Source organism: Rhizobium sp. 01N447_2 (assembly GCF_056399245.1).
This window is the reverse complement of record NZ_JBFTQY010000051.1, coordinates 1-46,732: the sequence shown is the minus strand read 5'-3', so window position 1 is coordinate 46,732 and position 46,732 is coordinate 1. Positions and strand designations below refer to the sequence as shown.

Below are 46,732 nucleotides of genomic sequence, written 5' to 3'. Positions count from 1 at the left end.
CAACGCCACTTCATCGCCGGCCTGACGATGGGAGCGGTGAAGGGATGAGCGATCTCCTAAAGTTCCAAGTTTCAACAGCAGAGAGCCAGGACGCATGACCAGTCTCGAACTCCGACAGATCAACAAGAATTACGGCGCCTATCATGCGCTGCGAGGCATCGATCTTTCCGTAGCGCAGGGCGAGTTCATCGTCATGGTCGGCCCCTCCGGCTGCGGCAAGTCCACGCTTTTGAAGTCGATCGCCGGCCTGGAAGAGATCTCCTCCGGCCAGATCCTGATCAACGGCCGCGACGTCAGCAACCAGGAGCCTGGGGACCGCGGCATCGCCATGGTCTTCCAATCCTACGCGCTCTATCCGCATATGACGGTGGCGGAGAACATGGGCTTCGGTTTGCGCATGGCCAAGCGCCCGAAGGCAGAGATCGAGGCGGCCGTGGCGCGCGCGGCCAAGATCCTGAGGATCACCGATCAGCTGGAAAAGCGGCCGAAGCAGCTCTCCGGCGGGCAGCGGCAGCGCGTGGCTATCGGCCGGGCGATCACCCGTTCGCCCGACGTTTTCCTGTTCGACGAGCCGCTGTCGAACCTCGATGCGGCACTTCGGACCCAGATGCGTGTCGAACTTAGCAGCCTGCACGCCGAGCTCGGCGCCACCATGGTCTATGTCACCCACGACCAGGTGGAGGCCATGACCATGGCAACCCGGATCGTTGTCTTGAACCAGGGGGTGATCGAGCAGGTCGGCTCGCCGCTCGAACTCTACCGCAACCCAGACAATCTCTTCGTCGCAGGTTTTCTCGGCGCGCCGCGGATGAACTTCCTCGGCGTTACCGTCGATGAGGTGTCCGGCCGCAATATCACAGTTTCGGCGCCGGGCCTCGTGCCGGTGACGGTGGAACTGGCGGAGGCGACGGTGCTGCCGAAGGGCGCCAGCCTGACGCTCGGTGTAAGGCCGGAAAACATATCGATGGTCGCCGACGGGGCGCAGGGCGGAGCGATCAACGGTCAGGTCCGGCTGGTCGAGCATCTCGGGCGCGAAACCATTCTCTATATCGACGCCGGCAACCTGAGGACCATCGCCTCGGAAAGCGGCACCGGTAACATCACGGTGCAGCTCAGCTACGTCGCGCCTTTTGCCGCCGACCAGAACGTGGCGCTGAAGCTCGACGCCAGCGAACTCTATCTCTTCTCGCCCGATGGCGGACRCACGATCAGCGCCCGCAAGACGATCCTCGACCGATAATCACAGGAAACATCACCGTGTCCGACAAGACCGCAAGCCTTTCCGTATGGAACCCCGTCAAGACCGACCGCTTCCTCGTCGGCGCCCCGCATTATCCCGAACATGTGGATGAGAGCTACTGGGAGCGCGACGCCGAGCGCATGGCAAAGGCCGGCTTCAACGTGGTCAGAATGGCCGAATTCGCCTGGCATATTCTCGAACCGAAGCTCGGCACCTTCGATTTCGATCTGTTCGACCGCGCCATCGCCATGCTCGGGCGCTACGGCATCGACACGATCATGTGCACGCCGACGGCAACACCGCCGCGCTGGCTGACCGTGGCGCATCCAGAGATTCTAAGAGTCGACGGTAAGGGCCGGCCGATGAGCCATGGCTCGCGGCAGCACTGCGACACGGCAAGCCCGGTCTTTCGCGAACACAGCCGGCGCATCACCAAAGCGATGGCCGAGCACTATCGCGACAATCCTTTTGTCGTCGGCTGGCAGACCGACAACGAGCTGAACACCAGCATGCCGGAAAGCTTTTCCAAGGCGACGCTCACCGAATTCCAGGCCTTTCTCGCTGGCAAATACGGCGAGATCAGCAAGCTCAACACAGCGTGGGGCGGCGATTTCTGGGCGACGGCCTATGACAGCTTCGACCAGGTCGTGCTGCCGATCGAGTTCGGCCCGACCTTCCCGAGCCCCGGCCATCTGCAGGATTATCATCGTTTCCTCGCCTTCTCGACGGCGCGCTTTCAGCACGACCAGGTGGAGATCCTACGCGCCGTCAAATCCTCCTGGTTCGTCTTCCACAATCTCGGCGGTCTCCGGGATATCGACTTTCGCGGCCAGTTCACCACCGATCTCGATTTCGTCGGCTACGACATCTACCCGATGCTCTACGACGAGTTCCAGCGGCTCGGAAACCACGCCAAGGTCCAGGCGCTGCATCTCGATATCTGCCGCGGTTTTTCCGGCAACTATATCGTTCCCGAGCAGCAATCGGGCTTCGGCAGCCAGCCGGGTTTCTGCACGCTGACGCCGGAGCCGGGCGAACTGCGCCGCATGGCACTTTCCTCGGTCGCCCATGGCGCTGACGGGTTGATGTTCTTCCGCTGGCGCCCGGCCCATTTCGGCGCCGAGATTTACTGGATGGGCATCATCGACCACGACGACGTCGCCCGCCATCGCTATGACGAGGCGAAGCGCTTCGCAACCGAGATGACCGCGCTGGCGCCCAAGATCCTCGGCACCTATGTGCGCATGGATGTCGGTATTGCCGGGTCCGATTTCGACAATCAGGAAGCCCACAAGACCTATCCGATCGGCCTGCCGAGCCCGCAGGACGATGCGATCCTGCTGCACCAATATTGCTACGACCGCGGCATTGCCTGCGGCTTCATTCATCCCGAGGACGATCTTTCGAAGCTGAAGCTGCTCTATGTCCCCCACTGGGTGATGTGGAAGGACGAATGGACCGAAAGGCTGAAATCCTTCGCCGAGCAGGGCGGCACCGTCGTCATCGGCGCGCGCACCGGTACCCGCAACGAAGACAACCACGTCATCCGCGAGACCGCTCCCGGCACCTCGCTGTCGCAGCTCACGGGCGTGCGCGTCGAGGATTTCGGCCGTCTCGCCGCCCCCGGCGCCAACGGGCTCTTCGACGTGATGGAACGTTCCGGCGGGCTTGTCATTCCACCGAACAAGCCGGCGGAATCGCACCGGCGTGAGCGCCGCTTCAAGATCGGCAACCGCGAACTGGTCGGCGGCTATTTCTATGAAAACCTGGCGATCGCAAGCGATGTCGACGTGGTCGCGGCCTGGTCCAACCGCTATGCCGAGGGCCAGCCGATGGCGACGTCGCGCAAACTCGGCAAGGGGCAGGTGGTCTATGTCGGCACCTATCTCACCCCGGATCTGACGGCAGCGCTTGCCGAGCGGCTGTTTGCACCCGTCGGCATCGAGCCGCTGATCGGAGAGCTTCCCGAGGGCGTCGAGGTGACCATGCGGATGAACGAAGAGCGCCGGCTGCTGTTCATCCAGAACTACACCGACCAGCCGACCGCCATCGGCGGCGTTCCCGCTGGCCGCGACCTTCTCGATGACGAAAAGGCGGTTGCCGGCAGGCTCGATCTCGAAGGCTACGACTGCGCGATCATCGAGCTTGCGGAGTGACGCGGCTTTCACGTGCAAGGCAGGGGCCGCAGACCGGCCTCTGTCCGATCAAGGCGGGTTCGCGAACGATCGATGGTTTTCAATGCGGCGACACCGTTGTCCGCAAACGGGATCGGTCGATGGCTACGATCTGGTCGGGACGTCGACAAACATGACTGCCGACGTGAAACGAATTCGGCACGCTCGAAGGCTCATCACGACACAGGGACTTTGAGGTGGTGGGTGATCGACCGACATCTTGGAGCAATTCGAGCAAAGGGTTCTGCGTCTGAAATTGATAAAAAAAGAGCATCTCCGTACTCAAACAAAACGGAAATGCTCTTCGTAGTTTAGTGCGGAGCCATACTTGTCGGCTCCACACCRCTCGCAACTGATTTATCGGTTATTCGTCTGATGTCGCCGGCGCAGCGTCCTCCAGAGAGGTACGGATTTGATCGATCTTCCCGTTTGCGTCGCCAACCCCCAAGATGGTTTTGGCTTCATCCAAAACCGCCGGGCTGACTTCACCGGTTTTCGTCGCTGAAGCCAATGCGTCCTCCAGCGCCTGATCCCCCAACAGAGGGTCATCGGCCGCGGGCTCGATTCCATTGTCGAGTTCATACTGGGCATAAGCCACGGCATAGGCCGCGATGGCCGTCATGCGTGGGTCCGACGTATGCATCAACGCCTTGTAGTTTCGCTTCAAGGAGTTCAGGCCCGCAAGTTGCGCCGACAGGTTCTTTTCTTTGGTCTCGTCTGCCTTGACGGACTTGGACTTGCTTGCCGCCTCGGTGGACTTGCCTTTCACGCCTTGAGATTTGGAGTTACCATGGGTTGAACCGCTACCCTGGCTGCTGCCATGGTTGCCGCTGTTTCCACTGCCGCCGCCGTGACCGCCGCCATTGCCCCCACCGTTGCCGCCACCGTTTCCACCGCTCTTTGCCTGTGCGGTCATGTCGATGCCGGCAATCGTTGCCGGGCTTGCTACAAGAGCCAGCGAAAGCGCGGCCAGGGACGCTAAGGTTGCTATCCGCATTGTTTTCCTCCGAGTCGGATCAAGCGCCATGCAGATACACGGCTTGAACAGATACGAGAGGTTAGACGGTGATCGCGCGTTGCACATCGGACCGAGGTCCGATGCCGGCCCCGGCAATGGTCTTAGATGGCCTGAAATGCTTAACGATTCCTTCTTAGCCCAGAGAGGCCATCGGTTTGAGCTCATTGCTGCTCAGGTTTTCCATCTATCTCGCCTGCGGACGTGTCGCGGGGCAGCGGGTGCGGCATAGCGGCGGCGAGTTCCTCTCGGGCGTAGGCGGCTTCGTGATACCGGCCGACGAGTGCGCTGAAGTCAGCAGCCTTCATTCCCTTGATCCCCAGGGCACCCAGCGTGACAATGCGCTGCCGGCGATCGATTTTACTATAGATCGCACGCCAATCTTTTTTGGGCAGTGATGCGTCCTGATTGAGCCAGAGGCGCAGGGCAAAACGGCTCGATGCATAGACCGCGTAGCCGGCAACACCCGTCCAGGCAATCGGCCTGTCCAATCTGGAGGCAAGCAATCCATCCGGGGTCAGAACCATGAGCGGTCGTGCTGCGCCTCGATAGAGAAAGGCCGCATAGAGAAGGGAGGTAACAGCACCCACGGCGGTGATCGCGGCGATCAGCGACTGCGCGAATTCATCGTAGCCGAGGCCCAATTGGCCACTGAGGAAGACGACCGTCAGGCCAAATCCGGCGAAAATCATGGCGACGATCACCATCGTCCAGATCATCGGCTTGACGTTGTCGTAGACAACGGTCTCCTGTGAGGCCCCGGCAACCACCTTTTCAAGCACTTCGCGACGGCGGTCACGCATCATGCGCGCGTCGTCGATGAAATCCTTGCTCAACAGACGGCATAGTCCGGCCCAATCCGAAAACAGATCGTCCGCAAAAGAGCGAGCTCCCGGCTGCGGCTGACGCATCGCTCGTCTCAGGAGGTCATCGCCAATTTCCACACCGAGGGCCGATATCCGCTGGATCGTCGGCGGATGGCTGTCGGTCGGATGCGGTTGCCGATCTCCCAAAAGGGGCATCGGATCGCTCCATCCATTGGTGGTGACCAGTTCCGTCGTCTGCGCGACGAGGTCAGGCCAGGCATCATCGGAAGCGGTATCATCAGATCCGGCATATGCGCGCTGAAGAACATAGGCGACGGCGGGAGCGATAATCCCCGTACGGATGAGAGCCGAGGCGGCGTCTGCCGGCGTCGCCAGCAGGCTGCCGCTACGGTCAGCATCGAATTCTCGCAGCCGGCTCCAGTGTGCGACGGCATGATCGAACCGCTGCATGGCGTGAAAGCCGAGCTTCACCGCCGGATACAGGACGAAGCGACCACCGTCGGCGCGTCCAAGAGCTGCAAGAGCATGCCAGAGGCCCGCATAAATCGGCGTGAATTGCTGGCTATAGGTGGTGTCTTCGCCAGAAAAATGGGCGAGCTCATGGCCGATGATTGCCGCGATTTCGGCCTGGTCGAGAAGATCAAGATAGGCCGCAGGCAGATAGAGCGACCGTCCGGTCACCAGTCTGTCCTCAGGCCAGAGACGCAGCTGGCTCTCCGTTACGAAAAAGCCCTGGCCGAGGCCGACGATGATCGTGTCGGGCAACAAAGCGTGTTGCCGCCCGGCCAGGCTGCGCACGAAACGCCAAAGTTCAGGAGCCTGCGTTTCTTCGATGACTCGTCCCGCCGCGACAAGCGGTTCGGGTGTGAACAGGGCAAAGACATCCTTTAAGCCACGCAGCGCCATGAAGGCGCTGTAGGCTGCGATGACGGCGAGGACGACGGCGACCGCGAAAAGCTTGGCACTGCCCGTGGTAAAATCTGCCCATAGGCCCATGCTGACTGCTTCGAAGAGAGTCGCCGAAATGACGCCGATAGAAAACCCGATCACAACGGTCGCAAGAATGAACGGAAGGAGCGACCGCAGACGTTGAAAGCTCGTGATCAGTTGGCGTTGGGAGGCGCGCGCGCGGATCCCGGAAATGCCGGCCGCCATCAGTCCCACCGCACCGCCGAAAAACGCAAGCACGGCTCCGCCGATCGTTCCCCAAACCAATGGCCGGCGGATCTGCGAGATTTCCAGCTCCTCGTTGGCTTGAGAAAGGGCTTCCTCGATTTGCGAAACGGCGACCAGGGCAGCAAGGGAGGTGGGCTCGCCCGCTCCCTGGAAGGTCAGAATGGCTGTTGGATTGGATGCCGCGATGTTTTTCACCTGAGCCAGGGTCGTCGAGAGTTCGACCGAAGAACGGCGCGCATGTTCAAGCGTTTCGGCTGCACGCTGTGTCTGCCAAATCCCGAAAGAGACCAGTGCGATCGGCAGGAGCAGCACCCACGCCGCCAAGCCGAGGCTTGCAATTTTGCGGGTTCCTTGTCGGCGGCTGGTTTGCTCCATGCTTGTTCCCCCCAATTTTTCCTCCCCCATTTGCGAGGTCAAAAAACTTGGCCGCGCGCCCGTTATCGAAAGGATGTCGACTTCATACAAGATGCCTCGCTGAGTTTCATGAGAGTGTCAAACGGCAGTCGCAAAATTCCACCGCCATCACGCAATCATCGCGGCGTCAGATGGATGCCTGCGAGCGTGCAGCGGACCGATCCACCGGCGCGCTCGATCGTCGGGATATCAAGCGCGACCAGTTCGGCGCTTTCTTCGATCGTGTTGCGTTGATCCCGGCTCAGGGATGCAAACGCCGTGGTCGAGAGCGCAAGGATACGCCCCGCATTTCCCTGGAGTTCGAGAGCGTTGCCGACGAAAGAGGCGATCTGATCGTTGGTGAGTGCGATGACGCCGCGGCCGGAGCGCTCCAGTCTTAGAACGACCTCCCGCCGTCTTGCTGCATCGGTCATCATCTCCAGTCCGATCATGGCGAAGTTGGTGGCGATGCACATCAGGACATTGGTGTGATAAACGGCGACGCCGTTTCCATCCCGCGCGTCGAATACCATCGGCTCGAAGTTGAAGTGAGTCGAGAAGCGTTCCAGCGCGATTGGATCGGTGCGGTCGGAGCGGACGGCATAGGCCACCCGATCGATGTGATCGAGAACCATGGCGCCGGTGCCCTCGAGAAACAGTCGGTCCGGCTCGAGGCCGGAATAGTCGATCACCTCCTGCACCCGATACTGGCTCTTCAGCATTTCGATGACGTCGCTGCGCCGCTCGCGCCGGCGACTGACGGCCTTCATCGGATAGATCGCCACATGACCGCCGGCATGGGTGGAAAACCAGTTGTTGGGAAAGACCGAATCCGGTGTCTCGGTACCGGTGTCGTCGAAAAGATGCACGTTCACGCCATGGCTTCTGAGCACATCGGCCGCCCGGGTGATTTCGTCGTAGGCCGCCAGTGAAAGGTCTTCCGTCGTATCCGGGCTGGACTGGAAAAGGTTGTCGATGGCTGTCTCGGTATTCACGGTGAAGTGGTGCGGCCGGACCATGACGACTGCAGAGGGCGCCTGGACGGAATATGTGACGTGTCTTGGCATCATCGTGCTCCTATGCCTGCTTTGCTCGCTGCAGCATGCCAAACAGGTCGCGCGGATCGTCCGGATCGGCGATGATATCGAGGTCCTGGTAAAGCCCGGTCCCCCTAAGCTTGTCACGGACATAACGAAGAGCGGAAAAATCCTCGATCGCGAAACCGACGCTGTCGAACAGGGTGATCTGATCGGCATCGCGGCGGCCGGTCGCCTGTCCCGTCAAAAACTGCCAGAACTCGGTGACGGGATAGTCGGCATCCATCTGCTGGATTTCGCCCTCGATGCGGGTCTGTGGCGGATATTCGACAAAGGTGTCGGCGCGCAACAGGATGTCTCGATGCAATTCGGTCTTGCCCGGGCAGTCGCCGCCAATGGCATTGATATGGACGCCAGCGCCGACCATGTTGTCAGTCAATATCGTCGCGTACTGCTTGTCGGCGGTGCAGGTCGTAATGATCTCGGCATTTTCGATCGCCGATTGGGAGGAACTGCAGGCGGTCACCGTCAACCCCGCTCCTGCAAGGTTGCGGACCATCTTTTCGGTCGCCAGCCGATCGATGTCGTAGAGCCTGATGTGATCGATGCCGCAGACGGCTTTCATGGCAAGCGCCTGGAATTCCGCCTGGGCGCCATTGCCGATCATGGCCATGGTGCGGGCACCCCTGGGTGCGAGGTGGCGCGCGGCCATGGCCGAGGTTGCTGCGGTTCGAAGCGCCGTCAGCAGGGTCATTTCGGTGAGCAGCACCGGATAGCCGGTCGAAACTTCCGCCAGAAGACCGAAAGCCGTCACGGTCTGCAGGCCCTGCGCCATATTCTTCGGATGGCCGTTCACATATTTGAAGCTGTAGATTTCGCCGTCCGAGGTCGGCATCAGCTCGATCACACCCTCGCCGGAGTGAGAGGCAACGCGCGGGGTTTTGTCGAACGATCCCCAGCGGCGGAAGTCCGCCTCGATGACGTCGGTAAGTTCGGTCAAGACGGTTTCGATGCCGATGTGGTGGACAAGACGCATCATGTTCTCGACGCTGACGAAGGGTACGAGAGCTTTTTCCGATGGAAGGGGCGACGACATGCTGAGTTCCTCCTGCATATGCTCGAGGAGAAAGGCTAACCGTCTCGCATGTTGGCCGAAAGCTCAAATCTGTGCTAATTCGGATAAGAAATTGTACAATTCGTTCAGCGCATTTGCGCGAATTTACTAGTGAGGCCACCATGACCATCGCGAAATACGCACCAGACGATCTGGATCGCCGGATTATCGCTCACCTCCGCGCTGATGGGCGCGCTTCCTTGAGCAAGCTTTCCGATGCACTCGGCGTCGCGCGCGGCACAGTTCAGAACCGGCTGGATCGTCTGATCGAGACGGGTACGCTGCTCGGCTTCACCGTCCGGGTGCGGGAGGACTACGACGTCAACGCCGTGCGTGCCGTGATGATGGTCGAGGTCGTCGGCAAGTCGACGACCCAGGTCATACGAAAGCTCCGCGGCCTGACGGAGATTTCAGCGCTGCACACGACCAACGGCAACTGGGACCTCGTCGCCGATATCCGGGCCGCAAGCCTTGCCGACTTCGACCGGGTTCTACGCGAGGTGCGCATGATCGACGGTGTCGCAAACAGCGAGACCAGTCTCCTCCTCAGCAGCGTCTGAGTGCCGCCAAGTGTGGTCGACGCGGAGCGCCATCACGATGGGCCGGCGCTGCGGGGGATGGCGAAGCCGATGGATGCTGCTCAAATCGGCGGCTGTTGGCTTTGACTTCGATTTCTGACGGCGCGTCGAGGTGTGAATTGGCTCTTCCCCCGAAAGAGAATCACGCCAAGCGCAAATCGAGAAGCGGGTGTAACTTCTTGAGATTCGGGAGGGACTTCGCTTGCCATGGATATTGGTTGGTGCCTTTGACAACGAGCAGGAGGTCGCCCATTTTTCTGGCTTCAATCGTCAGCTTAGCCAAGAGATTTATGCCAGAGGAATTGAGGAATTCGAGACCCGTCAGGTTGAACGTCACCTGTTTGTGCCCCTCATGGAGCAGGCCGAATACCAATGAGTAAATCGGCGCATAGGCGTCCGGTCCCGCCAGCCGGAATACGCCATCGAAAAACACCTCGTTTTTCTCAGCCCATACGCGGAAGTTTTCGTCGCTGATTTCCATTCTTCGCTCACAGATTGGAGGAGGGTGGCATCGCCACAGCTGCAGTCGTCGTCAGTATGATATGCTGGTCACTATTGCCTTCGAATGCCCATGCCATTTTTGCGTCGTAGTCGCTCAAAAGGGTGAGCAAGCCCAAGCCCGACCCGCTTGCTGCGGATATGGCATTGGTTTCGATTTGCTCAAGAAGAAGTTCTCCTGGGTCCTTCGATTGAAGGCGATGCAGCAGTTGCTGAAAGCGAGATGATGTCACGCCATCGATCGTGTTCTTGACCCTTATTAAGAACGTTCCGTCGAATATGCCGGCCTCAATGAGGATCTCTCCAGGCTGTCGAAATTTAACGGCATTTTCGATCAGCTCATTGCTGAGGTATCCGATGTCATGATGGGCCTGCATGTAGTCTTTTCTTGACCGTGAATAGGGCAGAGCCATGACTTCCGCTATGAAGTCCGCAGTCATTCCTGAGTGCTTCCATCCAAGCTGAAGCGGTCCATCGCTTAACGTGAGRCGAGTGCCCGAACCCAGGCTTATGCCCACCAGAGATTCCATACCATATACCGTTGGCGTCATGTCTCACCTATGTCGCACTGCGAGCAGCGTAATATCGTCGTAAATCTTCTGCGATCCGATGAAGAGCATTAATGTCGCTACAATTCCGGAAACGACTTTTTCGGCGCTCTGATCCTTCAAGCGAAGTGCTTCGCGGCAAAGACGTTCGATGCCAAACAGTTCTCCCGCGTCGTTTTCGGCTTCTGTTATGCCGTCCGTATGCAGGAGTATGAGGTCCCCCTTCTCGAACGCTATTTCACGGGTTTTAATGAAGGCAGAAATGTCCGCTTCCAACCCGATCGGTATGCCCAAATCCATGGTATCTATGCGCTCGACTTCGCCGTTYGCCCGCACGACAACAACTTCCTCGTGTTGTCCCGACAGGATCATCTCTTTTCCGTCGTAATCAAGAAACGCCAGAGTGAGATGCTTGTCGATTTTAGTCCTCACGATATTTTTAAACAGGGCGCTGTTCAGGTCCGTGAGAAATTTGACTGCATCGGTGTTTCCGGCTTCCTGCAGGGCGCGGGCGACGGACTGCACCATCAACATCAACACGCCGCTTTCGAGCCCGTGTCCGGTGACGTCGCCGATGCCAATCTTCAACCGATTTCCGCTCTTCAACACGTCATAATAATCGCCGCCGACTTCTTCCGCCGGTCTCATATAGGCTGCGATCTCGAGGGCCTGAAATTCTTCAAGCTCCTGATGCAGCGGAAGAACCATGAGCTGGATTCTCTCGGCGACGGCCAGCTCTGTTCCGAGACGTCGATTTTCTCGCTGGAGCTGTGCGTTCAGGGTCGAAATCTCTTCCTTCGCATCTTCGATTTGAGCCGTTCGCTCTTCGACGAGTTGCTCGAGATTTTCGGTGTGATAGCTGATCTGCTCAGCCATCCGGTTGAATGCTTCCCCAGCCTCGCCGACCTCATCTTTACTGGCGATGGCCACCCTGACCGAATAGTCCTTCGCTTGTATCCGTTTGGCGGCATTTGCAAGTGCACTGATTCCGCCCGTTATTCGTTTCGAAGCCGCAAATACCGCGATCGTCACAATAAGCAGCGACATTAAGATCGCTAGAATTTGGTAGAGCACGATCCGGTTGGTCGCGTCTGAAATCTTGGCCTGGGCGGCATAGAGGGAGGCCTGGATTTCTCGTTCAGGCACAACCACTCCAAGAGACATCGCCTCTTGCCGAACCGGGCCGCTGAGCCAGAGATTGGTCGCGGGGAGTTTCTTCACGATAAAGATGTAGGGGACCTGGTTGCCGTCCTGCTGCAATAACAAATGTTGGATGCCCTGTTCGCGGTCAAGGGCCAGTTTCGCTATCGCAGGCTGGGAGCTTCCCTTCAAGGAGCGCTCCAGTCCGGTCACTCCGGTTCCGCTTGCATCGCTCGCGGAACGCAGACCGAGCGTTTTTTCGCCTGTGCTGTTGATCGCCACAACGTTTCCGTCGGACATTGCGAGGAATCCAAAGCCGGACTGGGCTACTTTCACGTTTTCAACAGTCTGCGCGAGCTGGTCGAGTGTAATGTCCGCGCCAGCCGTCCCGGCGACATCCTTCCTGTCGGCTGTCCACAATGGATGAAAGAAACTGACGATCAATTTTCCGGTAATGGCATCGGTATAGGGAGCGGTCTGGGTTATATCGTCCGCGACCGGCCGCGTTTTCATATCCTTGGCCCAGCCCTGCCAGGACTCATAAAGTCCAGGAAAAAAGAAGTCCCAGAAATTGGCCTCGTTGTGACCCGGATAAAGGCGATCGAAGGTCTGAGCCTGGTCGGTATAGGGCGCTGTCCTGAAGATTGGTCGTTCTTTCGATCCGATATAATACATCTGCAGCTTTGAAGCACCGTGCTGCAGCAGGCTCGGGGCAACAAGGTCTAGAACCGCGCTCGTCTGGATATCCGTCTGGACGTCAGGCCTTGGGTTGTGGTCTTCTCCCAGCAAGTAACTCCAGACGCTGACAACCGAGACGGAGCCCGGAGCGTTCTGAGACCACTTTCCCGTCTGATCGTAAGCAAGGCTGACGCTGCCGGGCGATGTGCGAGCGATCGCCGCGCCGACGTCGGAATTACGCTCGGGATCGTCGATCTGCGCCTGGAGCACACCCGCCAATGTGCTGACGTCGTTATGAACCTGCCGCAGGAGCAAACTCACCTGGGCTGCGGTGGAATCAGCATATGTACGAATGTATTCCTGGCTTGCCGCTTCAAGACCTTGCCCGACTTCGAGCGTCGCGTCGCGCGACAGCCTCTGAACGTTCCAAAGTGCCAGCCCGCCGCTGACCAGCAAGTCAAAGAGCACAGCTCCACCGACGACCAAAATGAACTTTGCCCGAAATGAGCCTAGTCTTGCTGGTCTCTTCGATGATCTCCCGTCCATCATAGCGGCTTCCGGCCGGAGGCTGCCCAGATCGGCCAGCCTGCATAACCCTTGGGGTGAAGAGCAGCAAAGACATGATCTTTGAATCCCTGCCGGAACCTGCGAATAAAATCCGATGAGTCACCCCGCCGAACGGCCATCTCACCCGCGTAGACATTTTCCCAGGCTTCGATGATGTCTGCGAAGTCTTGGGGATCCCCGTCGAGGTTCGTGACCATAAAGGAATCGACTCGGATACTATCGAACCCCGCGTCGGCGAGGAGATGGCGGCTTTTCGGCCCCATCTCGACATCCATGTCGAAGTACCTGAACAGTTTGGCGACCTCCTCGTAAGTCCATCTTATTGTTTCAGCATGTGGTTCGCCCAGACAATGCGAATTTTTTTCGTTGGTGATGTAGACACGGCCGCCAGGCTTACAGATGCGATAGAGCTCCCGCAGCAGCATCTCGGGACGGTTGAAGATCTGCAGCGAATGTCGGCAGGTCACAAAGTCAAATTGATTGTCTCGCAGCAGCATTTGGGAGGCGTCACCATAGGTGTACTCGATTCCCTGTAGATCGAAGTCGGCAGCGACCCTGCGAGCATATTCGAGGCTGCGCACGGAATGATCCAGCGCGACAAGGCGTGCCGGTTTAAATTCCCTCTGAATCAAGGCCGCGAAATCACCAATTCCGCAACAGATATCCGCAATGACAAGACCGTTGCGCAGGCCRTGGCGAGGCAACAGTTCACGTTCGTGCCTCCATGTCATTTTCGTCTGGGTGCGCAGAATGGGGATGAAAGTCTCATCCTCAACAAAGCTCTGGCCAGGATAAAATGCCGAATCGTAGACTTCAACCGACAAGTTTGGTTGTGCTGCCGCCAGCGTCTCGAACAAAGAGGTCGACCATGCCACCACGCTCGACGTGATGATGACGATCTTCCGTTCCGGCCTGGTCCGGCAGCTTGCCGTGAGGATATCGGACAGGGTGGCGAAGGCAGTCATGTTGATGTGCGTCAGACGTTTGACATTCAGGTAAACGACCCCGCTGTATTTTTCCAAACTTTGCTGCACCAGCTCGATGGCATCGGCAATCTCAGCGGCGCTTTCGGGTCGCATCTTGCCGGACAGCAACAGCTCCTGATTTGTCGGATCAAAATGAACAGTAAAGGGCAAGGGGAGCAGGCTCATCGGAAGTCCTCGGCCGAAGGGAAATCCGCAGTGATCTGTATCCCTTGTCCGCTGTCTTTCTCAATTCGGATCGTGGCGCGGAATATTGCTGCCAAATCGCTGAGCAAAACCGTCCCGTCGGACTTCATCACCAAGTATCCAGAGCCGGCGCCGGGGACAGGTTGGTGTTCGCTTGATCTTGCATTGGCGTGCTTGCGGCCAAATGCTTCCTCGCCGGGAAACGCAATTCTCAGCCGATTGACTGTCGCGCTCCGATAGAGACTGAAACTTATCCTTCCTGGCTCGCTCGTTGAACGGAAAGCAAGTTCAATGAGCTCATTCGTCGCGACGGAAAGAAAATTGGAATATCGAGCGGGATCGCTGTGACCTTGGCCGAGAATGTCTGAGAGATATTCTGTAATCCTGTCGCAAAACTGCCATCGAGATTTGAACATCGCAACGTTCAGTTCCAGCGATACCATCGGCGCAAAAGCATGGTCATCGAAGCTAGCTGCTTCCTGTTCCAATACACCCTCCCTTCTTTTGCCTGGGGCGTCAGGTTGATGCATGCGATCGCTAAAGGCACGGCGAAAATCGGTTGTTCACTTTGATAGCGCGGGGCTTACGGATGTTTCCGCCCGGGTGATGAACTCGCCAATCGCCTCGACCGGAAGCGGCCTGCTAATCAAATAGCCTTGAAGTCTGTCGCAGCCCACACTGCGCAACCATTCCGCCTGACCTGGCGTCTCCACCCCTTCGGCTGTCACCTGCATGTCGAGGTCATGTGCGAGGTTAACGATGCAGCGGACGATTGCCTGGCCTTTCAGATCGCTTTCGAGGTCGGTGATAAAATATTTGTCGATTTTGATCGTGTCGAACGGGAATGTCTTCAGATAGCTCAGGGAAGAATATTCGGTCCCGAAATCATCAAGCGAGATTCGTATCCCTAGCACGTTCAGAGTATTCAGGGTGTCGATATTGTTGACGGTCCGCTCAAGGAGCACGCTTTCGGTTATCTCAAGCTCCAGACGGTCGGGCGGCAACCCGATCAAGTCTAGCGTTTGGGATACCCGATCAGTGAGTCCGCTTGTCAAGAATTCAGCCGCCGACAAATTGACCGCGACGATGTAATTCTGCGGCCACTTCATTGCCTCGCGACATGCCTGCTCCAAAACCCATGCACCTATTTCCGGCATCATTCCATCGGCCTCGGCCATCGGAATAAATGCCGTTGGTGGGATTTTTCCAAGTAGAGGGTGGTTCCATCTGAGCAATGCTTCGAAGCCGACAATGCTGCCGCCCTCGGCGATGGGTTGGTACTCGATAGAGAATTGTTCTTGGACCAAGGCCATGCGAAGGCTGCGGCGCAGCAGTTCGCGTTGTTCCAGCAACTCAAGCATTGACGGATCAAACGGTCTTGCGCGACCGCGCCCGTCCTTCTTCGCGGCGTAGAGTGCGACGTCGGACGCCTTCATCAGCTGCTCCGGAGTTGTACCGTCCGGTGGAGCAGCAGATATGCCGATGCTGGTGCCGACAAATAGTGCGATGCCATCTATCGTGAAGGGCTTTTTGAATGCATCAACCAAAGCTTCTGCTAGCCGATGCCCTTTGGCGGGATGTCCCGGGCCCCTTGATATGACGGTGAATTCGTCACCCGCCAGTCGATAGGCTCTGTCGTCCCTGGTGAGGCACTCTTGAATGCGGTTTGCAGCCAGCTGAAGAAGCTTGTCGCCGGCCGGATGCCCAAGCGTGTCGTTAACGGGTTTGAAATCGTCAAGATCGAGTTGCATCAGGGACAGGGTCTCGTTCGAGCCTGCGGTCTCCCGTAACAACACAGCGAGGTCCTCGCTGAACTGGCGTCGGTTCGGCAGTCCAGTGAGCGGATCGTGGGTGGCCAGATGCAAAAGGGTTGCGCGCTCATCGTCGGCAGATTCCTCTGACCGAACCACGGCAAACAGATCTCCGATCCGATAGATCGTCAGTCCGTGCGACGCTGGCGTGCCAAGATCCCCCGATATTTGCAAGGGTTGGGCACTGTCACCCAATGAACGGAGGGCGAGTGTAATCGCCGATTTGTCCAATTCTGGAAAATGCTCCCAAAACGACGCAACTGGTTTGACAGAAGCAGGCAGCTCATTGCCCAGCAAATTCTCGACGGGATTGAAATCGCGGTCAAAGAACAAAAGCCGGTCGATCGAGCTCGAAGCTTTTGCCTCTGTTTGTCCGAGCGCCGAGGGGGCCGCATGAATTTTCTGCATGTCCGAGGCCCTCCCTAGTAGCATGTCATAACCAGATATTGTAGCAAATCAGCTCCCGCACAACTTGTGCACGCCAAGATTTACATTAGGCATTTCTGATTAACAATACCCAACCTCTGCCCAACTCGCGCTCGGATGGGCTTATGCAACGTCTTTATTACCGCGACCTATTTGCATCCATCGTATCGGCGGCGACCCTTCGATGAGCTGCTGGCAGGGGATATCACGCGCCCGATCCGCATTCGGTCATGAACCAGTCGATGAAGCGCCGGACCGGTTTTTTCGCCCAGCTGTTCGATATGACGTAATAGCCTTGGTTCTCTGCCGTTGCGATGTTGGAAAGCATCAGCAGATCGCCGCGTTCGATCTCCCGGCGGAACACCTCTATGGGGCAGAGCGCCACGCCGTGGCCGGCGATTACGGCCGTCGCCAGCATGTTGAAATCCTGGAATATCGGGCCGCGGAGCGGCTCCGGCGCTTTCTGGCCGGCCTTGCGGAACCATTCCTTCCAGCCATCGACGGATTCGTCGTGCAGCAGATCGGCGCCGGCGAGCGAGACGTCGTCGATCTTCCAGTTGCGTTTGGCAAGGTAGTGGCGGCTGGCGACGGGCTGGTTGCGGCGGGAGAAGAGCAGGCGGCTTTCCCTGCCGCCGCTCAGGTCCTCGCCCATGGTGATCAGCACGTCCAGGCTCTCGTCATCGAAGCGTTCTTCGGCGCGCGCATAGACGATCCTGACGTCGAGATCGGGGTCGCTCTCCTGGAAGGAGGGCAGGGCCGGGACGAGCCAGCGGGATGCGATCGAGGGAATGCAGCCGACGGTGATCGCCCGCATATCGTGATCGCGCCGCATATTGCCAGTGGCATGCGCGATCGCCGCCAGCGATCCGGAGACGGCCCGGTAATATTCGCTGCCGGCTGCGGTCAGCGCAACGCCGCGGCCCGACTTCTGCAACAGCTTGCGGCCGAGCCAGGTCTCCAGATGTTTGATCTGATGGCTGATCGCCGCATGGGTGACGTGCAGTTCATCGCCTGCTTTCGAGAGGCTCATCAGGCGGGCCGTGGCTTCGAAGGCGCGCAGGGCGTTCAACGGCGGCAATTGCATTTGTAAAATTTCCTCACAGATTGCGCAGGAATCATCATTTGAAAATACCAGCCATTTCAATAGCTAGATGTTGCGAGCGATGAAAATGAATCATCGCTACATCTTCAATAAACTGCCAGGAGAATCGGCGATGTTCGTCAGAAATCTGAAGGAAGTGGAGCAGACCGAGCGTTTCGTGGACTGGGGCAACGGCACGAGCCACCGCCTGCTGACCAGGGACGACGGCATGGGCTTTACGGTGTGCCATACCGTCGTTCGCGCCAATAGCGAGGCCCTGCTTCAATACCGCAATCACCTGGAGGCCTGCTATTGCATCAAGGGCGAGGGTGAAGTGGAGGATATGGACGGCAACGTCTTTCCGATCCGCGCCGGCGATATCTACGTGCTCGACAAGCACGACCGGCACTATCTGCGCGGCGGCAAGGATCAGGACCTTATTCTCGTCAGCATCTTCAATCCGCCGCTGGCGGGAACCGAACGGCACGATCTGAACAACAACAGCGGCTCAGAATATTGAGTGATCCCGTCGTCGATGTAGCGAGGTGAAAAGCAGAGCCTGGCAAATGGCGGGCTCTGCTTCCGGCGCGAACGGCAAGGCGTCCGCTGCCTATTCGTGGCGACTTACGGCGCCGCGCGCAGCCTATTGCTGCGGCTGCTGCTGCTGGCCCGGCGGCGGAGTGCCGATTTTTTCCAGAACTTTCTTGGCCAGAGCCGGGTCGCTCTGCGCGGCCGTCAGGATCGACGAGTATTCTTCGACGGAGATGTCGGGAGAAGCTTTCACGGTGTCGACCATCTGTTTCTTGGCCTCCTCCTGCAGCTGTTGCTTGGCAGTCTCGTCCTTCGTCGCGCCGATCTTGGCCGAATATTCCTGCCTCACCTTGTCGACCTGCAGATAGGCAACGGCGAAGGCCTCGATTTTCTGATCGCTGACGGCTGCTGTCGCACCGTTGCCGCCGGGCTGTCCCTGCATCGGCGTCTGGCCTTGCGCCGGCGGCTGCTGTTGCGCCTGGGCCATGTCGACAGCGGATGCCGGGCTGAAAGCAAGCAGACTGAAGACCGCAGCGCTCAGTGTTGCGACAGATGTGTAACGAGTGATCATATTCGTTCCTCTTCAAGTGCATGATTTGGTTGGCAGCAGGACCGCCTCGGTCAATCGCTCAGCCCTCAAAGGCCGGGCGAGGTCGCGACGATGGAACCTTTAAGAGGGCACGGTGCGGCGGTAAGGGGGCGATTTGCTGACGATTGAGCGGCAGCTTTGTGACCGTCGGCATGTCGAGTGGTGCAGGAAATTCTAGTCATTGCCGGATTCTGTTATGCTTGGACCTGGGCGACATTCATCGCTGATCTGGATGCAGAAATGCCGCCAGGAACGTGGCGACGGCGGCCTCGGCGTGCCGGTGAATCTCCTGCTTCGTCGGAATGGTCGCATCGCCCAGCATCATCACCCGGTTGACGGGATCGGCCATCACCAGCCAGTTGAACTGTGACGCGGCGACGGTTGAATCGGAGAGCTGCAGCAGTTTCTTGCCGGCAAATTGTTCGAAAGCGCTGCCCATGACCTTGAGCGCCCGTGCGGGGCCGCGTGCGTAAAGCACCTTGGCCGAAAAGTGTGATCGGTTTTCGGACGACATCATGCTCCAACTATTTAATTTAGAACAGGATTCAGATTTTAGGCCGACCCGGCCTAAATCATCCTGTTCTAAGGCCGGATGGTGGTTGAAGGCTGTCCAATTGGATCTGGAAGCCAAGCGCATCATCCAGCGTGGGCCGGGAAAGCCGGTCAAGCTTTTCAAGTGCCTTTGATAGATCTGTCGGCTCAGCCCAGGGAACGGATGTCGCGGGCGACCGCCGTTTGTCTGGTTCGGCTTCGGCTAAAGCAATTCTAGCAAACACTGCGCGGGAGAGCTTGTTTCGCAGCGCAGCCGCCCTATGTCCTCTTCCGTTTCAGCATGAGATTGCAGGCAGTATTTCACCGTAAATCCGGGTGCCGACGGCTTTGTCCGACGGCCGGCTTGAAGGAGCTGAGCAATGAAAATTCTCATGGTTCTCACATCGCATGATCAGTTGGGAAACACCGGCAAGAAGACGGGATTCTGGCTCGAGGAGCTTGCTGCTCCTTATTTCGTTTTCCACGACGCCGGGGTCGACATCACACTCGCTTCGCCGAAGGGCGGCCAGCCTCCGCTCGATCCGAAGAGCAATGAGCCAGCCTTCCAGACGGAAGACACGAGACGGTTCGAACGAGACGCCGCCGCAATGGGTGCGCTCGGCAACACGTTGAGGCTGTCCGACATCAACCAGGCGGAATATGACAGCGTGTTCTTCCCCGGCGGGCACGGCCCGCTTTGGGACTTAACGAACGACCGCAATGCGCTGTCGCTCATCGAGGACATGCTTTCGGCGGGAAAACCTGTGGCGCTCGTTTGCCATGCACCCGGTATCCTGACGAATGTGAAAGCGCCGGATGGAAAGCCCGTCGCCAAGGGCCGGGCCGTCACGGGATTCACCGATTCAGAAGAAGAGGCCATGCATCTGGTCGAGGTTGTTCCCTACCTGCTCGAAGACGTCCTGAAAGAGCAGGGCGCAAAGTTTTCGAAGACGGCGGATTGGGGCGTGCATGTCGTCCAGGATGGCCTGCTGATCACCGRCCAAAACCCGGCCTCGTCAAAACAGGGCGCCCGGACGCTGCTTGATGCCTTGGGAAAACAGGCCGCGGCTTAAGCGCTTCAGCCCCTGGGCACGATTGCTGTCCGGGACGTCGAGATCTCCCTGTTTGGCTTGTGCTGACGCCGGCCGCAGGCGCGTTTCAACGACGCCGTGGAACAGCGGCGGTGGAGAGCCAAACGTTCAAACACAGGAAGAAAAGGCACCTGATATGACGATGAAATATACGGGGCAATGCGCCTGCGGCGCGGTGAGATTTGCCTTCGATACGGACCCGAACTTTGTCGCCAATTGCCATTGCCTGGACTGCAAGAGGGCAACGGGCGGCGAGGCCGCCACGTTCTTCGCCGTGCCGCAGGAGGATTTCACCGTGATCATCGGCAGCCCGAAGGCGTTTCATTACATCGCCGATTCAGGCAAGGGGCTCGACCGCAACTTTTGCCCCGATTGCGGCGCCAGATTGTTCAGCAGCAACCTGGAGAGCTTTCCCGGCCTCGTCTTCGTGACGCTCGGCAGCCTGGACCGGCCCGAACTGATCAAGCCGGGCGTCGAAATGTTCACCCGGCGCCGGTTGGCCTGGGCAAGGCCACTCGATCTTCCGCAGTTCGATGGCATGCCTGGTTGAGCCGCGATAGCCCAAAAGCGCGTCGCAATCTTTCAGATTCGCTCCTTGCGCTTTAGGTCTTTGTTTCCACGCATATCGTTATCGCAAAACCGCTGCACACTTTTGCGCGACACGCTTTAAGCATTTTTCTTGAAGAAAAATTCGATCCGGTGTCGGATCGGCCAAGCCACGCCCGTCCTAGGTTCGTCCATTCCGTAAATCCAAAAAGGATCACGACCATGCCGAGTACCATACGCTTGCACCGCGTTCTGGCGACCAGCCCGGAGAAAGTCTATCGCGCATTCCTGGAGGCGGACGCGCTTGCCAAGTGGCTTCCGCCGAACGGCTTCCTCTGCACGGTGCACCATTCGGAGCCGGTTGTCGGCGGCACGTTCAGAATGTCTTTCCGCAACTTCACGACGGGCAATAGCCACGCGTTCGGCGGCGAATATCTCGAGCTCGTCCCGGGCGAACGCCTGCGCTACACCGACAGGTTCGACGACCCCAACCTGCCTGGCGAAATGGAAGTCACCGTGACGCTGAAGAAGGTTTCGGTCGGCACCGAGGTGGATATCGTGCAGGCAGGTGTGCCTGATGTCATTCCGCCCGAGGCTTGTTATCTCGGCTGGCAGGAGTCGCTGCGAAACCTCGCCAGAGTCGTCGAACCCGACATCCAGGAATAACGCGAGATCGCGCCGGCCGGACGATAGTCGCCCGGCATTGGCGCCCGGCATCGGCGACATCAACCAATCCCCATGCCGCGTTTGGCCAGGGCGGTGCGGGCGGCCGCAGCGCCCCAGTCGTCGGAAAGATCCTGCCCTTCGATTTCGGCCTCCGCGATCGGTGTGGCTCGGATCAGYGGCACGGAGCCGAAAGGCAGGCCATCGATCCGGTCTGCGTCACGGCTGAGCATGATGCGGGTCATCGGGCGGTAATCCTCCGTCAGCCGGCAGAACAGGATGGCGCCGTGCTTCTCGACATCGCGGGCGACGCGATAACCGTCTGCCACGAGGTCGCCGATGTTGATCAACAGGTTCGCCCAGTTTTCGATCCCGGCCGCATCCAGTCTCGCGGCGTCGAATTCCATGAAAAGCTCGCATTCGACGCCGTTCTCCGGCTCGGATATGCCGGCCCAGGGCGTCGACAGCCCGTCGGTGGCAAGTATCAGACTCTCCCGCGCATGGATGGCGAGGATGCGGCGGTGCGGGCCGAACCATTTTGTCTGGGCGTGAATGTTGGCCGTTCCGCGCTCAGCGGCAAAGTCCTCCTGGACTGTACCGCGGCTCTGCCAGAAGACGCGCCGCGCAGCGGCAGCGGTTGCGTAGATCGGGTCGTCGGGGCCGCGCGGCACGATCGTCCGATCATAACTGGTTTCGAGCGTGATCTCTTCCCGCATGAAGGGAAACTTCGGCTTCTTCCAGCGGATTACCACCTTGTTAAAGCGGGGCACCCCTGATGCATCGAGCTTTTCGACGATATCGGAGATGATATCGAGAGGATGCCTGGAGGCCTCCGGGACATAGTTTCCCTCGGCATCGCGGTAACCGCCCGTCCGGGAGGAATGCCCCGCCTGCATCGTGGAGGCTGTCCATTCGCCGCTGACTGCGCCCGCCGGCGCCTTTCCGAGAGCCGGCGCAAGTTCCCGGATCGCATCGTCAATCGAATAGGATGCCACGTCGCCCCTCCGCCTTCGCCCATAGATCGTATCCCCCGCGGCCGCTCGGCCCGCGAGCAGAAGCTAGCGCGGAGGCGTCACCGATCAATAGCGAGGTGGATGGCGCGAGCAGGGGAGGCGCCCAGATCCCTGGGCGCAGGAGAATTCTTCACTTAGGTGAGGTGAGGCCTGCGGCACTCATTTGCTTCCGTCGTTCGGCCGCGCCTTGGCGCTATCATTGTTGGTCGACGAGGCGGTTTTTCCGTCCGGTTGCTGCCCGAAGTATGTGCCGCCGAGATGGCCGCCGGCGCTGGTGTTTCTCACCTGCCGTTCGGCGCGTTTCTGCAGTTCACGAGCGTTGGTCTTGCTCATTTTCGGCTCCATGTTTGAGGTGGACCTCTGATCAACCGATGGCGGACGACACGGTTCCATATTTCCTGCCGGCGCGGTGCCCCTTGCGCAGGCGGCGGGTTTGAGGGAAACGCTCACTCACCCGCCGTCGGCGCCCCGCTTCGCTGCCGCGCACCCGATCACGAGTCAAGCCGGCAGGCATTTCCGTTTTCTCCAGTTACGGAAATGCTCCATTTTTATATGCGGACACGGTTCCTACCCGCCGAAATAGGCGGGATGGTCGATAYCGGCGAGGAGGCCGGGCTGTTGCGGCTGCCAGCCGAGCAGCGTGCGGGTATGCTCGCTCGAGGTGGCGCGCCGGTCGGCGGCGCAGTTTTCGGCGAATTTCGAGAAATCGTGGTTGAAAGCCGTGTGGCTTCGTCGGACATTTGGAGCTCCTTCCTTTGGCTTCGTTGTAGAAAGCCGATCCGGGACAACATCCCGATGAAATGATCGGCGTGGAGCAGCCGGTGCCGACCTAAGCGAGGAAAAGCGGAAAGGCTCTAAAGTTTGGGCCTGCGCTTCGCAAGCGCCTTGCGCGCCGCCATCCCACCCCACTGCTCGTCAGGATCGAGGTCTGCGACTTCGGCGTCTCTCGCAGCGAATTCCTGGATAAATTTACCATCGCAAGAAAATCGTCTTTCATTTCACAGTATATATGTTAACACTTTATTAGGGATGGGGAGTATTCCGGTTCTGATTTAAGAAATATGGGCATTGTTGCCGATAATACCGGCGCGTCCGCGTATTCACGCGTGTCATGCTGGTTTGATAGTCTTAAATAGTCGCCGGGTTACTTGTTTTGTATTATGGGGGTATTTTGATGAGTACGCAAAGCACCGGCGGCGGCAGCACGACTTCTTTCTCCAATACGCCGCAGGCGAAGGATGACTCTTACATCTGGACAGAAGACCAACTGCTCAGTCTCCAGCTCTACAATGCGGCCACCAAAACCATAACCCTCGACGTCATGTCGAATGATCTCGGCGGGAATGCCAAATCCCTCTTTTCGGTCGACGACGGTGATGGCAATCCAATTACCGCCGACTACGAGCTTCTTGCGAAAGACGTCGGAGCGAATGGGGCATCTGCCTGGGAGAAGACCCTGCTCGGCAATTGGGTCAGGATCAATAATGGAAAGATCGAATACCGTCTTAGTGATGGAAGCGGCATCGCGGGCTCGGGCGCGGATATCAACACGCTGTCTGCCGGTGAAATCCTCAAAGATAGTTTCGTCTACGCGATACGGCTCGGCAATGGCACGCTGAGCGAGGCAAATGTCTCGATCTCGCTCACCGGCGCCAACGATGCGGCTTCGATCGTCGTCGATGCGACGGTCACCGACGATCGGGCGACGGTCGAGGCGGGTGCGGCCGGCAGCGGCGATCCGAATGCCTCCGGCAAGCTGACGGTCAGCGATGTCGACGACGGCGAGGCGGCGTTTGCCGCCCCGGCCTCCCTCAACGGCATCTATGGCAGCTTCACCTTCAATGCCGCCAGCGGCAGCTGGACCTATACGCTCGACAATAACCGGGCCGCGACGCAGGCGCTCAACCAGGGCGACGCCGTCAGCGACACGCTGAGCGTCAGCTCGCTCGACGGCACGGCCAGCCACAACATCGTCGTCGCCATCACCGGCGCAGATGATGGTCCAGCTAGGCAGGCGCCGACCGACATTAAGCTGACGCCTGTCGTTCCGGCGGATAGCGTTAACTTCAATAGTTTTGAGTTCAGTGGGCTGCTGACGGCGACTGATCCCGACGCAGGTGGATTCAGCTTCAGCATTGCCTCGCAGTCGAATCCGGGCTTGTTTTCGATTACCGGCAATACGCTTCATTCGGATGCGCTATCGACGAACGGTACATTTTCAGTGACGGTAACGGCAACGCAGACCGGTGATCCTATAGGCCCGGCCTTCGAAAAGACCGAGACGTTCACGATTATCACCGGTGGCAATGGCAACTCAGTGGACAATCCGACCGGTGGAACGGGCGACGATATGCTCTACGGCGGTGGCGGTAACGATATGATGTTCGGGCTCGGAGGTGACGACGCTCTTTTCGGCCAAGACGGCAACGACACCCTAAACGGTGGTGCTGGCAACAACACCCTGACCGGGGGCGTGGGAAATGATACCTTCTTTTTCCAAAAGTTTGCCACCACCACGAACCATATGACTGACTTCAACGCTGGGACGAATAGCACAACCGTGGACAGGTTCCAGTTGGACGTCGGAGGCGGCACTTTCGAGTTCGCCGTCGGCAACAACAATACAAGCGTGGACAATGTGAAGGTGGGAAACAACGGCACGATCAATGTTGCCGGAACGGAGGTTGCCGTCAAAACGGACGTGAGCGTCACGAACGCAACCGTCCAGAGCACCATCAATAGTTACAGCAACATAACCACAGGGGCATTGTTCGTGTTCCACAACACGGATCTCGGCCATGCGGCGGTCTACTACGATCAGAACCCAAGTTCAGCCGGCGGCGCGGTGCTGGTTGCTGAATTCGACAACATCACCACCCTCAGCGGGCTTACAAATTTCAACTCGGGCGACTTCTTGTTTAGCTGAGGCGGTCTGTGATCTCGACCAGCATTCACCGCAGACGCAGCCCAATGGAGACCTCGCCTGCGGCGTACGTACTCGGGCCTGACGGGGAGGTCCCGGACGTTTGTGCGCCCAGCGCGCTGGGCGCGACGGATTCATCGGGTGGTGGATAGCATCAGGTCACACGCGTTGCGGCAGCCTGCCGACCTCAATTGCCATCGTTGGGCCGTGCCTTGGCGCTGTCATTGCTGCTGTCCGAGGCGGTTTTTCCGTCCGGCTGTTGGCCGAAATAGGTGCCGCCGAGGTGGCCGCCGGCGCTGGTGTTCTTGACCTGCTGTTCGGCGCGTTTCTGAAGTTCACGGGCGTTGGTCTTGCTCATTTTCGGCTCCATATTTGAGGTCGACCTGTGGTCAACCGATGGAGGCCGACACTGTTCCATATTTTTCTGAGCCAACCGCCGGGGCTGGCTGTTCGGTGAGAGCAAAAGATCGGCCGCTGGCATTTGTGAGACTGGGCGGGAACAGTTCGGGGTTTTGCCTGTTGTTCGAATTCAACATGGAGAAACGAACATGGGCATGACGACACCAAAAGCCGGCGCCCCCGGCACGACCGACCAGTCTCCCCGCTGGGAAGGGCCGAAGGGAAATAAGCCTCGCGGCTACATGAAGGCCAAGGACGATCCGGATCGCGACCGCGACGCGCATGGCGAAAACAATCGCGACCCCGAGACGAAGAATATCAGTGACGCCCTGAAGCAGAAGGGCGATTGACATGGCCGATCCCAAAAAAGACGCAGCCGGCCAGTTCGCCAAATCCCAGGCGGACCGCAAAAGCAGCGGCGTAATCAGCGCCAAGCCGACCGTTATCACGGGCTCGGAGGATGCGACGGTCAACAAGAACCCGCCCGGCAAGAAGAAGCCCGAGAAGGATTGGGACATCAATTACGACCCCGCCGATAGGAACGAGAGCCGGTCGCACTAGCTCAGGCTGTCGCTGGTTCTCCTCACCAGCCAAGCCGGGAGGCATTTCCGTTTTTTCCAGTCACGGAAATGCTCCATTTTTGTATGCGGACACGGTTACGCTACCCACCGAAATAGGCCGGATGGTCGATATCGGCGAGGAGGCCGGGCTGTTGCGGCTGCCAGCCGAGCAGCGCGCGGGTATGCTCGCTCGAGGTCGGGATGTCGAAGCCGGCGAACATGGCGAACCAGCCGAAATGCTCGGCCGCTTCTTCCCGTGCGAGCGAGACGGCGGGCACATCGAGCCGCCGGCCGATGACCTCGGCGATCTGCCTGAAGGGAACTCCCTCTTCGGCGACTGCCAGGAACGGGCCGCCGACGGCGCCGCGCTCGAGCGCCAGGCGATAGACGCGGGCGGCATCGAGCCGGTGCACGGCCGGCCAGCGGTTCTGCCCTTCGCCGATATAGGCCGAGACGCCCTTGCGCCGGGCCAGATCGATCAGGATCGGCACGAAGCCGTGGTCGCCATGGCCATGCACCGAGGGCGGGAGCCGGACGGTGGAGGCGCGCACGCCACGGGCGACAAGCGATACCGCGGTGATTTCGGAGGCGCGAGGGTAGGTCTCCGACGTCGGCATGGGCGGATCCTTCTCGGTGCCAACGCGACCAGGGGCAAAGCCGAGGCCGGCTGTGACCAGTAGCGGACGATCGGAGCCTTGGAGGGCTTCGCCGAGCGCCTCGATGGCGCGCCGGTCGGCGGCGCAGTTCTCGGCGAATTTCGAGAAATCATGGTTGAAGGCCGTGTGGATCACGGCGTCCGCCTCCGCCGCACCGCTCTTCAGGCTTTCGAGATCATCGAGCATGCCGTGATGGACTTCGGCGCCGGCAGCCGCCAGTTGACCCGCTCCTTTGTCGGAGCGGGTGAGGCCCAACACCTTGTGCCCGGCGGCGATCAAATCATCGACGACGGCCGAGCCTACCCAGCCGGTGGCTCCAGTAACGAATACGCGCATTTGATATCTCCAGTTTTGCTGGAGACACATATCGGCCCTGCCTCTATCATGGTAAAGTAGTGACATTATCATGGTATAAAGGCTAACAGGATGAGTGAATTCGTCACCTCGGACAACCGGCTCGGCGCCTATCTGAAGGGTCGCCGCGTCAGACTCGATCCCGCCGCCCTTGGCTTTGCGGGGGAGAGGCGGCGCACGCCGGGTTTGCGCCGCGAGGAGGTGGCGAGCCGCGCCAATATCAGCCCAACCTGGTACACCTGGCTGGAGCAGGGGCGCGGCGGGGCGCCGTCTGCCGACGTGCTCGACCGGATCTCGCGCGCGCTGATGCTGACGGATGTCGAGCGCGAGCATCTCTTCCTCATCGGCCTCGGCCGGCCACCTGAGGTGCGCTACCACAGGCAAGAGGGCGTGACGCCGAGGTTGCAGGGCGTGCTCGATGCGCTGGACCCGAGCCCGGCGCTGATCCGCAACGCCATCTGGGACGTGATTGCCTGGAACCGGGCGGCGACTGTGCTTCTAACCGACTACGGCGCGCTGCCGCCGGAAGAGCGCAACGTGCTGCGCTTCATCTTCCTCGATCCGCGCGTACGCGCCGCCCAGTACGACTGGGAAAGTGTCGCCCGCTTCGTCGTCGCCGCCTTCCGCGTGGATGCGGCCCGCGCGGGTGCTGCGGCCGAGGTCGAGCCCCTCGTTGACGAACTCTGCCGCAAAAGCCCCGAATTCCTGGCGATGTGGCGCGACAACGACGTGCGCAGCCACGGCGAGGGCGCCAAGCACATCAAACACCCCATCCTCGGCCCACTCGCTTTCGAATATTCCGCCTTCCAGGTGGATGGCCGGCCGGATCTCAGCATGGTGGTGTACAACCCGGCGACGGCGGAGGATGCGACGAAGATCAGGGAGCTGGTGGGCTGAGGTGAGGCATTGGTCGATCGATGATATAGCGGCCTTCATCGCCTCGCCGCGGTCTTGGTCGCCGCGTCGGTCTTGATGGTGCTGTCTGCGTCGGCGGCATCCGCCTGGGGCGAAGCCTCCAAGCATGACAAAGCTGTGAAAAGCTAAAATACTACTCCTGCTAGAAAATTCGTTGACCGTGCCGGTGTCAGCTGCTTTCCTCCCGATAGACCAAGGCGAATGGATCTTGAAGGAGATATCCATGACAGTGCTTGCAAAACCTGTGGCGGTTGATGATGTCAGCAGCGCTTCCGAGAATGACGTGATCTCGGGCAATCTGCTGGATAATGATCTGGCCGGGGGCTCCGGCAACATGTTCCTCAACTTCTTCGATGGCGAGCGGGTTCTCGCCAAGACGGCCGGGCAGATCACCGATATCGAGGGTGAATACGGCACGTTTCACGTCAAGGCCGACGGCTCTTATACCTATACGCTGAACGAGGCGGCCAAGGCGGGCTTCGTTGACGGAATGACGTTGACGGAGACGATCGGCTACAAGATCTCCGACGGCGCCGGCAATACCGATGTCGGCCATTTCACGCTCGACATTCACGGGGTCACGAGCCCGCCGGTCGCGGTCGACGACGCCTTCTCCTTCCGCGAAGGAAGCGAGATGGCCCGCAACGTGCTCGCCAATGATCACCCGGGAGAGGCGGGCACGCTCTTCCTGCGCTCGGTCGAGGGCACGAGCATTCCTGCCAGTCAGGGGCAAGGGCAGACGACCGACGTGGCGGGTGAATTCGGCACCTTCCATTTCGCAAGCGATGGAAGCTTCACCTACGATCTCAATCCAGCCGTCAAGGCGGGCCTCGATGACGGCGAGCATGTCACCGAGAAACTCCAATATTACAAGGTCTCTGACGGCGCCGGTCACGCGGATGCCGGCGTGATCACCCTGACCGTCGACGGCGTGACGGACGGGAAGTCGTTGAACACCGATCATGTCGAGGCCCAGGCGGATGTGGTGCGCCCCTTCCTGGACCATTACGAACTCCAGGGGGTCGCGGTCGATCCGCTAACGGGCAAGTATTACGTCAGCTCCGGCCATGGTTTCCCAGATGATTCCATGGTGAGCGTTTACGACAACGCCGCGGCATTTGAAGCCGACAACGCCAGCGGCGCCATCTCTCTCGGCGACTATGACAAGGGCGAATATGACATCGGCGGAACCTATTTTTCGGTCCGCGGCGGCGAGATCATCGGCCGAACCAACGAGGCGAGAGGCGAGGAGGACCCTTTCCCCGATCAGACCTATCTCGCAAAGTGGGATGCCGCCGACGGATCGTCCGATCAGCGGGGCGACCCGATCCCGGACCTTATCGGCGAGAATGGGGCGGGTACGTTCGACTGGGGTGGATTCACAGCCGTCAATACGATGCAGGATTCGACCGGCATTTACGTCGTCGGCCGCATCGATGATGCCATCTGGCAGGTCTCCAAAATCGATCCCGACACGCTAAACCCGATCGAGTCCAAGACCTTCGCTGCCGGCGGGCTCGGCTACGGCTTTGCCGTCGACGGCACGTTCTTCTTCGGCGATTCCTCCAACAGCGAGCATATCGGCACGGCCTTCGACTTCGAAACCGGGGTCAAGACAACGGTTGACGTCAACATCGCCATACCGGGAGACGACTTGATCACCAACGTGGTCTATGACTCAGCGGCGGATAATCTCTACCTCACCAACACCGGGACCGACGAAATCTCCGTGGTGCACAATATCTCGGACGTCCTGTTCGTCTAGCKCATCGGCCCGAAAATCGGAATCGATTTTCGGAAAGCACGATGCGAGGATTGAAAGTGTTAGAGCGTCCTTTGTGCGCCCGAAAGGACGCACGGCGCTCTAATGGGCCTTACCGCTCGAATGCCGACGCCGCCCCGCCCGTTCTCTTGACGGCGGGGCGTTTAACGGCGGCGTGAGGCGCGGATGCGGGCAGCGGGCTGCCTTCCAGGCCGGTCGCTACCACTGAGACGCGGAACTTGCCGTCGAGGCTGCGGTCGAGATCGCCCCGACGTATGCAGTCTTGCCGTTCCGGACAAGGCCGCTCTCCAGCCAGTACGAGGCGTCTCCGGCTGTTCCGGCAGCGAGAGCGGCGGGCCGTGCTGAACATGGATGGCGGCCGACGCCTTCAGCCGGCCGCGTGGACCGGTTTCGGCCGATGAATTGGAACCATGAACCCGCCATGCTGTTTACCTGGAAGGCGCAGAAGCGCCGATAACGGGGATGCCGATTGCCGGCCAACCCGGTAATGACGATCGGCCTTTCGGTTCGCCTATGGAGKAGCACGACATGCAAACGACCCGATCGAAAGAACTGGCGGACGAATACCTGCGGCTTGGCGGCAAACGGCTGGCCAAGATCGATGACAATATCGTCAAGATCCGCCACTGGGATGATGACACGCCGGAGGCCGAGGCCTTCTGGCAGAAGCACATTGAGCCGTTGGATGACAAGCGCCGCGTAGAGGTCGAAACGCACCTTCCCACGATCAACGACAGGTGATCGCGAATCAACGACCGGTGATCGCGGCGATTTCCCCGGAGCGCAGGACATTGAAGCACGACAGCGCCGCGCGTCTGAAAAGACGCGGCAGGCTGTTGTGCTCGGATATGTCGCGCCGCTGCGCTTACTGCAGCGTGCGCGTCTGAACCTGCTCGGCGGCGTGAGGCGCGGATGCGGGCAGCGGGCTGCCTTCGAGGCCGGTCGCCACCACCGAGACACGGAACTTGCCGTCGAGGCTGCGGTCGAAGATCGCGCCGACGACGATATCGGCGTCTTCCTGGACTTCGTCGCGAATGCGGCTTGCCGCCTCGTCCACTTCGAACAGCGTCATATCCGAACCGCCGGAGATCGAGATCAGCACGCCCCTGGCGCCCCGCATCGAGATATCGTCGAGAAGCGGGTTGGCAATTGCTGCTTCCGCCGCCTTCATCGCGCGGCTTTCACCGGAGGCTTCGCCGGTACCCATCATCGCACGGCCCATGCCTGACATGACCGACTTCACGTCGGCAAAATCGAGGTTGATAAGGCCTTCCTTGACGATCAGATCGGTTATGCAGCCGACGCCGGCATAGAGCACGCGGTCGGCCGTCATGAAGGCATCGGCGAACGTCGTTTTTGCATCAGCAATGCGAAAGAGGTTTTGATTGGGAATAACGATGACCGTATCGGCCGCCTGGCGAAGCGCCTCGATGCCGATTTCCGCCATCCGCATGCGGCGGTTGCCTTCGAAGGTAAAGGGCTTGGTGACGACGCCGACCGTCAGGATGCCGGCGGCACGCGCAGCGCGGGCGATGACAGGTGCAGCACCCGTGCCCGTTCCACCGCCCATGCCGGCGGTGACGAAGCACATGTGCGAGCCGGCCAGGTGATCCATGATCTCATCGAGCGACTCTTCGGCAGCCGCATGGCCGACCTCAGGCAGCGAACCGGCGCCGAGACCCTCCGTCACATTCGCGCCAAGCTGGATGCGGCGCGTCGCCTTGGAGGTGGCCAGCACCTGAGCATCCGTGTTTGCGGCGACGAATTCGACGCCTGCCAGCTTTTCCGCGATCATATTGTTGATCGCATTGCCACCACCACCACCAACGCCGATGACTGTAATATGCGGCCGTAGTCCAGAAATGCCGCTCTTGGCGTCCGTCATCGCGCTCTCCTTTGATGTTTCGTTCATGCCCACCCTCGTTTGCGGACGGCGAATCGGGCGTCAGGATACTCGAGCAACAAGGCAGAGGCGAGGCGAAAGACGTGTCAGCGGGAGCGGCGGTGACCGGGAAGGGGCTGGGTTGCTGCTTTGAGGGAGGGAGCATCAAGCCGGGAGCTGAGAATTACGCTTCAGGGATAGGTCGCGAAAGCAGCCTTGCGCCAAAAGCGGGCATCCTATCGAGATAAAACGCTATCGTACGTTTCCTGCCCCCATCGGCGAGGTGGCGGCCGTGACAGGACTCCCTTACGCGAACCGGACCGCTGTTCTCGCGCGCGCCTTTGCGACGACTTCCTCGCGATCGCGAGCCGAGCCGCGGTGGAAAGCACAAAACCGGAAGACGCAGAAGCGCCGATGACAGGACGCCGATCGCAGGACGCCGGCCTTATCCCGGCAATGACGATCGGTCGCTAGGGAAACGCGTCAATGACGTTTTGATACACAATATAGAAGTGTTCGCCAACTTTGCTGACGCTGAAGGGCCAGTCCGAACCAGGATAGAGATTGACGCATTCTTTCTTTTCCGAGCACAATTTTTGGGTTCGCTGTTGCCAGGCGGCGGATTGCTCGCCGCTGGGCAAGGCAATCTCATCACTCTCATCATACACAAGCGTCGTGGATGTTATCGCCTTGAACATACTGTCCAATGCAAATGTCCTGAATCGCGGCTCACCGCTCGTCACATCGGTTCGTTCGATCTCTGCCAGATACGTTTGCTTGTTCAAAGCAAATCGAACGCTGTCGGGCGTTATGCCGGTAGCAGCAACGATGTAAATAATGACTAGCCACGGAAGGGGCGTGATCAAGAGCGACACGACACGCCACCAGCGCCGCCGCGCCAAGTTGATGCAGATGGAACCGGTCACGGCGATCACGGTCAGCGCGAGAGTGATAAGGCCGATGATCCACCAGTCCCATTTGGGGGCCAGCCACCATAGCCAATTTTGCGCCAGGTACGGCAAAAACCAGATTGCGTATGTCCAAGTAAACTTGTCATCACGTTTTTCCGACTCTGCCACGTTTAGCTACCGGTCATTTATTGATTCCCTGATCAACAATAACACGCAGGATAGATGGCGATTTGAAAGAGGGGTGGCACTGATGACCTAGCTGAAACACGACCAGCTGATCGCGGCCGCGATGCTGGCCACAACGATGACATCCCTGCGTCAGGCCGAAGCCGCTGAGTGCGAGTAGGAAACCTTCGAAGAGGCGGGATATGTCGTCTGTACTGTTGAAGCTGACAAGCCGACCCCTTGGCGAAACGTTGGCCACATGAGTTTCTGGATGTCGCTGATCGGGTTATCGGCTTACAGCCTTCTTACGTGCCCCACGAACTTCCAGCATTACTGGCGGATATAGCTGAAGCGGCCCCGGCCCTCCGAAGCACGATCGCTTGGCGCCGCCTCCACAGCCTTGTCACGGGTTGAGCTCATCTGAACGAATGATGCCATTGTTTAGCTTGTCGTCATCACGCAGGAACCAACCCCACCACCACCGGCAAACACAACACACACCGTAACCCCACCGCCCCATTTACCTCGAGCACCAGCGACCCACCATACAATCCCGCGAGTTCGTTGACGATACTCAGCCCAAACCCGTTGCCCGGCACGTGTTCGTCCTCCCGCACACCCGGCAGCAGCACGGCATCGCGCCGATCCGGCGGTATGCCCGGACCGTCGTCCTCGATGGTGATGCGGGCGGTTGGGCCGTCGCGGTGGGCGCGGAGGGTGACGTGGGAGGCGGCCCACTTGAAGGCGTTGTCGATCAGGTTTCCGAGCATTTCCTCGACATCGCTTTCGTCGCAGGCGACGCGCAGGCCCGGCGCGATATCGGTGTCGAAGGCGATGTTGCGTTCGGCGTGGATCTGGCTGATTGCCCGGTGGAGATCGGCGACGGAGACCGCGAGGTCGGTGCTGGCGACATTGTCCGACGAGGCCATCACGCGGCGGGCGGCGGCGAGGTGGTGTTTGATCCTGTTGTCGATGCGGGCTGCGAGGCTGCGTAAAGCGCCTTGCGGATCGTTCTTCTCGTCGAGCGCGAGCAGCAGGCTCGCCACGGGGGTCTTGAGGCCGTGGGCGAGATTGGCGAACTGCATGCGCGTCGCCGAGAGCCTTTCCTCATTGGCTGCCAGCAGCGCATTGGTTTTCAGCGAGAGCGGCGCAAGCTCGACGGTCGCTTCATCCGGCAGGCGGGCGCGTTCTCCCCGGTTGATGGCATCGATATCGGCCGCCATGGATTTCAGTGGGCTGAGACCAAAGCGGATCTGCCAGAGCGTGCCGGCCATCAACACAAGGCCGAGCAGCAGCATGCAGGGCACCAGCCAGAAGAGAGCGCGGAGCGCCGGGCCGACGAGGGCGATCATCGGCGCCGTCGCGGTGATCGTCAGCGTCATGCCGTCAATGCTGCGCACGGCTTGGCGCAGGTAGAGCGGCCCTCTTCCCCGATCACCGCCGCTGCCTGATGTTGGCATGCCCATCAGCACATGGCGCAGGTCCTGCCGTGGCGGCGGTGCGTCGATCGTGCCGTTCATCAGGGAGCGCGAGGTCAGGCGTTGCTGCCCGTCGTCGATCTGCCAGTACCAGCCGGAGGAGGGGCGATCGAAGGGCGGCGCATCGAGCGGCGCGGAGAGGGCGATCCGTCCCACAGCGTCACGCATCACCGCGCCAGCAAGCGCGTTGATCTGGGTGTCGAGACGCTGGTCGATCTGCTCGCGCACTACCGTCTTCAGCGCCAGCCACAGCACGATGGCGGCGACGACAAGCGCCAGCGTCACGAAGATGCCCGAAAACATCAGCAGCCGGCCGGCGATCGATCTCGGTTTGAGGGACGGGGCCTTCATGGCGCCACTGCTGCCGTCAGCATATAGCCGCGGCCGCGCACCGTCTCGATCCGATCGGCCCCGAGCTTCTTGCGCAGGCGGGCGATGATGACCTCGATGGAATTGGAGTCGACTTCGGCATCGCCGTCATAGACGCGCTCGGTGAGTTCACGCCGGTCGACGATCATCTCCTTGCGCAGCATCAAGCAGGAGAGCACCCGCCATTCCAGCGCCGTCAACTTCAGCGGCAGGCCGTCGAGCTCGAAGGTACCGAGCTGCGCATCGAAGACCAGCGCGCCGCAGACGAGCCGCGAGGCGGCGTGACCGGACGCCCGGCGCACCAGGGCGCGCAGGCGCAGCACCAGTTCCTCCACCTTGAACGGTTTGGCGAGGAAATCGTCGGCGCCGGCCTTGAAGCTCGAGACCTTATCCGGCCAGCCGTCGCGCGCCGTCAGCACCAGAACCGGCAGGTTGCGGTCGCCCTCGCGCCAGCCCTTCAGCACGCTGACGCCATCGATCTTCGGCAGGCCGAGGTCGAGGATCGCGACATCGAAGAGTTCGGTCAGCCCCGCATGGAGAGCGTCCTCGCCGTTGCGAGAGATATCGACGACGAAGTTCTCCGATCGGAGCACGGCGGCAATCCGGCCGCTCAGGTCTTCGTCATCTTCGACGAGCAGTACGCGCATGGGGCAGGGCTTTCATCGCAGAGCATCTCTGGGAACGGGTCAAAACTATCGGGCCGAGCTTAACTCAATCTGAACGGAGAGGTTCAGGCAGGCGAGGGGGTGTGGCGGCTAGATTGCGGCCATTACTGAAGCAAGGAGCAGATATATGCCTGATGAAGACCAGGACAACGAACATGCCGAAGGCGCAACGCCCGTGCCGCGCCGGCGCCGGCTGGCGATCCCCGTGATCGCCGCGGCCGTGGCGCTTATTATCGGTGCTGCCGGGGGCGCGAGCGCCGTGAAGATGATGCGTCCCACACCCGAAATGGCGCCGCTGACGCCCGTGGCGATTTCGGCGATGCCGGCATCAAGCCTCATCACCATCAAGGGCAAGGTCGCCGAGATCTACGGCAACAGGTTCGTGCTGCAGGACGAGAGCGGCAAGGCGCTTGTTGAAACCGGCCGGGCTGGCGAGGATGGGGACCTTGTCGCGAAGGATGAAGCCGTCACCGTCCAGGGACGCTTCGATGACGGCTTCGTGCATGCGAGCTACCTTGTTCGCCAGGATGGACGAACCGAAGCGCTGCGTCCGCCGAAAGGCCCGCCCCACAGACGATTTGCAGATTTCGATCACAGGCCCTGACAGGCGTGAACCAAAGCCGCGCTGCGGTGTTTACCTACGCAGTTGATATCTCCGACACAGGAACGTTCCCATGCAAAGACTTCTTCTCTCAGGCATTGCCCTTGCCGCGCTCGCCGGCGTCGCTTTCGCGCAACAAACGCCCATCCCGCCATCGGCCGGCACTCCGCCCGCCGCGGCCGAGCCCAGCACACCGCCTTCGCCGCCGCCGCCAGCGCCTCCGTCTGCCTCCGGTGACGATGGGTCGATGATGGATGGGCCGATGATGGACCGGCCGGACGCGAGAGAACGTCCCGATCGCCCCGATCGCCAATGGCATGGCCCGAGAGGCGAGATGGGCTTCGGCGGCGACGGCGGCTTCCGTGGCGACAGGGGCTTCCGCGGTCATCGTCCGATGCTCCCGCCGCCCTCCAAGGCCGCCCATTTCCGCATCGAGGACGGCAACACCAAGATCGACCTGAAATGCGCCGAGGACGAACCGATGAAGGCCTGCGCGGATCTGCTGCTCCAGGTGATGGACCGCCTGCAAGGGCAGGACTGATCATCTGCGCTTGAGGCGGATTCCGGATGATGATGCGGTTGCCTGCGTTTTCTAGCGGGCGATTGCAGTTTGACGCGAACAGATGCTCGGGACAAGCCCAAGCATGGGGGAAGAGGGGCGCGTTCTCTCGCGGGCGGTTTGTGGGTTTCTTGGAGGCCGCGGCTCGGTGAAACGAACCGTCACCCCGACCTCAACAGGCGCCTGCTATTTGATGACGTTCACGTTCATCACGGTTTCCTCGATCTTCCCGTCTCCATAGGGGGAGCTGAGGACGATCCTGTCGCTGCCGATGTAGCCTGGCTCCGATGTATAGTAGCCAACGACGCCTCCCACCTTGACCGTCCGGCATTTCGCCAGCTTTCCCGCTGCATTGGGAAAGACCGGTTCGTGGACGATCTGGAGACGGCCATGCTTAGGCTGCTCCACGATATGCGTAGCCGGATAATCGGCATGGCTGCAATCGTTGTTGATATGCCAGGTCTGACCTATCCGCGTCCTTTCGCCACTAAGCGCCGTTATCGATTTGGACTTTTGTCTGAAGCTATTGGAGGTCGTTGTGCAACTCGAAAGCGAAATCACCGCCACTGCCAAAATCAAGCATGCAAAGAAATTTTTCACTATAAATCCTCAACTTTTGCTTGAATGAATATTGGATTCCTCTCAGGAGTCACTCAGGGGGCAAAGCCCCGATCCGGGAATTCTCTTGCTTGCAAATATCGGCGAGGTGCAATCTAGACGTGTCGTGGCGTGGGTCTTTCTGCTCGCAGTAGGTGCAGGGGTACTCCCGGCCGGCACCGGCGATGCCGGTGGCGTCCCTTTTTCCGCCAGCCGGAATGTTCCTGACTACAAGGCTTCGATGACCGTCCGAGATCCCTATCCTTTCCATCATAAGCCGAATGAATATTCGCGCTCGGTCTTTCATCACGACGGCTGGACCCGGGTCGAAGAGATCCAAGGCAATGAGGCAAACATCGCCTATGGAAGCGCCCTTGATAACGTCGTGTTATGGACGAGAAGGTTCGGCGACGAAGACTTTACGAGGGTCGACATCGACAAGACCAAGCCGCGGGAAGCAAGGGAAACCGGGGATGCAGAGAGTCGGGCCGGTGAAGCTTGCAAATGGTCGGAGATCACCCGCAAAGGCTCGCAGGATGGACCGATCTGGCTCAGCTGCCTGTCAGGTGACGGCATTGAAATTGGCGAAAAGGTCTTGTTCAGTAGCAAGGAGCTCATGACCGAAACGCGATTGGTCAGGCTCGAGCGAAAACCTGTTGCGGATTCCGAAGTCAGGCCCCCGAAGAGGCTCTTCGATCCCGGGTTCTGGCTGAAGCCGTTCAGGGACTATCCAGATAGGCCCGCAGATCGCGTCGACTTTGAAGCCAGAATGACCGGCATGCACTCAGACCTCAGAATCCTCAGGCATTATCCCTGGCAATCCGAAGAGCGTCGCGGCAAGGACGGATCGGTGCGATTCACGGTTTGGAACGACCTCGAAAACCAGGGAATCAACCTCATTTACTCCAAGCGCGAATATAGTCTTCAAGCTTTCCGCTCGCCGCTTGATCCCGCACAACCGTTCAATCAACTCTACGCTGAAAGAGGTCAGGCCGACGTGAAACGTAGAGATAATCACCTTGGTGAATCCTGCGCCTGGTTCAACATGACGCCCGACTCTGCAGACGCGGGCAGAATGGAATGTTTGACGCCGGATGGCGTGCCCCTGAAAGTCGACGCTTGGGCTTGGGGTGGGGACGGTGAAATCTACACCGCCGCCGAGCTCAAACGCCGCCCTGTCGACCTCAAGGAAATGCTGCCGCCGCGCGAATTGATCGAGCCCTCGGCGTGGGGATTTACGGTCGAGGACTGAGGGCGCCGCTCCCTGCATCCATCGGATGCCGGAACGCCCGCCTCGTCCTTCGAGGCCCCTGCGGGGCACCTCAGGATGAGGCTCTCTTTGGCGTTGGCGGACGGCGCACTGGCGCGAGACGGTGGCGCAACGGGAGCCGGGAGACATTCTCTCACGCTCATTGTTGGGTGCGGCATCCTCCAATGGCCCTCATCCTGAGGCGCGCAGCCCATAGGGCGGAGCCTCGAAGGACATGCTGCAACGCTGCTTCCAGCATCCATCCGGCCCCGGCGCACCCGAGAGACGAGGATGTTCGAGCTGACGCATCGAACGATCGGTGTCGTCGGCTCACCGCGTGACGCGAGCAGCCGACGTTGCGGAGTAGCGGTCGCCGTGGATTTCGATGCCAGAAAAGACCGCGTCGATCTCTGCCAGTTCTTTCGATGTGAAGGTGATGTCGGCGGCGGCGATATTCTCTTCCAGCCGGTGCAGCTTGGTGGTGCCGGGAATGGGGACGATCCAGGGCTTGCGGGCCATCAGCCAAGCGATAGCGACCTGGGCTGCGGTCGCGTTTCTGCGGCTAGCGATCGCCTCGATCGCATCGACCACCGGCTGGTTTGCCTTGCGGTTTTCGGCCGAAAGGCGCGGATTGGTCTTGCGGTGGTCGTTGCCGCCTTCGAAACTGGTGTTTTCGTCCATCTTGCCGGCCAGAAACCCGCGGCCGAGCGGGCTATAGGGCACGAAGCCGATGCCGAGTTCTTCGACGACGGGCAGGATTTCCCGTTCCGGGTTGCGCCACCAGAGCGAATATTCGCTTTGCAAGACGGTGACCGGCTGGACCGCATGGGCGCGGCGGATAGAGCCGGCATCAGCTTCGGATAGGCCGAAATGCAGCACTTTGCCGGCGCCAATCAGATCCTTCACCGTGCCCGCCACCTCTTCGATCGGCACGTCAGGGTCGACCCGATGCTGGTAGAAGATATCGATGCGATCGGTGCGAAGCCGCTTGAGGGCTTCTTCGACGACCACACGGATGCGTTCCGGCCGGCTATCCAGGCCGACTTCCGGCCGGCCATCCCTAAAGCCGAATTTCGTCGCGATCACCACCTCATCACGGATCGGCGCCAGCGCCTCGCCGACGAGATCCTCATTGGTGAACGGCCCGTAGGCCTCTGCCGTGTCGAAGAAGGTCACGCCCCGCTCATGCGCCGCCCGCAAGAGTGCAATGGCATCGCCGCGCTCCATCGCCGGCCCGCGATGATAGTTCAGCCCCATGCAGCCGAAACCGATTGCCGATACGTCAGGGCCTCTTTGGCCCAGCTTGCGTTTGATCATGCGGATGTCCTCCTCAGGTTTGATCGTAACCTAAGGGCAAAGGTTGGTATCGATTAGCCGGTGATATCGGCATGGGCTTATGAGTTGGGTTCATGAATGTCACCCGGCGAACTGTGAAGCGGCGAACTGCAAAGGGCGGCGAGGGCGCGTTTGCGCTGAAGGTCGATGGCTTGGCGTCATGACGCCAGCCGGAAGGCTCCGCTTTGCACGGCTTGGATAACGGCGCCCAGCGTCTCCTTCCTGTCGTGCCCATCCGTCGACAGAACATGTCGCTCAAACGCACCCAGCGATGAGAACTGTCGATGGAGCTCTGCAATAGGGCCGGGATCGGTCAGCGTGTTGCCGCCACGCTCCCGGCAGCGCCGGATGGCGACATCGAGCGGCGGACGCAGAATCACGTAGTGGAGGGGTGCCGCGATTTTCCGGAACGGTTCCAGGAACCACGGCCCGACGATGCCGTCCACGACGACGAAGTAGCCGCCGCCGGCATAGCCTGCCGCCGCCTTCGTCAACACGTCGACGACAACGATATTCTGTTCATGTGCTTCCGGCAGATAGGGCGGGATCACGCCGTTCTTGATGAAATGCCAGAAGTCGTCGGAATGAAGATGGACCTTCGGCGGGCCGGGCTCGCTGGCGAGCGCCTCGGCCGTCGTGGTTTTTCCCGAGCCCGGCGGCCCGGTGAGAATGAGAACTTCGCCCGTGTGGTTCATAGCATGGCAATTTCGCACGAAGCAGCATCGTTTCGCAATTAGCCGATAGGGGGTCGGCAATAGCCCGGCATGACCCCCTTCGTTCCGAAGAAGAAGCCGCTGAAGCGGCAGCTACTCCGGTAGCCCCGCCATCCTGAGAGCCTCGATATATCGATTGCGATCGTCCGGCCGCCGGAATGGTGGCAGTACGTCGGCGAGATTGGAAAGTCGGAGGGCCGGTCCTTCAGGCACAGGCGTGATTGTTTCCCGGGCTTGTGTTCCTCCCAGGATGGAATGCCGACCGATTTTCAGTATGTGCAGCCTCGTCAATGATTGGCGGGGCTTTTGCCGTCTGCCGGGCAGGTGGCTGCGGGTGTGGGCGAGTCCGCTCTGTTTGGGCAGGGACTGCTGATCTGGCATTCACCCTTCGCCATCACAGTCGTCTGTTTTTCCGCCGCGGCGATTTCGACTATGATGGGACGCTGGAACGATAGGGAGGGCACGGCATGATCGATCATATCACCATCGCAGTGAGTGACCTTGAGAGGAGCAAATTGTTCTATGAGCGCGCTTTCGAACCTCTGGGTTATCGCCTCTCCTTCGGGAAGGAGGGCGTGTTCTGGGCCTTCGATGTCGGCGGCAGCCTGTTCGAGATCCAGCACACCGACGATAAGCCGCCTCTGACGCGTGTGCACGTTGCCTTTCGGGTTCGGAGCAGGGCGGAGGTCGAGGCGTTTTATCAGGCCGCGCTCGAAGCCGGCGCCCGGGACAATGGCGCGCCCGGCCCGAGGCCGGAATATGAAGAGAACTATTATGCCTGCTTCGTTCTCGATCCCGACGAATACAATATCGAAGCGATGCTCAATGAGCCGGCGCCGCAAGGGTGAGGTGCAGGGCTCCGCTCACAGAATGCAATCGAGGGGGAAGTGGATATGTCCAGTTTCAGGAACGCCGTCGTCTCTTTGCCCGGCAAGGAGCGCGTGGCGAGCACGCCCTTCGGCGCGAGGATCGTCATCCATGCCACGGCCGCCGAGACCGGCGGCGCGTTCGGGATGTGGGAAACCTTCACGCCGCCCGGTCATGGTCCCGCCCCGCACACGCACACCCGGGAGACGGAATTCTTTCGGGTCATCCGCGGGCTCTATCGATTCCAATGCGGCGACGAGGCGTTCGACGCGCCTGTGGGAACCGTCGTCGTTCTGCCGCCACATGTACCCCACAGCTGGCGAAACATAGGCGAGGAACCCGGCCAGATGTTCGGCACGGTCACGCCAGGCGGCTGCGAGCAAATGTTCCTCGATATCGAGGCTTTTGGTGCCGATACGCCTGAGAAAATCGCGGTGATCGAAGCGCGACTGGGGATCATCAACGACATCACGCTGGCGCTCGGATTGACAGGCCCGCAACCGCGCTGATCGATCATCAGGGTGTCGATCGGATCCTCAGCCGGTGGCCGTCTTCAGACTTTGCGGCCAGAGGTCGAGAGGACCGAGCGGCGTTTTGCTCCAGTCGCGAGTCTGGATCAGCCGGCCAATTTCCCCGCCACCGACAGGAAAGCGAGCTGTGAGTGGCTGAGGGGATTCGGAATCCAAGGCTCGCTCCAAATTTTGATGGTCTTGCTAATTAGCTCATCCTTTGATTTTTTCCACCCATGGGTGTCACGGCTTCTTGTATCAATGTTGCGGCCACGCGGAGCGCGCCGGCGGCGCAATCTTGCGGCTGACGCTTCTACACCCGCAGCGGATCTCGCTCGCATTCCCGATACCACTTGAGGCTGAAATTTCCCAGTTGTTTACGAGCCGCTGGTACTCGTCGGCATCAAAGCGTTGGAGCCGCCGCTGATGATCCGATTGACGACACCATCGAGAGTGTTTTTTGCCATCACTGCAGTCGCCTATTTCCTCCAGATGGTGCCTGTCGTCAGCGAGATTCTGTTTTTTCTCGCGGTTATGGCCTGGCCGATCTTGCTGCTCAATCTCGGCTTTCTGGCGATGATTTTTGAATCGGCCTTCGGCGAGTCTCCGAGAATTCTGCTGATCTTTCCGGCGCTCTGGTTCGGTGGAAACGCGGCTGCCGCAACCTTGAGCCAGATCCGCCTGTCGGACCTGCGATCCGAAGTCGAACGGATGAACGAGGGCAAGACGCTAGGCTTCGATCCCGCGTCTCAGACGGTGGTGCTTGACGGAGAGGAAGCCATGTCCGGCGTCGCGTCCCGTCTGGTGGGGAGTTACGACGCCCCCGTCGCCTTTGCGCGGCAGACAGGCGGGAGCAAATTGCTGGCCTTCACAATGGGTGGTCGCGACATTTGCCAGAAAGCATGGGACCGGCGAAGCGGCTTATGGAAAAAGGATATATCGCCCTCCGGATATCAGGAGAACAATAAACTCGTTCATGGCCTCTGCGTCATCCGATACCCGGCCGCACCCCCGCCAAGCCGGATCGCGGTCAAATCCAGGGCCTATCAAAAATCGGAGGGTTTCCTGCTTCCCTTCGAATTGAAGGAATTCACGTTGACCGATGCCAGCGGTAAATCAGTGAGCGTCTATGCCGGAACCGCGCAGACCTTGAGCTGGTATCCGTTGCCCATATTGGGCTGCTCCTACATCGAGAAACCGCACCTGAAATGCTATGAGTATGTCTTCAGGCTTTCGGCAGACCCGGTTGGCGGTCGAGCTTCCCGTGAGAGCGACTTACCGGTTGACGTCATTGCCCGCGCATTGGGCCTTGAAAAGGCTCCCGCCAGCACTCGTGCTGCAAAAATCAACGCGGACAGGACCGATCTTCCTTAGGGGTTCGGTTACCGGTCGAGGACGTTCGTGCCGTGGCATCGAACGATCGACGTCACTGTCCTTCCATTCCCCGGCGTCCAAATGCAGTTCTTGCACCATTGACCTGAGGTCTGGGAACGTCGGTCGTCGTCACGCGATGCCTAGGTGCCACGGGCGGTTCGCGTCGCTGGGGCTCATCGGTATCAGGGGATGTCCAAGTGAAACGATAATCGCTCGGGCAAAACAGGAGTGACGCATTCAATGTAAAATTGGCGATCTTGGCGATTGTGGAGAATGCCGATACAGCGGCAGAGCCGGAAAAAAGCAGCGCGACGAAAAAAACAAAGATGTTGAGTGAGATCACTCCCAACAGAATGGGCTTCGGCTTGAAACCCATGTCGCGTATTCTTGCAGCTTGCAAGCTGTAGCTAACCCACAGAAGGGGCGGTCCGCACAGGATCCCCAGCGCAATCAAGACCGTGAAGAAGTCCTTGGTGCCCTGCTGCCTCATCACCAGCAGAACAGCAGCTAGCACTGCGCCGAAGACAAGGCCGATGCATGTGCTCGTGCAGAAATACTGCAGCCTTGCCACCCGCCCACGGAAAGAGAAAAGCACATCCAGCATTCGATCCCCCTTTTTTACGCGATATATCGAAGGGTGTTTTCGAACCTCTGAAAGACATCGGTAAAATCTGATCGAAAGGGTGTGTGTTGGGCGAGGGGGCCAGGCTCAACTCTTGTCCTTGGGGCAGGCGGGGCCGGGCGGGAGTGTCTGCGAAAGCCTCCCGTCGATGATCTCTTGCGATCGTCATGCTCGCTCGGCGAAAGCGTGATCGCGCTGCATCCGTCGGCTACTCTGCCTATGATCGAGCCCTCGCTCACTCCAGATAGTCGAATTCGTGCAAGTCCATGATCACGTCCTGAGCAAACCGAACGATCGCTCCGCAGAGGAGCAGTGTTGCCACGATGAAAAGAATGCCGGCTCCGTAGGAATAGCGAAGCCCGAAGAACCCGGTTGCGAAAACAATGCCGAGCAGCAGTCCTGCGCATAAGCCGCTGCCCAACGACAGGAGAATGCCGTTTCTGAGGAGCCTCGCGCGGGTCTTGAGGCGCGGAACGTCATTCTTCATCTGCGCTTTTTCCGAACCGTCCGGGATTGCGTTCAAAAGCCTGGCCCTGGCAACGACGGCACCCAGTCGTGCCGTCAGCAAAGAGATAAAGGCCGCCACCGCCCCGAGGAAAAAAGCGGGAGCGGCTGCACGCGAAAACATATCGGTCATCTCGACAACTGTCGGCACAAAACTCATCGTGTCGTCTCCCTGAACCTCTGCCGAGCCGGCTTCAACAGGATCGCGTCGACTTCGAAGTATCGGACTGCCTCGCGACATTGCCGGTTTTCTATGAAACGGAGCTGCTGCGGCAATGGTCAAAGAGCGCGTGCAGCATGGCTCCATCCACTCCATCATGCGCTCCGATGGCGACGATCCGGGTCCATGGTTCCCGGCCGTTCCATTCATCCCCTACTGCGATGTCCACACGCTTGCCGACAACCTGAAGAATGACCCGGCGCGTGGGTTCTTCGACGGTACGAACTATGCCTTTGCATCGATAGATGCCGGCGGGAAGCTTGCGCGCCGTTTCCCGGAGTGCTTCCAGTGAGAGGGGCTCTTGCCTCTCGTAGCTCCAGGTCGCGAAGGCTTGAGCGTGATCGTGCCGATGATGATGATGGTGATGCCCGCAACCGGGATCGCGGCAGTCGGAGGGATGGCCGGGTTTTTCGCGGGGAGGCATGGCATCGAGCCGCAAGGGATCGAAGCAACCGGCCGACAACAGGATCTCCAGCGGTACATTCCCGTGGGATGCCTGGACGAGACGATAGCGCTGGAAACGATCGTCGAGCCATGCCTTGATCCGCTTGATCTCCTCAGGCGGGACAAGGTCGATCTTGTTGAGGATCAGCATGTCTGCGAATGCCACCTGGCGAAGCTTCAGCTCCATCATCTCCGGTGCCGCGAAGATCTGCTCCGCGTCCATGATGCACATGATGCTGTCCAGCCTGATGCGGTCGCGCAGGTCGTTGCCCATGAAGGTGAGTGCGATGCCGGATGGGTCCGCCACCCCGCTCGCCTCGAGCAGGATGTATTCGGGCTGTTCGGGACGCTCTATCACGTGCATCACCGCAGCGACGAGATCGTCGCGGATGTTGCAGCAAACGCAGCCATTGGCGAGACTGACGAGGGTTCCGTCGTTCTCCAATCCGACAACGAGTTCGGCATCGATATTGGTCGCGCCAAAGTCGTTTACCAGCACAGCGACGCGAAGACCGTGATGGCCCGTGAGAATGCGATTGAGAAGCGTCGTCTTGCCCGCGCCGAGAAAGCCCGTCAGAACGGTTAGGGGGACGGCTTGTGTGCGAGCAATCGCGCTCATCTCGACGTCGCTGATGTCGTGAACCACCGCTGTCTCAGTCATCAAGCTTATCGATGATCTGCTGGAGTTTTTCCTGCTCCTGCGTGAGTTTGACCTGGGTTTCCCGGACCTTTCTCTGGATGACCTGGCGGACGTCGATCCTGAAGTCCTTCGGGAAATTGCGCTGCGGCTCGCGATAGACATCCGGCGGATAGTACAGCCTGGGCTCGATCTCCCGGTCGCGGACGTCCTGCTCCTGCATATCGGCAACCGTATGCCGGGGGTTGGGGAACCTGACCTCCAGATTGGTCGGGCTCAGGTCGAACAGGCCGACAGCGTCTCGTGGGCTCGGGCGAGCCATGTTGCCTGCTTCGGGAATGGCAGCTTTGCGCGTCCAGACAGCGTCTTTGGTGACGTTGACGACCACGACATCAGGCGCACCGAACTGGAACAATCCGCTGTAATGGACCCGAATCCCCGCGGTGATTTCCGGGATCAGTTCCTCGTCGTAAGTGACGTGTGTGACCATCGCGAGACGCGGCTGTATCTTATCGAACATGTAGCCAACCGCATAATGCGGGCTGTGAGCCTGATCGATTGTCGTGGTGACGATGACGGGCGGCATGCCCATTTTCAATGCCTGGAGGTTGGCCGTGTCCGGCTGCACTTCGGTCACGAACACGTCGACGCCCTTGGCCAGTTCCAGCGAGAGTTCGTCCGGACGCCCGTCGCCAGTCCAGACGAAGGACAGACCGTTCCAGTCGAGACGGTAGGCCGAGGCGCCGTCCTTGGTGTGCGATCGCCGCCAGTGGCGAATGACGACCCCATCCTTGTCGTAGCAAACGCCGTTGTCGTCACGGAAATCGAACTCATTGACCTCGACCTCGTAGCCATCGCCCATCGGACTGGCGTTGAAAGAGTCGGTGTGCCACTGGGTCATCATCTTCATGCCCTCGATCATCGTCTTGATGCCATCCTTCGGCGCCCGGCCGGATGGACCATGCACCCGCAACGGCTTCCATCGCCCCATCCACGGCGCGAAGG

The 46,732-nt window shown here is 59.8% G+C and carries 49 protein-coding genes; 21 read left to right on the top strand and 28 right to left on the bottom strand.

The window, feature by feature from the left end:
- The first annotated feature begins 94 nt into the window (after positions 1–94).
- Entirely contained in the window at positions 95–1,240 is a 1,146-nt protein-coding gene (locus AC1ECN_RS27005; protein ID WP_477954644.1) for an ABC transporter ATP-binding protein, read from the top strand.
- Between the two features lie 17 nt (positions 1,241–1,257).
- Complete coding sequence (locus tag AC1ECN_RS27000) at positions 1,258–3,396, top strand: beta-galactosidase (protein WP_130672824.1); 2,139 nt, start codon at positions 1,258–1,260, stop codon at positions 3,394–3,396.
- A gap of 382 nt (positions 3,397–3,778) precedes the next feature.
- On the opposite strand, the gene AC1ECN_RS26995 is transcribed toward AC1ECN_RS27000, so the two are convergent.
- The 4 genes from AC1ECN_RS26995 to AC1ECN_RS26980 form a co-directional block, all read right to left on the bottom strand.
- Positions 3,779–4,411 carry a hypothetical protein gene (locus tag AC1ECN_RS26995; RefSeq protein ID WP_130661879.1) on the bottom strand — a complete coding sequence of 211 codons (633 nt, stop codon included), beginning with the start codon at positions 4,409–4,411 and terminating at the stop codon, positions 3,779–3,781.
- A gap of 182 nt (positions 4,412–4,593) precedes the next feature.
- On the bottom strand, positions 4,594–6,807 hold the full coding sequence (locus AC1ECN_RS26990) for a M48 family metallopeptidase (protein WP_130673541.1): 2,214 nt from the start codon (positions 6,805–6,807) through the stop codon (positions 4,594–4,596).
- A 155-nt stretch (positions 6,808–6,962) separates the two neighbouring features.
- Positions 6,963–7,895: a citrulline utilization hydrolase CtlX gene (ctlX, locus tag AC1ECN_RS26985; RefSeq protein ID WP_130655838.1), complete on the bottom strand. Its 933-nt coding sequence runs from the start codon at positions 7,893–7,895 to the stop codon at positions 6,963–6,965.
- 7 nt (positions 7,896–7,902) lie between these two features.
- The gene (locus AC1ECN_RS26980) at positions 7,903–8,958 is read right to left on the bottom strand and encodes an ornithine cyclodeaminase (RefSeq protein WP_130672823.1); all 1,056 of its coding nucleotides are present in this window, start codon (positions 8,956–8,958) and stop codon (positions 7,903–7,905) included.
- Positions 8,959–9,098: 140 nt separating this feature from the next.
- On the opposite strand from AC1ECN_RS26980, the gene AC1ECN_RS26975 reads away from it, so the two are divergent.
- Positions 9,099–9,536, top strand: a complete 438-nt coding sequence (locus AC1ECN_RS26975; protein WP_105006640.1) for an Lrp/AsnC family transcriptional regulator — start codon at positions 9,099–9,101, stop codon at positions 9,534–9,536.
- A gap of 160 nt (positions 9,537–9,696) precedes the next feature.
- Here the strand turns inward: AC1ECN_RS26975 and AC1ECN_RS26970 are convergent, their stop codons facing one another.
- The 7 genes from AC1ECN_RS26970 to AC1ECN_RS26940 form a co-directional block, all read right to left on the bottom strand.
- A complete protein-coding gene (locus AC1ECN_RS26970; RefSeq protein WP_024320904.1) occupies positions 9,697–10,035 on the bottom strand; it encodes a slr1659 superfamily regulator in 339 nt (112 codons plus the stop codon).
- Positions 10,036–10,042: 7 nt separating this feature from the next.
- On the bottom strand, positions 10,043–10,603 hold the full coding sequence (locus AC1ECN_RS26965; protein WP_024320905.1) for a slr1658 superfamily regulator: 561 nt from the start codon (positions 10,601–10,603) through the stop codon (positions 10,043–10,045).
- A 3-nt stretch (positions 10,604–10,606) separates the two neighbouring features.
- On the bottom strand, positions 10,607–12,967 hold the full coding sequence (locus AC1ECN_RS26960; protein ID WP_130672822.1) for a SpoIIE family protein phosphatase: 2,361 nt from the start codon (positions 12,965–12,967) through the stop codon (positions 10,607–10,609).
- Positions 12,964–14,136 carry a class I SAM-dependent methyltransferase gene (locus tag AC1ECN_RS26955; RefSeq protein WP_130672821.1) on the bottom strand — a complete coding sequence of 391 codons (1,173 nt, stop codon included), beginning with the start codon at positions 14,134–14,136 and terminating at the stop codon, positions 12,964–12,966. Before AC1ECN_RS26955 ends, AC1ECN_RS26960 begins: the two co-directional genes overlap by 4 nt.
- Positions 14,133–14,642, bottom strand: a complete 510-nt coding sequence (locus tag AC1ECN_RS26950) for a hypothetical protein (RefSeq protein ID WP_024320906.1) — start codon at positions 14,640–14,642, stop codon at positions 14,133–14,135. Before AC1ECN_RS26950 ends, AC1ECN_RS26955 begins: the two co-directional genes overlap by 4 nt.
- A gap of 75 nt (positions 14,643–14,717) precedes the next feature.
- Positions 14,718–16,373, bottom strand: a complete 1,656-nt coding sequence (locus AC1ECN_RS26945) for a putative bifunctional diguanylate cyclase/phosphodiesterase (RefSeq protein WP_024320907.1) — start codon at positions 16,371–16,373, stop codon at positions 14,718–14,720.
- 223 nt (positions 16,374–16,596) lie between these two features.
- Positions 16,597–17,475, bottom strand: coding sequence for a LysR substrate-binding domain-containing protein (locus tag AC1ECN_RS26940; RefSeq protein ID WP_130672820.1), 879 nt, complete (start codon positions 17,473–17,475; stop codon positions 16,597–16,599).
- 130 nt (positions 17,476–17,605) lie between these two features.
- Between AC1ECN_RS26940 and AC1ECN_RS26935 the strand changes: the two genes are divergently transcribed.
- Positions 17,606–17,992, top strand: a complete 387-nt coding sequence (locus AC1ECN_RS26935; protein ID WP_024320909.1) for an ectoine synthase — start codon at positions 17,606–17,608, stop codon at positions 17,990–17,992.
- 123 nt (positions 17,993–18,115) lie between these two features.
- Here AC1ECN_RS26935 and AC1ECN_RS26930 read toward each other — a convergent pair whose 3' ends face one another.
- Entirely contained in the window at positions 18,116–18,574 is a 459-nt protein-coding gene (locus tag AC1ECN_RS26930) for a DUF4168 domain-containing protein (RefSeq protein ID WP_024320910.1), read from the bottom strand.
- Positions 18,575–18,809: 235 nt separating this feature from the next.
- Positions 18,810–19,106: a TetR/AcrR family transcriptional regulator C-terminal domain-containing protein gene (locus AC1ECN_RS26925; RefSeq protein WP_018074340.1), complete on the bottom strand. Its 297-nt coding sequence runs from the start codon at positions 19,104–19,106 to the stop codon at positions 18,810–18,812.
- A gap of 1 nt (position 19,107) precedes the next feature.
- Between AC1ECN_RS26925 and AC1ECN_RS26920 the strand changes: the two genes are divergently transcribed.
- From AC1ECN_RS26920 to AC1ECN_RS26905, 4 genes are all read left to right on the top strand, one after another.
- Positions 19,108–19,278, top strand: a complete 171-nt coding sequence (locus AC1ECN_RS26920; protein WP_392397310.1) for a DUF6958 family protein — start codon at positions 19,108–19,110, stop codon at positions 19,276–19,278.
- A 225-nt stretch (positions 19,279–19,503) separates the two neighbouring features.
- Positions 19,504–20,196 (top strand): type 1 glutamine amidotransferase domain-containing protein, encoded by a 693-nt coding sequence (locus AC1ECN_RS26915; protein ID WP_477954636.1) that lies wholly within the window; start codon positions 19,504–19,506, stop codon positions 20,194–20,196.
- A gap of 154 nt (positions 20,197–20,350) precedes the next feature.
- Positions 20,351–20,764 carry a GFA family protein gene (locus AC1ECN_RS26910; RefSeq protein ID WP_130672819.1) on the top strand — a complete coding sequence of 138 codons (414 nt, stop codon included), beginning with the start codon at positions 20,351–20,353 and terminating at the stop codon, positions 20,762–20,764.
- A gap of 218 nt (positions 20,765–20,982) precedes the next feature.
- Positions 20,983–21,426 (top strand): SRPBCC family protein, encoded by a 444-nt coding sequence (locus AC1ECN_RS26905; RefSeq protein WP_003560606.1) that lies wholly within the window; start codon positions 20,983–20,985, stop codon positions 21,424–21,426.
- Between the two features lie 59 nt (positions 21,427–21,485).
- Here AC1ECN_RS26905 and AC1ECN_RS26900 read toward each other — a convergent pair whose 3' ends face one another.
- Positions 21,486–22,418: a hypothetical protein gene (locus AC1ECN_RS26900; RefSeq protein WP_130661874.1), complete on the bottom strand. Its 933-nt coding sequence runs from the start codon at positions 22,416–22,418 to the stop codon at positions 21,486–21,488.
- Positions 22,419–22,595: 177 nt separating this feature from the next.
- Positions 22,596–22,769, bottom strand: coding sequence for a hypothetical protein (locus AC1ECN_RS26895; protein WP_018074344.1), 174 nt, complete (start codon positions 22,767–22,769; stop codon positions 22,596–22,598).
- Positions 22,770–23,610: 841 nt separating this feature from the next.
- Here AC1ECN_RS26895 and AC1ECN_RS26890 point away from each other — a divergent pair.
- Entirely contained in the window at positions 23,611–25,362 is a 1,752-nt protein-coding gene (locus AC1ECN_RS26890; protein ID WP_130672818.1) for a VCBS domain-containing protein, read from the top strand.
- 184 nt (positions 25,363–25,546) lie between these two features.
- Here the strand turns inward: AC1ECN_RS26890 and AC1ECN_RS26885 are convergent, their stop codons facing one another.
- Complete coding sequence (locus AC1ECN_RS26885) at positions 25,547–25,717, bottom strand: hypothetical protein (RefSeq protein WP_018242662.1); 171 nt, start codon at positions 25,715–25,717, stop codon at positions 25,547–25,549.
- A gap of 190 nt (positions 25,718–25,907) precedes the next feature.
- On the opposite strand from AC1ECN_RS26885, the gene AC1ECN_RS26880 reads away from it, so the two are divergent.
- Together AC1ECN_RS26880 and AC1ECN_RS26875 are read left to right on the top strand one after the other, a co-directional pair.
- A complete protein-coding gene (locus AC1ECN_RS26880) occupies positions 25,908–26,108 on the top strand; it encodes a hypothetical protein (protein ID WP_024322484.1) in 201 nt (66 codons plus the stop codon).
- 1 nt (position 26,109) lies between these two features.
- Positions 26,110–26,319, top strand: coding sequence for a hypothetical protein (locus AC1ECN_RS26875; RefSeq protein ID WP_128405579.1), 210 nt, complete (start codon positions 26,110–26,112; stop codon positions 26,317–26,319).
- A 100-nt stretch (positions 26,320–26,419) separates the two neighbouring features.
- Here AC1ECN_RS26875 and AC1ECN_RS26870 read toward each other — a convergent pair whose 3' ends face one another.
- On the bottom strand, positions 26,420–27,310 hold the full coding sequence (locus AC1ECN_RS26870; RefSeq protein ID WP_130672817.1) for an SDR family oxidoreductase: 891 nt from the start codon (positions 27,308–27,310) through the stop codon (positions 26,420–26,422).
- Positions 27,311–27,400: 90 nt separating this feature from the next.
- Here AC1ECN_RS26870 and AC1ECN_RS26865 point away from each other — a divergent pair, with 90 nt between their 5' ends.
- The 3 genes from AC1ECN_RS26865 to AC1ECN_RS26855 all read left to right on the top strand — a co-directional run bounded on the left by AC1ECN_RS26865 (position 27,401) and on the right by AC1ECN_RS26855 (position 30,767).
- Entirely contained in the window at positions 27,401–28,225 is an 825-nt protein-coding gene (locus AC1ECN_RS26865; protein WP_130672816.1) for a helix-turn-helix transcriptional regulator, read from the top strand.
- Between the two features lie 241 nt (positions 28,226–28,466).
- A complete protein-coding gene (locus AC1ECN_RS26860) occupies positions 28,467–30,008 on the top strand; it encodes an Ig-like domain-containing protein (protein WP_130672815.1) in 1,542 nt (513 codons plus the stop codon).
- A gap of 546 nt (positions 30,009–30,554) precedes the next feature.
- Positions 30,555–30,767 carry a hypothetical protein gene (locus AC1ECN_RS26855; RefSeq protein ID WP_003560596.1) on the top strand — a complete coding sequence of 71 codons (213 nt, stop codon included), beginning with the start codon at positions 30,555–30,557 and terminating at the stop codon, positions 30,765–30,767.
- 124 nt (positions 30,768–30,891) lie between these two features.
- Here AC1ECN_RS26855 and ftsZ read toward each other — a convergent pair whose 3' ends face one another.
- The 4 genes from ftsZ to AC1ECN_RS26835 all read right to left on the bottom strand — a co-directional run bounded on the left by ftsZ (position 30,892) and on the right by AC1ECN_RS26835 (position 35,478).
- Entirely contained in the window at positions 30,892–31,911 is a 1,020-nt protein-coding gene (ftsZ, locus tag AC1ECN_RS26850; RefSeq protein ID WP_003560594.1) for a cell division protein FtsZ, read from the bottom strand.
- Between the two features lie 467 nt (positions 31,912–32,378).
- Positions 32,379–32,987: a hypothetical protein gene (locus tag AC1ECN_RS26845; protein ID WP_130672813.1), complete on the bottom strand. Its 609-nt coding sequence runs from the start codon at positions 32,985–32,987 to the stop codon at positions 32,379–32,381.
- A gap of 452 nt (positions 32,988–33,439) precedes the next feature.
- Complete coding sequence (locus AC1ECN_RS26840; protein ID WP_130672812.1) at positions 33,440–34,813, bottom strand: sensor histidine kinase; 1,374 nt, start codon at positions 34,811–34,813, stop codon at positions 33,440–33,442.
- The gene (locus AC1ECN_RS26835) at positions 34,810–35,478 is read right to left on the bottom strand and encodes a response regulator transcription factor (protein ID WP_075224019.1); all 669 of its coding nucleotides are present in this window, start codon (positions 35,476–35,478) and stop codon (positions 34,810–34,812) included. The genes AC1ECN_RS26840 and AC1ECN_RS26835 overlap by 4 nt, the downstream gene beginning before the upstream one ends.
- A gap of 145 nt (positions 35,479–35,623) precedes the next feature.
- Here AC1ECN_RS26835 and AC1ECN_RS26830 point away from each other — a divergent pair, with 145 nt between their 5' ends.
- Positions 35,624–36,100, top strand: coding sequence for a hypothetical protein (locus tag AC1ECN_RS26830; protein ID WP_075224018.1), 477 nt, complete (start codon positions 35,624–35,626; stop codon positions 36,098–36,100).
- Between the two features lie 70 nt (positions 36,101–36,170).
- On the top strand, positions 36,171–36,638 hold the full coding sequence (locus AC1ECN_RS26825; RefSeq protein WP_018074352.1) for a hypothetical protein: 468 nt from the start codon (positions 36,171–36,173) through the stop codon (positions 36,636–36,638).
- 204 nt (positions 36,639–36,842) lie between these two features.
- On the opposite strand, the gene AC1ECN_RS26820 is transcribed toward AC1ECN_RS26825, so the two are convergent.
- Positions 36,843–37,157 carry a hypothetical protein gene (locus AC1ECN_RS26820; protein ID WP_477954646.1) on the bottom strand — a complete coding sequence of 105 codons (315 nt, stop codon included), beginning with the start codon at positions 37,155–37,157 and terminating at the stop codon, positions 36,843–36,845.
- On the opposite strand from AC1ECN_RS26820, the gene AC1ECN_RS26815 reads away from it, so the two are divergent.
- Both AC1ECN_RS26815 and AC1ECN_RS26810 read left to right on the top strand, forming a co-directional pair.
- A complete protein-coding gene (locus AC1ECN_RS26815; protein WP_477954647.1) occupies positions 37,089–37,280 on the top strand; it encodes a hypothetical protein in 192 nt (63 codons plus the stop codon). The two genes, AC1ECN_RS26820 and AC1ECN_RS26815, sit on opposite strands and share 69 nt — an antisense overlap.
- 61 nt (positions 37,281–37,341) lie before the next feature.
- Positions 37,342–38,505: a hypothetical protein gene (locus AC1ECN_RS26810; protein WP_245484727.1), complete on the top strand. Its 1,164-nt coding sequence runs from the start codon at positions 37,342–37,344 to the stop codon at positions 38,503–38,505.
- Between the two features lie 327 nt (positions 38,506–38,832).
- On the opposite strand, the gene AC1ECN_RS26805 is transcribed toward AC1ECN_RS26810, so the two are convergent.
- Positions 38,833–39,819 carry an aldo/keto reductase gene (locus AC1ECN_RS26805; RefSeq protein WP_130655830.1) on the bottom strand — a complete coding sequence of 329 codons (987 nt, stop codon included), beginning with the start codon at positions 39,817–39,819 and terminating at the stop codon, positions 38,833–38,835.
- 176 nt (positions 39,820–39,995) lie between these two features.
- Positions 39,996–40,532 (bottom strand): ATP-binding protein, encoded by a 537-nt coding sequence (locus AC1ECN_RS26800; protein ID WP_024322473.1) that lies wholly within the window; start codon positions 40,530–40,532, stop codon positions 39,996–39,998.
- A gap of 485 nt (positions 40,533–41,017) precedes the next feature.
- On the opposite strand from AC1ECN_RS26800, the gene AC1ECN_RS26795 reads away from it, so the two are divergent.
- The 3 genes from AC1ECN_RS26795 (at position 41,018) to AC1ECN_RS26785 (ending at position 43,300) form a co-directional block, all read left to right on the top strand.
- Entirely contained in the window at positions 41,018–41,398 is a 381-nt protein-coding gene (locus tag AC1ECN_RS26795; protein ID WP_018074358.1) for a VOC family protein, read from the top strand.
- 45 nt (positions 41,399–41,443) lie between these two features.
- The gene (locus tag AC1ECN_RS26790) at positions 41,444–41,926 is read left to right on the top strand and encodes a cupin domain-containing protein (protein WP_050566567.1); all 483 of its coding nucleotides are present in this window, start codon (positions 41,444–41,446) and stop codon (positions 41,924–41,926) included.
- Positions 41,927–42,337: 411 nt separating this feature from the next.
- Positions 42,338–43,300 carry a hypothetical protein gene (locus AC1ECN_RS26785; RefSeq protein ID WP_164582012.1) on the top strand — a complete coding sequence of 321 codons (963 nt, stop codon included), beginning with the start codon at positions 42,338–42,340 and terminating at the stop codon, positions 43,298–43,300.
- Between the two features lie 52 nt (positions 43,301–43,352).
- On the opposite strand, the gene AC1ECN_RS26780 is transcribed toward AC1ECN_RS26785, so the two are convergent.
- The 4 genes from AC1ECN_RS26780 to gntH all read right to left on the bottom strand — a co-directional run.
- Positions 43,353–43,904 carry a DUF805 domain-containing protein gene (locus AC1ECN_RS26780; protein WP_018074361.1) on the bottom strand — a complete coding sequence of 184 codons (552 nt, stop codon included), beginning with the start codon at positions 43,902–43,904 and terminating at the stop codon, positions 43,353–43,355.
- Positions 43,905–44,157: 253 nt separating this feature from the next.
- On the bottom strand, positions 44,158–44,586 hold the full coding sequence (locus AC1ECN_RS26775) for a DUF2721 domain-containing protein (RefSeq protein WP_024322468.1): 429 nt from the start codon (positions 44,584–44,586) through the stop codon (positions 44,158–44,160).
- 91 nt (positions 44,587–44,677) lie between these two features.
- The gene (locus tag AC1ECN_RS26770; RefSeq protein ID WP_245484726.1) at positions 44,678–45,751 is read right to left on the bottom strand and encodes a CobW family GTP-binding protein; all 1,074 of its coding nucleotides are present in this window, start codon (positions 45,749–45,751) and stop codon (positions 44,678–44,680) included.
- Positions 45,744–46,732: guanitoxin biosynthesis MBL fold metallo-hydrolase GntH (gene gntH, locus AC1ECN_RS26765; RefSeq protein ID WP_477954629.1), on the bottom strand; the 989-nt coding region annotated here is incomplete at its 5' end. The genes AC1ECN_RS26770 and gntH, both read right to left, overlap by 8 nt.

Bases quoted from the DNA above. Each gene is read 5' to 3' on its own strand.
- AC1ECN_RS26995 (WP_130661879.1), bottom strand. From the start codon at position 4,411: ATGCGGATAGCAACCTTAGCGTCCCTGGCCGCGCTTTCGCTGGCTCTT.
- AC1ECN_RS26990 (WP_130673541.1), bottom strand. From the start codon at position 6,807: ATGGAGCAAACCAGCCGCCGACAAGGAACCCGCAAAATTGCAAGCCTC.
- ctlX (WP_130655838.1), bottom strand. From the start codon at position 7,895: ATGATGCCAAGACACGTCACATATTCCGTCCAGGCGCCCTCTGCAGTC.
- AC1ECN_RS26980 (WP_130672823.1), bottom strand. From the start codon at position 8,958: ATGTCGTCGCCCCTTCCATCGGAAAAAGCTCTCGTACCCTTCGTCAGC.
- AC1ECN_RS26975 (WP_105006640.1), top strand. From the start codon at position 9,099: ATGACCATCGCGAAATACGCACCAGACGATCTGGATCGCCGGATTATC.
- AC1ECN_RS26970 (WP_024320904.1), bottom strand. From the start codon at position 10,035: ATGGAAATCAGCGACGAAAACTTCCGCGTATGGGCTGAGAAAAACGAG.
- AC1ECN_RS26945 (WP_024320907.1), bottom strand. From the start codon at position 16,373: ATGCAGAAAATTCATGCGGCCCCCTCGGCGCTCGGACAAACAGAGGCA.
- AC1ECN_RS26940 (WP_130672820.1), bottom strand. From the start codon at position 17,475: ATGCAATTGCCGCCGTTGAACGCCCTGCGCGCCTTCGAAGCCACGGCC.
- AC1ECN_RS26935 (WP_024320909.1), top strand. From the start codon at position 17,606: ATGTTCGTCAGAAATCTGAAGGAAGTGGAGCAGACCGAGCGTTTCGTG.
- AC1ECN_RS26930 (WP_024320910.1), bottom strand. From the start codon at position 18,574: ATGATCACTCGTTACACATCTGTCGCAACACTGAGCGCTGCGGTCTTC.
- AC1ECN_RS26925 (WP_018074340.1), bottom strand. From the start codon at position 19,106: ATGTCGTCCGAAAACCGATCACACTTTTCGGCCAAGGTGCTTTACGCA.
- AC1ECN_RS26920 (WP_392397310.1), top strand. From the start codon at position 19,108: ATGCTCCAACTATTTAATTTAGAACAGGATTCAGATTTTAGGCCGACC.
- AC1ECN_RS26910 (WP_130672819.1), top strand. From the start codon at position 20,351: ATGACGATGAAATATACGGGGCAATGCGCCTGCGGCGCGGTGAGATTT.
- AC1ECN_RS26905 (WP_003560606.1), top strand. From the start codon at position 20,983: ATGCCGAGTACCATACGCTTGCACCGCGTTCTGGCGACCAGCCCGGAG.
- AC1ECN_RS26895 (WP_018074344.1), bottom strand. From the start codon at position 22,769: ATGAGCAAGACCAACGCTCGTGAACTGCAGAAACGCGCCGAACGGCAG.
- AC1ECN_RS26890 (WP_130672818.1), top strand. From the start codon at position 23,611: ATGAGTACGCAAAGCACCGGCGGCGGCAGCACGACTTCTTTCTCCAAT.
- AC1ECN_RS26885 (WP_018242662.1), bottom strand. From the start codon at position 25,717: ATGAGCAAGACCAACGCCCGTGAACTTCAGAAACGCGCCGAACAGCAG.
- AC1ECN_RS26880 (WP_024322484.1), top strand. From the start codon at position 25,908: ATGGGCATGACGACACCAAAAGCCGGCGCCCCCGGCACGACCGACCAG.
- AC1ECN_RS26875 (WP_128405579.1), top strand. From the start codon at position 26,110: ATGGCCGATCCCAAAAAAGACGCAGCCGGCCAGTTCGCCAAATCCCAG.
- AC1ECN_RS26870 (WP_130672817.1), bottom strand. From the start codon at position 27,310: ATGCGCGTATTCGTTACTGGAGCCACCGGCTGGGTAGGCTCGGCCGTC.
- AC1ECN_RS26865 (WP_130672816.1), top strand. From the start codon at position 27,401: ATGAGTGAATTCGTCACCTCGGACAACCGGCTCGGCGCCTATCTGAAG.
- AC1ECN_RS26860 (WP_130672815.1), top strand. From the start codon at position 28,467: ATGACAGTGCTTGCAAAACCTGTGGCGGTTGATGATGTCAGCAGCGCT.
- AC1ECN_RS26855 (WP_003560596.1), top strand. From the start codon at position 30,555: ATGCAAACGACCCGATCGAAAGAACTGGCGGACGAATACCTGCGGCTT.
- ftsZ (WP_003560594.1), bottom strand. From the start codon at position 31,911: ATGACGGACGCCAAGAGCGGCATTTCTGGACTACGGCCGCATATTACA.
- AC1ECN_RS26840 (WP_130672812.1), bottom strand. From the start codon at position 34,813: ATGAAGGCCCCGTCCCTCAAACCGAGATCGATCGCCGGCCGGCTGCTG.
- AC1ECN_RS26835 (WP_075224019.1), bottom strand. From the start codon at position 35,478: ATGCGCGTACTGCTCGTCGAAGATGACGAAGACCTGAGCGGCCGGATT.
- AC1ECN_RS26830 (WP_075224018.1), top strand. From the start codon at position 35,624: ATGCCTGATGAAGACCAGGACAACGAACATGCCGAAGGCGCAACGCCC.
- AC1ECN_RS26825 (WP_018074352.1), top strand. From the start codon at position 36,171: ATGCAAAGACTTCTTCTCTCAGGCATTGCCCTTGCCGCGCTCGCCGGC.
- AC1ECN_RS26815 (WP_477954647.1), top strand. From the start codon at position 37,089: ATGGCTGCAATCGTTGTTGATATGCCAGGTCTGACCTATCCGCGTCCT.
- AC1ECN_RS26805 (WP_130655830.1), bottom strand. From the start codon at position 39,819: ATGATCAAACGCAAGCTGGGCCAAAGAGGCCCTGACGTATCGGCAATC.
- AC1ECN_RS26800 (WP_024322473.1), bottom strand. From the start codon at position 40,532: ATGAACCACACGGGCGAAGTTCTCATTCTCACCGGGCCGCCGGGCTCG.
- AC1ECN_RS26795 (WP_018074358.1), top strand. From the start codon at position 41,018: ATGATCGATCATATCACCATCGCAGTGAGTGACCTTGAGAGGAGCAAA.
- AC1ECN_RS26790 (WP_050566567.1), top strand. From the start codon at position 41,444: ATGTCCAGTTTCAGGAACGCCGTCGTCTCTTTGCCCGGCAAGGAGCGC.
- AC1ECN_RS26780 (WP_018074361.1), bottom strand. From the start codon at position 43,904: ATGCTGGATGTGCTTTTCTCTTTCCGTGGGCGGGTGGCAAGGCTGCAG.
- AC1ECN_RS26775 (WP_024322468.1), bottom strand. From the start codon at position 44,586: ATGAGTTTTGTGCCGACAGTTGTCGAGATGACCGATATGTTTTCGCGT.
- AC1ECN_RS26770 (WP_245484726.1), bottom strand. From the start codon at position 45,751: ATGACTGAGACAGCGGTGGTTCACGACATCAGCGACGTCGAGATGAGC.